Here is a 49567-nt window from a genome sequence, read left to right as displayed (position 1 = left end):
CATCAACCTCCGGACGAGGCCCGCACTCCGCTAATCTACGCCGCGATCTGTGCCGAATGTTCTGACGACTGACAATCCCGACCTTGATCAGCCCTTGCTCTGCCCGGCCAACCGCCGCCACCTTGGTCACCCCAATGTCGATCTGGCGGAGAGCATGGCGAGCGTTGCGCAGGAATTCCCGCCCGGCAACGGTCAACCGCACCCCGCCAGCATGACGCATGAAAAGCGACGCCCCGAGTTCATCTTCGAGATCACGGATTCGTCGGCTGATGGAGGATTCCTGCACAGAAAGCGCGGCAGCAGCCTTGCGAAAACTCCCATAGTCGACGGCGGCAACAAAATATCGCAACTGGTTCAGCCGGACCGCAGATGTACCGGGTTTCCCCTCAACGACGTTTGTGAGGCTATCATCAGGCGAGGTCTGATTGTTCCCGATCACAGCCATGGTGCATCATCCGAAACAGCGTTCGGCTTCTGACGGGCACCCCGCCATCATCAACGCGAAAATCGATCTGTGTGCGTTCATCAGCTCTCCGCACATCCTCAAACTAAACGACGTTCAGTTACCGAATGCTGCTTCTTGACTTCCGTCCCGTCAACGAAAAAAGTAAATGTCGTTTAGTTTTCACGACAAGTTGCAACAGGCATCGGAATGGCCCGTCCCCGGAAAGAGCAAGAACTTGATATTGCTCGTCGTGCGATCGACGAAACGATCCGGCTGCTGTCAGAGCGTGGCGACCTCGACGTACCGTTGACTGCGGTCGCGCATGCCATCGGTTGCACAGCACCAGCGCTTTACGGCCATTTCCGCAACAAAAGCGCCTTGCTGCGCGCCGTTCGGGAAGAAGGGTTCAACCGGCTATACAGGGAAAAGCTGGCCATCTTCGAACAGATGCGCGGCAATCCATTCGGCTATTTGCGTGATGGCAGCTATGCTTATGTCCGCTTTGCCCTGGAAAACCCCACGCTATATCGGCTGATGTTCACACCGCCGCCGAAGCTCGGGGTCAGCGATGACCCGTGGTCGAGCGAAACCGGGAGCCAGATATTCAATCTGTTTCTGACGGGGCTTCGCTGCTCTCAGGAGGAAGGTTTTTTGCGCGGCATGGATCTGAGTCGCTACAGCTTCATGTTCTGGTCAACGGTACATGGTGCGGTAAGCCTCACCCTTCAGAACCGGGAAATGGATCAGCCCGCCAAATGGGACGCGACACGAGAGGCCGTCGATACGTTGATGGAAATCATCGCCGCGACGCGCAATGGCACGCGCGGCACCTCATGAGCGAGATCTTCGGGCGCTGGCAAAGCCCCGATCTGTCGCAATGAACCGCTCCAGCATCGGCACAATCAGCCTGACAGGATCGGCAGCGGGCTGGCCGGTTTCGCGAGCCAGCACTTCGGCATAGGCGGCAAGATCGCGGTGCAGCGGCCCCGGCAGTTCCACCGCCACCTTCACGGGTTTGTCTTCGATGAGAGGCCCGAGCTTCAGCTTCGTCATGGTCAGTTCCTATAAGGTTCGAGTACGAGATCGCGGGTAACGATGACCCTGACCGGGTAGCCCGGCCGGATCGTCAGGGTCGGCGCGACCTGCAACTGGCGCTGGACGATCTGTTGCCCTGCCTGATTGATGGTATCCTGCGCTCCGTCGCGGATGGCCCGGATCAGACGATCCTCGTCGTCGGTCGCCAGTTCCGTGCCGATGCCGAGCAGCGTGGACAGCCCCGCCGCCTTCATGAGATCCCACCAGTGGTAATCAACGCCATCTTCCAGCCCGGCATAGCCGGAAGCGTCCGCACCGGGCTGGCGCTCCAGCACGATAGAGCGGCCGTTGGGCAGGATCAGGCGGTTCCAGACCAGCAGCACGCGGCGCTGACCGAACTGCACACCGGCGTCATACTGACCGATGATGCGCGTTCCCTGCGGGATTAGCAGCAGGCTGCCGGTCGGGCTGTCATAGACATTTTCCGTGACCTGCGCGGTGATCTGGCCGGGAAGGTCCGAGCGGATGCCGGTAATCATCGCCGCCGGGATTACGGCCCCTGCCTGAAGGATGTAGGGCGAGGCTGGCGCCATGATCCGATCCATGGCGACGGTCTGCCGTTCCACCGGCCCATTCAGAAATGCCGTGTGGCGGTCCTGTGTTGCGGGCTGGCCACCAAGGTCAAGGCCAGCAAGGCCCGGCATATTGGAGCCAGGCGTCGTCGCCACTCTTGGCCCGGACTGGAAGAACACTGTACTGAGACGCGCAGCTTCTTCTTCGGCAAGCCGGCGCTCTTCGGCAGGATCGCGGGCAGGCGTCGCCATGGCGGGCGGCGTGACGGGCTGACCCCGGTTCTGGGCATCCAGGATCGGGCCACCGAGATCGCCCGGCAATGCCGGCCCCAGGACCGGCCCGGTATAATCCTTCGGCAGACCCGCCAGTCCATCTGCCGTGGCGCGATTCTCGGTCGAATAGAGTTCTTCACCGTTTCCGCTCATGTCGCGCGTCTGGAGCGCATAGATCAGCGCCCCGCCGATGCCGAGGAGCGCAACAGCCCCGGCACCGGCCAGCATCTTGCGCGACAGGCGCGTGACGCGCGGCGGCTCGGCACGCAGACGCATCGGCGTTGGGTTGGTGGTGGCCTCTTCACTCATGACGGTTGCTCCCCGGTTTTGGCGGGCTGGGCAGCTTGCCTTTGCTCGATGCGAACGATCCTGACCGTCTGCTGCTGCTTGCCGCTACCAAGACGCAGCTCAGCCGCTCCGAACAGCCGATCGACGATCAAGATGTTCTGGTGAACACGGGAATTGACGATCTGGGTCTCGCCCTTGGAACCGATGACGAAGATCGGCGGCATCTCTCCCTGCACGATGCCGCGCGGGAAAACGACATAGACACGGCGGCCATCGTCGAAGACGGAAATCGGCCGCCATGGCGGCGTATCTCCGGTCAGGCCGTAACGATAGTTGCGTGCCGCCTCGACCGGGATGATGGGTGCTGCGGGAACGGTCTGGCGCTGACCGGCAGGCAGCGCCGGATAAGACCAAGATACGGACGGCATATAGAGCGCCTCGCGGGCGCGCAGCTCGATCATATAGGTGCGTCGATCGGTCGTCACCACGAGATTGGTTGAGATGTCGGATCGGGATGGTTTGACGAGAATATGGACCCGGCGCGACGTACCGCTCCCGCTCTCGGTATCGCCAATGATCCAGCGAGCGGTGTCTCCCGCCGCGATCGGTCCCGCGCCGGTCAGGCTTTCGCCCGGCTCCAGCGCGATATTGGTGATCTGTCCTGGTGCTGCATAGACCTGATAGAGCGCGCCTTCCGACCAGGGATAGATCTGGATGGCGTTATAGTAACCCTCGCGGCGCGGTTCGACGCGGGCGGCGGCATTGGCGTTCTCGACCCGGCCTGCCGGTGTTCCCGCTGCGGTCCCACCACGCGCAACCGTCCAGGCTGGCGGCGTGTGAAGCGGTCGGGGCCGATCATCCGTAACGGTGGCCTGCACGGTCGGTAGAGCCGGAACATTGGCATCATAGCTGAACTGCGGCGTCTTGTTGGTGGCGCAGCCTGCCAGCATGGCGGCCGAGAGCATCAAAGCCGCGAGGGCGGGCTTACGGAAAACCGGCAAGGCGGAATTGCGGGGAAACGCGATGGTCATTGGCTCATCTCCCGCGACCATGAAATTGCATTGACGTAGATGCCGAGCGGATTGGCGCGCAGACGCTCGGCATCGCGCGGCGTCTGGATCACGATGGTCAGGATCGCGGTCCAGCGCTCGGTCCTGGAAAGCTGCCCGTTCTCATAGTGACGCTCGGTCCAGGCGACGCGGAAGCTGTCGTTCGAGGCGCGTATGACGCTGGAAACCTCGACTGCGATCTGCTGGCGGCCGACACGGGTGAACGGATCGTTGGCGCGGGCATAGTCGTTGAGCGCGGCCGCTCCCCTATCTGTGGTGAACTCATAGGCGCGCAGCCAGTTCTGGCGCACGATGATGGCGTCCGCCGGGATCGAGCGCGTCTGCTCGATGAAGCGGCCAAGATGGAAGGCGATCTGCGGATCGGTCGGACGGTAATCGGCCGTGGCTGAGGCGACGGTCTGGGCCTGGCCGAGATTATCGACCTGCACCACCCAGGGCACGACGGTCCCTCGCGCCGATTGCAGAACGAGCGCGGCAGCGAAGCCCGCCGAGAGGATCAGTGAGCCGAAGGCCATATAGCGCCAGTTCTTGGCCTGCGCGCGAGCCGTGCCAATACGCTCGTCCCATACTTGCGCGGCTTTCTGGTAAGGCGTCTCGGGTTCGGGCGATTTGCCGTAATGGGTCGCTGGACGTCTGATGATGTTCATGAGCGGTCACTTTCGGAAATGTTGACGGAAGAGCCGCCGCCGTGGCTGTCACCGGAGCGGACGGCATGGGCGGCCATGGTCGTGCCGTGATTGAGCGCCTGGCGGCGGTGCATCTGCTGCGCCCATGCAGGCGGTCCGCCCGCCGGTGCGGAGGCGGGTGCGGCACCGGCCACGCTCGCACCACCAATGGTTCCCTGCGAGGACGATCCACCGGTGACGCCGAGCCCGGCGCGCGCGCCATCGGAGAAGCTGGATTTGACGTTTTCCGCTGCTTTCGGGGCCGCTCGTTTCAGGGGCGATGCGGCGGCGGAGCCTGCCGCGCGGGCAACACCGCCGAGGCCGGAGGCAACACCGGCAGCCCCTGACTGGCCGAGCGATCCGACACTATAGGCGGCGCTCGCCGCCCCTGCGGCAGCAGCACCGCCACGGACGGCAGCAGATCCACCCGACAGCGCCGCTGCCCCTCCCTTCGCGGCCATGCCTGCGGCAGCGCCGCCAGCAAGCATCATGCCGCCAGCGGCGAGACCGGTTCCAACTGCTGCACCTGCGCCAAGCTGCGGGCCGCCAGAAACCAGACCGGAAGCGATGCCGGGACCGAAGATGCCGAGGCCGAGAAGGGAAAGTGCGGCCAGCACGATCGCCATGGCGTCGTCGATGGTCGGCGTCACGCCGCCGAAACCGGCCGTAAACTGCGAGAACAATGTCGAGCCGATGCCGATGATGACGGCGAGCACCAGCACCTTGATGCCGGAGGAGACGACATTGCCAAGAACGCGCTCGGCCATGAAGGCGGTCTTGCCGAAGAGGCCGAAGGGAATAAGGACAAAGCCCGCCAGCGTGGTCAGCTTGAACTCGATCAGCGTGACGAAGAGCTGCACGGCGAGAATGAAGAAGGCCAGCAGTACCAGCGCCCAGGCGAACATCAGGCAAGCGATCTGGATGAAGTTCTCGAAAAACGACCAATAACCCATCATGTCCGAGATGGATTCGAGCAGCGGGCGACCGGCATCGAGGCCAGTCTGCGCCACCTTGCCGGGCCGCAGCAGATCGGCGGCGGAAAAGCTAGTGCCCGAACCTTTCAGGCCAAGACCAGCGAAGCTGTCGAAGATGATCTGGGCGAGATTGTTCCAGTTGCCGATCAGGTATGCGAAGACACCGACAAAAAGCGTCTTCTTGACGAGGCGTGCGATGATGTCGTCATCCGAACCCCAGGACCAGAAGAGTGCGGCCAGCGTCACGTCGATGACGATTAGCGTGGTGGCGATGAAGGCGACCTCGCCGCCAAGCAGGCCGAAGCCGCTGTCGATATAGCTGGTGAAGACGCCCAGAAAATTGTCGATGACGCCGGTGCCGCCCATGGTTCACTGCCCCCCGTTCTGATGCGGGGCGGCGGGCACCGGCGTCCGGCCGAGGAACCGGTCGCGGTTCTCGGCCCAGATGGCGAGGCAGTCGGGATCGTTCACGGCTGCCTCGCCAAGTTGCTGGCAGTGGCGCAGGCTCTGGCGCAGTGGATCGGCAGGCGCCTGAAGCGCCGGGGCCGGACGGGGCTGGGCTGGTTCGTCCTCGCGTGTCATTTCGATCACCGTCGCGGTGATGGCGATGGCCACGAATATGATCGCGCCCAGCCGGGCCAGCATCTTGCCGTCCATGTCGCGCCCCTCCTGTCCGGTCAGTTGTTGCCGTTGCCGAACATCCGGGCATTGCCGGGCTGATAGCCCGATCCCGGCGTCAGAAAGCGCTCGCGCTGGATGCGGCCTTGTTCGGCGGCGGTGGCACGCTCGGCTTCGATCAGGGCTTCGGAGCGACCATTGGCGGACATCAGCGCGATCAGGTCGGAAAGCTGCTGCGACTGGAGCGCGAGAAGCTGATTGCCCGCCTGTGTCGCCTGCAACGCGCCGGTGGCGTTCTGGCTCTGCCCGACAAGGGCGGACATTTCAGCGCGATTGGTGTCGATATTGCCAACGACACCGGCCTGCACGCGCATGGCGTCCTGCAAGCCGCCGACCGTATTCTGCCAACGGGACCGCGCATCGGCGACGAGCTGGGCGTCGGTCGCGGACAGCGAAACCTTGCCGTATTTCTGGTGGAACATTTGATCGACGTTCTGCACGTCGAAGGCAATGTTCTGCGCCTGGGCCAGAAGCTGCTGCGTGCGCTGGACATTTTGCTGCAAAGTCTGGAGCGAGGAATATGGCAGATTGGCGAGATTCTTCGCCTGATTGATGAGCATCTGCGCTTCATTCTGAAGCGAGGTGATCTGGTGGTTGATCTGCTCCAGCGTGCGTGCGGCAGTCAGAAGGTTCTGCGCATAGTTGGTCGGATCATAGACGATGCGGCCGAAGCCAAAAGCGTGAGCGGGGCTTGTCAGCATGGGCGACAGTGCAACAGGCATGGCGAGCGTCAGCGCCAGCACGGATGCACTGACATATCGGGAAACGGGGATACGGATCATGGCAGGGTCTCCTTTTCTTGGCTGTCATCTGGATGGATTTGATCTGGCGCGACCGGCCGAGCGGGCTCTGTCCGTTCGACAAGATTGGTGAGGTTCGGGATCAGATCGACGGCCCATTCGACGCCGCGATCGCGCAGCCAGGCCGCGAGAAAACCGTCCTGCCCATGCTCGGCGACGAGTTCGGCGATACGGGTCTGATCGGATTTGGATGATGCGGCGCAGAGCGCGAGACCGACTTCGCTAAGGCCAAGCTCGAACAGGCGATTGCCGCGCCGCGATTGGCAGTAGTAGTCCCGCTTGGGCGTGGCCCGCGCGAGGATCTCGATTTGCCGGTCATTGAGGCCGAAGCGGCGGTAGATTGCCGTGATCTGCGGCTCGATGGCGCGTTCATTCGGGAGAAGCAGCCGCGTCGGGCAGCTTTCGATGATGGCGGGCGCGATATTGCTGCCGTCAATGTCCGAGAGCGACTGCGTGGCGAAGATGACGGAAGCGTTCTTCTTCCTGAGTGTCTTCAGCCATTCGCGGAGCTGATTGGCGAACCCCTTATCATCGAGCGCCAGCCAGCCTTCGTCGATGATGAGCAGGGTTGGCCGACCGTCGAGCCGGTCGCCGATCCGATGAAACAGATAGGACAGGACGGCAGGCGCAGCCCCAGTGCCGACCAGCCCCTCGATCTCGAAGGCCTGTACATCGGCTGATCCGAGATGTTCGGCCTCGGCGTCGAGCAACCGGCCATAGGCGCCGCCAATGCAGTATGGGCGCAACGCCTGTTTCAGATCGTTGGATTGCAGCAGCACGGCAAGGCCGGTAATGGTCCGTTCTCCCGCCGGGGCGGATGCCAGCGATGTCAGTGCCGTCCAGATGTGCTCCTTCACCTCCGGCGTGATGGTCATGCCTTCACGCATCAGGATCGCGGCGATCCAGTCAGCGGCCCATGACCGCTCATAGGCATCATCGATCTGCGCCAGCGGTTGCAGGGAAACGGAAACCTCCGATTCCTCGGTCAATCCACCGCCGAGATCGTGCCAGTCGCCACCCATGGCGAGCGCGGATGCCCGGATCGATCCCCCGAAATCGAAAGCGAAAATCTGGCTGCGATCATAGCGGCGAAATTGCAACGCCATCAGCGCCAGCAGCACGGACTTGCCCGCGCCGGTCGGGCCGACGACGAGGGTATGGCCCACGTCGCCGACATGAAGGGAAAGCCGGAACGGAGTCGAACCTTCGGTCTTGCCGTATAGCAAGGGGGGCGCTCCGAGATGTTCGTTCCGTTCCGGCCCCGCCCACACGGCCGATAGAGGGATCATGTGGGCGAGGTTGAGCGTCGAGATCGGCGGCTGCCGGACATTGGCGTAGGCATGTCCGGGGATCGAGCCTAGCCAGGCATCGACGGCATTGACGGTTTCCGACATGGCCGTGAAGTCACGGCCCTGAATGATCTTCTCGACCAGACGGAGCTTCTCGTCGGCGATACGGGGATCGGCGTCCCAGACGGTGACGGTTGCTGTGACATAGGCCATGCCGGCGACGTCAGCGCCCAGCTCCTGCAAGGCCATGTCGGCATCGAGTGCCTTGTTGGACGCATCGGTGTCCACCAGCGCCGATTGCTCGTTGGTCATCACCTCCTTGAGGATCGCGGCGATGGATTTTCTCTTGGCGAACCATTGACGGCGGATTTTGGTGAGGAGTTTCGTCGCGTCCGTCTTGTCCATCAGGATGGCGCGGGTGGACCAGCGATACGGGAACGCGAGCCGGTTCATCTCGTCGAGCAGGCCGGGCGTGGTCGCTGTCGGAAAGCCGATAATGGTCAGGACGCGCAGATGCTTGTCACCAAGGCGCGGTTCCAACCCGCCAGTCAGCGGCTGATCGGCCAGCAGCGCATCGAGGTGCATGGGCACTTCGGGCACGCGGACACGATGGCGGTTCGTGGAAATCGTGGAATGGAGATAGGTCAGCGTGCCCGCGTCATCGATCCAGTGGCATTCGGGCATGAAGCCGTCGAGCAGCGCCAGCACGCGGTCGGTGCGGTCGATGAAGCCGCGCATCAGCTCCCATGGATTGACGCCGGATTGCTCACGGCCCTCGTAGAGCCAGGTCTCGGCGCGAGCTGCATCTTCGGCGGGTGGCAGCCAGAGGAAGGTCAGGAAGTAGCGTGACACGAAATGCGTGCCCGCTTCCTCGAAGGCAGCTTTGCGCTCGGCATCGACCAGAGCGGAGGCAGGATCAGGAAATTGGCTGCCGGGATAGGTCGAGGCTTCGCTTCGTTGTGCCTCAACAAAGATCGACCAGCCGGAGCCGAGCCGGCGCACGGCGTTGTTGATACGCCCGGCGACCGCGACCAGTTCGGCGGCAACAGCGGAATCCAGATCCGGCCCGCGAAACTTTGCAGTCCTCTGGAAACTACCGTCCTTGTTCAGCACGACGCCCGAGCCAACTAGCGCGGCCCAGGGCAGGAAATCCGCGAGGCGGGTAGCGGTACGGCGATATTCGGTGAGGTTCATCATGGCTGCGCCCTCACACCGACAGATGACCGGGTATGCGCAGATGCCTACGGCCCACCTCGACAAAAAGCGGATCGCGTTTGGCAGCCCATACCGCGAGGAAATGACCGACCGCCCAGATGGCGATGCCAACCAGCCAGAGACGAAGGCCGAGGCCGACGGCGCCGGCCAGCGTGCCGTTGACGATGGCAATCGAACGCGGTGCGCCGCCGAGCAGGATATGCTCGGTCAGCGCCCGGTGAACCGGGATGGAGAAGCCCGGCACCGCATCGAGCTGTTCAAACCCGCCCGCCATCAGATGAGCGCCCCGCCGCCGAACGAGAAGAACGACAGGAAGAAGCTCGACGCGGCGAAGGCGATGGACAGGCCGAAGACGATCTGGATCAGGCGGCGGAAGCCGCCGGAGGTATCGCCGAAGGCCAGCGCCAGGCCGGTGGCGATGATGACGATGACGGCGATGATCTTGGCGACAGGACCCTCGATCGACTGGAGAATTGATTGAAGCGGGGCTTCCCAGGGCATCGACGAGCCGGAGGCGTGCGCGGCGGGTGCCAGCATCAGGTTGATGGAAACAGTGGCAGCGGCGGTTGCCATGATGCGGCAGCCGCGTGAAATCGTGCGGATCATGAAGGGTTTCCTTTCGGGGTGGTTGCCAAAGTGATGGGATGCGTGATGGCGTAATCGCCGTCCGGCCCCAGCCCATCGACGCGGGCGAGTTCAACCAGCCGGCGGGAAGAGCCGCGTCCAGCAAGAACGGCGACGAGGTCGATTGTCTCGGCAATCAGGGCGCGCGGGACGGTGATGACGGCTTCCTGGATGAGCTGTTCGAGGCGTCGCAGCGCGCCAATGCCGGAACCGGCATGGATGGTGCCGATCCCGCCCGGATGGCCGGTGCCCCAGGCTTTAAGGAGGTCGAGAGCTTCGGACCCGCGCACCTCGCCGACCGGGATGCGATCCGGGCGCAGGCGCAGCGACGAACGCACCAGGTCGGAGAGGGTCGCCACGCCATCCTTGGTGCGCATCGCGACCAGATTGGGCGCGGCGCATTGCAGTTCGCGCGTGTCTTCAATGATCACGACGCGGTCCGAAGTCTTGGCGACTTCTGCCAGCAGCGCGTTGGTCAGCGTGGTTTTTCCGGTCGAGGTGCCGCCCGCGACAAGGATATTGGCGCGCGTAGCGACGTTCAGGCGCAGCACCTCGGCCTGAGCACTGGTCATGATCCCAGCGTTTACATAGTCGTCGAGCGTGAACACCGCGACGGCAGGCTTGCGGATGGCAAAGGTCGGCGCCGTGACGACAGGCGGCAGCAACCCTTCGAAGCGCTCTCCGGTCTCGGGCAGTTCAGCCGAAACACGCGGATTGCGGGCATGAACCTCGGCGCCGACATGATGGGCGACCAGCCTGACGATCCGCTCGCCATCGGCAGCCGACAGCCTCTCCCCCGTATCGGCCAGCCCTTCGGAGAGCCGATCCACCCAGATGCGGCCATCGGGATTCAGCATCACCTCGACCACAGCTGGATCTTCCAGAAACCGGGCAATCGATGCACCGAGCGCGGTGCGCAGCATCCGCGCACCACGCGCAATCGTCTCGGGTTTCTGATGTGATGCGGTCATGGCGGCCCCATTCATGGCGGGACGCGCAAAAGACGGACCCCGGATTGGGGTCGATTAAAAGAACCTGATTTAGGGCCGTTTCAACAGATGTTTACGCGTGTGCGGGCATCGGCGGCGCAGGGCGGTAAATAGGATGGATCGAAAGTTCAGAGCTGGTTTCCATCCGCTTCGGACTGGCCTTGTGACGAAAGATCGTGAAGCGAATCCATATCCCGCGACAACTCTTTCAGGAACCTGTCGCCGGAAGCCAGGCGCTTGCCCAACGTCTGCATGAAGCCTTCGAAGCGCTCGTTGCCCTTGATGCGCGCCGATTGTTTCGCGCTATCTGACAGCGGCGGCGTCATGGTGAGCCAGAATTGTACGAACAGCGAAAGCGTCTCGCCGAGGATGGCGACATCTTCGTCCAGCATATCGAACTGGCGGCCAAGCTTATCCAGGCGTCGCGACATTGCGGCTTCCAGCCGTTCGGTCGTGTCACCGGACAGGAAGGATGCTACCGCAGCCTCGATCACTGCGGATTTTGAAACATTGCGACGCAGCGCCAGACCCTCGACCTGCTTCAGCAGATCCGGGGAGAAGTAGACATTCATGCGGGTGCGACTCGTCATGCCTGTCTTCCTTCTCAAAGCTCGATGCCGTCATTTGGGTCGAGTGACGCCTGCCGCGCGACCATGCGCATCCGCTGACGCATGGCACGGGCTTTGGCGGCATCGACGTCGGGCTCATCATCGAGAAAATCGAACTCCTGCGATGGCGGCGGTGGCGGCGGGATGATTTCCTCATGCTCGGGAAGCTCCGGCTCACGACGGATACCGGCATTGGCAGGATCGTCGTCGGACGTGTTCGACGTGGGGCCGTGGCCGGCCGCGGCCGCAACAACACGGCTCGTCCAGTCGTCTGGCGCCGATGTTGCCATCTTCACCGACGGCTTGCGCAGATCGGGCGGCGGCAGCACCCGTTCCTGAAGCCGCGCATCGGCATAGTAGCGCGCCTTGGCGGCGCGGATGGGCGGCACACCCGCTACCATGACGATCTCGTCGGTTGGCGGAAGCTGCATGATCTCGCCCGGTGTCAGGAGCGGCCGCGCTGTTTCCTGCCGCGAAACCATGAGATGCCCGAGCCAGGGCGCGAGGCGATGACCGGCATAGTTGGTGGAATCGCGCATTTCTGTCGCCGTGCCGAGCGCGTCGCTAATCCGCTTGGCGGTGCGTTCATCGTTGGCAGCAAAGGCGACACGCACATGGCAGTTGTCGAGAATGGCGTTGTTCTGCCCATAGGCGCGCTCGATCTGGTTGAGCGACTGCGCGATCAGGAACGCTTTGAGGCCGTAGCCGGCCATGAAGGCGAGCGCCGATTCAAAGAAATCAAGCCGCCCGAGCGCGGGGAACTCGTCCAGCATCAACAGGAGACGATGGCGTTTTCCGGTGGTTTCCAGTTCCTCGGTCAGCCGCCGCCCGACCTGATTGAGGATCAGACGGATCAGCGGCTTGGTCCGGTTGATGTCCGAGGGCGGTACGACGAGGTAGAGGCTGACCGGTTCTTTTGCTCCGACCAGATCAGCAATGCGCCAGTCGCAGCGGGCCGTCACGCGGGCCACGACCGGATCTCGGTAGAGACCGAGAAAGGACATCGCCGTGGACAGCACGCCGGAGCGTTCGTTCTCGGACTTGTTAAGCAGTTCGCGTGCCGATGAGGCGATGACGGGATGCACACCGGCTTCGCCCAGATGCGGCGTGTCCATCATGGCGCGCAAGGTCGCCTCGACCGGACGGCGCGGATCGGACAGAAAGCTCGCGACCCCCGCCAGCGTCTTGTCCTTCTCGGCATAGAGAACATGCAGGATGGCGCCGACCAGTAGCGAATGGCTGGTCTTTTCCCAATGGTTGCGCTTGTCGAGACTGCCCTCGGGATCGACCAGAATATCCGCGATGTTCTGGACATCGCGGACTTCCCACTCCCCCTGACGGACTTCCAGCAGCGGGTTGTAAGCTGCGGAATGCACATTGGTCGGATCGAACAGCAGGACGCGGCCGTGATGGGACCGGAAGCCGGCCGTCAGATTCCAGTTCTCACCCTTGATGTCGTGCACGATGCAACTTCCCGGCCAGGTCAGCAGCGTCGGCACAACGAGACCGACGCCTTTGCCTGATCGGGTGGGCGCGAAACAAAGGACATGCTCGGGGCCGTCGTGCCGGAGATAGTCCTTGCTATGCCTGCCAAGGACCACGCCATCGGGACCGAGCAGTCCGGCAGCATGGATTTCCTTGTCCTCGGCCCATCGCGCAGAACCGTAGGTGGCGACGTTGCGCGCCTCGCGCGCCCGGATGATCGACATGAAAAAAGCGGCGGCGATAGCGAACAACGCCCCGGACGTGGCGATGAACGCGCCTTCGGTGAAAATACCGGGCGCATAGGCGTCATAGGAAAACCACCACCAGAAGAAGGCCGGAGGATAATAGACCGGCCATCCCGCAACATCGAACCATGGATTGCCGAGCTGGGGCTGAAAGCCAAGGCGGAAGGCCACCCATTGTGTCGAAGTCCAGACCATCACCAGGACAATGGTGAATACGACAATGATCTGGCCCCAGAGTATTCGGCCACCACGCATACAGGCTCCAATCGGCAAGAGAGTCGGAGCCGATCAAAGAATAGACGTTTTCGAAAGCGGCAACAGGAAAAGCAGGGGTGCCGTGTTGCCGGATACTATCGGCGGCACATCGGACAGGCCCTTTCAGATGCCGATGTCGACAGAACAATTTGCGAGGTGCCAGATCGGCAAAGGCTCAAATCCCGAGTCCTCGTGTTCGCCCCATTTGCCACGATACCGATCCACCCTGCACGATGCCCGCAACCTCGCGGCCGAGCTGGCGGTCGATCACTGGCCGCCATGGGACAAGAGTGAACTCGTGGCTCTTTTCGACAATGGCGAACTTGCCGCTCGATAGATGTGCGGTCCCGGTGAACTTGCCGCTGATATTTTCGCCATCGGCAGCCGCCCGGAACGGCAACGCCTTGCTCTCAGCCATCTCTGCACCGACGCGGGCCACTTCCCGTTCCCGCAGATTGGCGAGCAGGTTGCGCCGATAGAGAATGCGTCCATTCTGCTGCCGCGTGGCATCGCCCTGTGCGATATGATGCTCGCGGCGCTGGTCCATCGCCTCTCGTACCTGTTCCCCGAACCCTGCCGGGGTAATATCCGAGGCGTCCGACGTAACCAGTCGCCGGTCCAGCCAGGTCGCACCATCGGCGCCGATCTGCTTTTCCAGGTCGAAGGTCGAGACGACACGGATGCTGGCCTGCCGGTTGCGACCGGCATCATAGGCAGTGGCGCGGCTTTCGAAGTCTTCCGGGATGCGATACCGGTCGGCGTCGATCCGCTCGGCAATCCCGGCCCGGCGCAACGCCTCCAGCCGCCGGACATGGGCATCGACATAACCCTCGTAATCCCCGCCCGGCACACGCCCCTCGAACTTCGCCTGTTCGAGGTGGCGGCTCGGGCGATAAATGCCATTCTCCGAGATCGCAGCGATGGTGCGATCGGATGGGCGCTGTGCTGTATCGGCGGGACCGACCTCGATGATGCTGCCAATCCGGGCGTCTTCGACGCGGGCCGGATCAATGCCGGGAAGATGGTGTGTTCGCCCGTCGATGCCGTCGACCACGAGGGTCAGGTTCTCGCCCATCTCGTCGGTGAGATATTTGTCCACGACGCGGCCGGTGATGGGCGCCGCGGGTGCGGCATGGTGAAGCTGGAAGGTCATCGGATCACGTTCCTGCCCATCGGCCTTCAGCGCCTTGTGCATGTTGCGGATGATGTCACCGCGCTCACCGAGTTCACGCAGCGCCGGTTCCATCTTCGCGCCAAGCTCCCAGACGCCGGGTGCATGTTCCGTAGCCAGCCCCATCTTTTCCAGCTTGGCGAGACGGCGCAGGCGAAGTGTGCGGTTGAACTGGCGGCGTGCATCTGCCGGTTCGTGGCGCAGATCGAGGAACCTTTCGTCGGCTTCCTCGGTCATGGCGCGGTCGATTCGCGTGAAGCGGTCCTGATCGATTTCGGCAGACAGCTTGCGGCTCTGCTCGATCTCGGTCACGGGGCCGAGTTCCAGCGTGGTCAGTTCGCTCGCCCGCTCACGAATGCCATTGGCGAGATAGTCGCCATTGATGACCAGGTTCTCGCCCAGATCGTCCTTGCCCCGAACGATGACATGGACATGGGGATGGCCGGTATTGTGGTGATTGACAGCCACCCAATCGAGTTTCGTGCCAAGGTCGGCCTCGATGCGGCTCATCAGATCGCGGGTGTGTTCGGTGAGGTCGGAAAGATCGGCGGCATCTTCGGGCGAGACGATGAAGCGGAACTGGTGGCGGTCATCCTTGCCGCGTTCAAGGAACGCATCACCATCGGCGCGGTCCTCGGTGGCGGAATAAAGCTGACCACGCTCGCCATCACGTGAGGTTCCGTCGCGCTGGATGTAGCGCAGATGGGCAGCCCCTTTTCCATTCTTTCCCGCGCTCTGGACATAACGGGTTTTGACGACGACGCGGCGCACGCCGGCCGCACTGTGCCGCCAACCGCCCGACAGGGTTCGGGCGCGGACATAGGCCGCGCCACGGCCACGCTTGACGCCCGGACCTTTGCCAGCGCGCGATGCCTTCCCGCTCTTTCCGGCCGAACCCGATGAGGACGACGAGGACGACGAGGACGTCCGTGATGCGAATGACGATGATCTGCTAGGGCTGTTGCTAAGCTGACGCGCCAGCTTCTTCGCCTGCGTCAGAAAGCTCTTCGCCTTGCCTGCCTTCGGCACGTCCGACCTGATGCGGCCTGGCTTCGGGCGAAAGCGATTCTCGTCGTCGGCGCTCATGAGCCCATTCCCTGCCGTTTAGACACGGAAACGGCAGATATTAGGCTATAGTGCCGGTCAAAATCCAACAAAGCCAAGGCTTTGCGCCATATCGCGGCACGCGAGACCCAAAAGCAGGGTGCCGTGCGCCGCGCCCCAAAACAGTGTGCAGACAAGGGCTTGCCCAGAAACCGCCCCGACAGGGTGCCGGTTTCCTTTATCTTGCCCTCCGCCTTTCCTTCCCTTTTTGCCCTTCCTGCCGGGAATGCTGCCAGGCGCACCCAAGCCTGACTGCACACCGGAAATGGACCGAACGAGCGCGTAAACGCCATGCTCATGGCTTGTCGCCATCGCTCGCAAGGGCCACGAATATGCCGCTGTCCTGCGGCTCCTGAACGGCGGGATCGCGCAGAGAAGCGGTTGCGTGGATGTCGCTCGATGGCTGATTAACCGCCGCTGAAATGCCGCCGGATTGCGCAACGAAGAGCGGGGCTTCGCGCCAATCCGGTGGCGGCGGCGGCACGATGGTCGGCACATCAGGCGCAGTCGCCCTGCCGAGAACAGGTGCGAGCGTGGCGACATAGGCGCGTGTTTCTGCGGGCAAAGTGCGACCTGTCGCCAGATGCTCGTCATAGCGACCGGGACCGGCATTGTAGGCGGCAAGCATGGCCGCGACATTGCCATAGCGGTCCCACATCTCCCGCAGATACGCCGTACCTGCGAGGATGTTGTCACGCGGATCGTAAGGATCGCGCCCGAGGCCATGGCGGCTGCGCAGGCCCGCCCAGGTATCGGGCATGACCTGCATCAGTCCCATCGCGCCCGCCGATGAAATGGCGCGCACATCGCCCGCGCTTTCCACACCCAGCACGGCCCGAATCCAGTGCTCTGGAATGCTGAAACGCCGTGACGCCTCTGCAATGAAAGCAGCATGGGGATGCGCGGTAACAGGCGCGGGTTGCGGCGTGACCTGCGCCATGGCCGGCATCGAGCCGCTGCCAGCCGACAGAAGGGCCGTGAAGAGAAGAAGGGCGCGGGATCGCATGATCTCAGTCCCGATCTTCGCGGGGCCGCGGGCGGCTCCAGTGCAGCGACCATGACGAGCCTGCATCGTCGTCGCGAAACAGATTGGCGCGGATCGGCTGCGGTAGGGCGGGATCGTCGAGCAGCACCGAGAGATATTCGCCAGCCTTTTCGCCGGTGCGTTTCCATGCAGCACCGACCTCCGGCCCGTCATGTTCAATGAAATGGACGCGATAGTCCGGCGCATTCTCCGCATCGGAATGTTCGGCGGGCACGATAACGAGATCGCGCTTCATGGTGAGCGTGACGAGCTGACCGGCGAAGCCGGATGCGTCACGCGCAAATTGACCGATCTGTGGCATGGTATGTCTCCTGTGTTTGTGGATTTGGCGTGGGTTCAATGCGTGGCCGCCCGCCATTCGTAGCGGCCATCGCCTTCCTCATCGGTCCAGAGCGGGAGCGCTCGCCCGATGACGGAACTGGCGAGAACAGGTCCGAAGTAACGGCCGTCGAGGCTGTCCCGGATGTCCCAATTCATGAGGAAGAGTTCGCCGTCGCGGATGATGCGGCAGCCCTGCCAGACCGGCAGATCGCGGCCCATGCGGTCGCGCTCCAGTGCGGCGCCCATCTCGACGTTATCGACGGTGATCGTCGCACCGCTGCGGCAGACGCGCTGTCCCGGCAAGCCGAGGACGCGTTTCAACAGCGGCACGCCCCGCCCGATATAGCCGCGCTCGACCATGAACTGCTCCAGCGGTTCGGGCGGCGCGATGACGACGAGTTCTGGAATTTCGAGCGTATCGGCGGGAGCAACCGTGTAGAAGCCGATGGGCGCGCTGGCAGTCGCGTTCCAGATCAGCCGGGTTGGCAGATCGGCAACCGCTGTGGCGACAAGCGTGCCGACGGCCAGCATGGACACGGCGAGGATATGACGGCGGCTCATGTCCAGATCCTCCGGCGGTTGAGCCACGCGGCATGGCGTTCCGGGGTGTAGGGGTTGGGTTCCTGACCGGCACTCAAGCGGTTGTGGACGTGCCGCCAATGGTCCGGCGCAACATCCGCCGGATCGATGCAAAGCGCGTCCACGGCATCAATCAGGGCCAGCACCCGCTGGACTTGTCGCCAGCCATCAATACGCAGCAGGATCTCGCAGCCAGGACGAACGAAGGGCACGGTCTGGTACGGTTCGCCGCGACCAACGGCGCGCAGGATGTCGAGCCGCGAGACGATGGTGCCGTAATCGTTGGAGGCCCAGCGGACGAAGGCAAAGATGCTTTCGGGCGCAAAACCGATCAGACTGCAGCGGCGGTCGATGATCTGCTCAAAGCTCTTGTGACCGAACCTGATCCAGCGCTCGACCTTCTTCTTCTGGAAGGTCAGTTCGACCAATGTGGTGAACGGAGCTGGTCCGCCCGGCCGCGGATGTTCATGCACTGCACACGCGGTCTTGCCGGTCATGGCTGATCTCCTTCGGTGGGTGGAAACTCGCGGACCAGCAGCTCGCGCAACATCACGGCGACCGTGACGCCGCGCCGGAAGGCAGCGACCTTGATGCGCCCGCGTAGCTCGGGCGTGATGTCGATGGTCAGGCGGGCGGTAAACGCCTCGGCAGCCATCTTTCCTGTTACCGGTGTATCGGCAGCCCTGACCCAGCTATCGGGATTGCCCGGACGCGATGCGAAGCCGGATTTGGCGGGTGGACGTGTCATCGCACAATCCTCCCGAGCCCGAGGCTATCGATCTCGGCCACCAGCGCTGTGACCTCCAGTGCAGCCCGTTCGCCGCCATCGGTCTCTGAGACCAGTCGCCCGGTTTGTGCGGCTTCAGCGAAGGCGACGCGCTGGCCGATGGTCGTGGCCAGCAAGGGTGGATCGTGGTCCGCTAGTGTTTGGGCCGTTTCGCGGGCGATGATGGTGCGCGCACCGCATCGGTTCAGCAGAAAACGGGCGGCAAGCTCGGGACGATAGATGCGTGCTTCGCTCAGAAGCGCCAGCATCTCGGCCGAGGCCCAGCCGTCGAAGGGCGATGGCTGCACCGGGATCAGCGCCAGATCGGCTGCAAGCAGCGCAGAGCGCATCAGACCAGCGACACGGGGCGGACCATCAATGACGACATGATCCGCGTCACGCGCCAGTTCCGGCGCCTCCCTGTGCAGGGTATCGCGGGTAAGTCCGATGACGGTGAACAGCCTTGGCAGCCCTTCATCGCTGCGCCGCTCCGACCAGTCGAGTGCGGAGCCTTGCGGGTCGGCATCGATCAGGATGACGCGCTTGCCTTCCGCGGCCCAGGCTCCGGCGAGATGCAGCGCCAGCGTCGTCTTGCCCACGCCGCCTTTCTGATTGAGGAGCGCGACAATCATCGCCGTCCTCCCGGTTTGCCGAGAGGAAGTTCAGGCGTGCTTGTTGACGCGGGCGATCCTTGCTTTGGGGGTGTCAGCTTGCCTTTATGGGCACCCGATCTGAGGGCCGCACCAGCCTTCGCGATGAGCTTTTCCACATCGCGCTGCCGCTCTTCAAAGTTAGATTCTGTGTTAGACTCTAAGTTAAGGGCGCGATTTTCGCTTTTGTTACCGAAGGATAGGAGGTGTTTGGGTTCCCGATAGCACGAGCCTCCGGTTCCTGATGGCACGATAGTCCGGGTTCCCGATAGCACGAGACTATCCACAGGTTTTCCACAGGCCGGGACAGGCTCGAAAGCGAGCAGCATCCGGCCGCCGGTCTCGACCTCGGCGAACAGGGTGTAGCCGGGCAGTGGCTGGCGGCGGATAATGTCGCGCAGCTCGAAGGCAAAGCGCTTGAATGGCGAGAGACTTCCCGATTTCTGGTGAAGGTGATGGAAATCGAAACGCCAGCCGTTTTTCTGCCGGCCACCATGTTTGCGCACCAGGCGATAGAGCCAGCGTTCTAGCCCACCGGTCAGATTGAAATAGGCCCGGTCGATGGTGAGGATCAGGGCGTCATCCAGAACCGCGCTGTAGAACCAGTCAGGCACGATCATCTCGATGCCGTCCGGACGGCCATTGGCATCGGTTCGTTCATGCCATTCGTTGATCCACGAGAAGCGATGGCGCCGTCCGTTGGTGCGCTGGCGGATCGACGTTGCAACTGTGGTTGATTGCAGGCGGTCCAGTGCCGCTTTCAGGCGCTGATAGTCCCGCAGGGAGGTTCCTCGCCCCGTGAACGTCAGGATCTCGTAGGGCGTTGCCGCCATCAGCCGCGACGTGCGCAGACCTGCGTCCCGTGCCTCAACAATCTGACTGGCGGCCCAGATCAGAATATCGGCGTCCCAGATCGTCGCCATCCCGTGATCGGGCACGGCTTCCACACGGATGGAGACGTTGCCCAAGGCAAAATCGATGGGGCGGACGCGGTGCGATTTGGAAAGGGAGAAGAAGGGATAGGCCATGAGGTCCTGCGCGTCTCGTGGCGCGAATTCACCGGGTAGCGCCCGAAACAGATCGAGTTGCCCGCGTTCCAAAGAGGGTCGGTGCCGAGCTGCCATAGAGGGCTGACCGCCGTGTTCAGCGCGTAATGCGCTTGGGCGAGGTGAATGCGGTCGGCGGCAGAGGTTTCGCCGGGAGAACCTGTCCGCGTGGGTCCGACGTGGAGGTAACCGATCCGCGTGCAACCCAGGCTGCGAGATCCTCGACCGAATAGACAACGCGGCCGCCGAGCTTGTGATAGGCAGGTCCCGTTCCGTAGGTTCTGTGCTTTTCCAGCGTGCGCGCGGACAGGCTGAGGAAATCGGCAGCTTCCTTGGTGCGCAGGTAGCGTGGCGGCAAGGCGGCGAGATCAGGTCGCATGGGGTGGCCTCCGTGGTTGTGCAGGATGCCGCTGACGATCAACGGCATGACATGCGCACGGTGGCGAAGGCGCGGCGGCAAGGGGGATGAGGAAGATCGAAGGGGTAGAATCCTCACCCTCGATCAGACGTCAGTGTCAGGGTTTGCGACGATGGCGCAAAAGGTCCTGATAACCGCCGTCGATCAGCGCGGCGGCAGATCGGACAAGGGCGATGACAGAGGCGCGCAAAGCCGATGTCTTCCACGGCTCAGCGCGAACGCGCGCCTCTCCGTAGATGGCGATGGCAATCTCACGATAGGTCGCGTGGTTGGCGTTTCCGTCGGCAGCTTGCATCATCAGGCGAAACCGCCGGCGCTGATACGGCGTCATCCTGGGGTCGCGGCGCGCGGGTTTCCCGGCCAGCATGTGCCAGAGCCTGAGAATGGCTTCGAGCCGATCCGGCAGATTTTCGTCAAGTGGCAGAATGATCGCCGGCTGCGAATTGGCATCGGTGTCGGCGAGGATCAGATATTGAACGCCGTCTCTGGCGTCACAGACACCATATACCCCCTCTGGTCCGCAGATGGCATCAGCAAGATCTACCGATAAGGCGGACGGAGAAGGCGGAAGAAAATCGGGCGCTGCCCCGAGCATCAGCATGTCCGGATTGGCAACAGGCGACCAGATGACCGGTTGGTCGAGCGCGGAAAAGCCGGGGTCTGCCGGGAAATCGCAACCCCCAGCGATGTTGGGCGTGATCCGCAAGGGGAAGATGCCCGGCGCCTTGCGCTACAAGGTCATCGAAACAGGCCTGATAGGACGCGTTACGGCGCAGGCATTCCCAGGCGACGCCCTCAACGGGCAGCGCATCGTAGAATTCATACTGGTCCTGGTCTCGCCAGCGGGATGTATCCGGCTTCATTGCTCCGCTCCTGGTTGAAACTGCACAGGTGGAGCGTGAAAGAATTGCGGTGCCTCTACCGAGATGGAAGCCAGAACAAGGACATAGGGTGATGCTCTGAAGGCATCACTGGTGCGACGGCGGCGAGGTCAGGTCCGATCTGTCGGATGACGCAGCAGCTGACGATAGCCGCTCTGTGTCATCCAGCGCGCCCGTCCCAGATGGCTGTCATGGACCTGCCGGGCGCGTTCAGGTTCCCGAACAGGATCAATTCCGAACAAAACATTAACGACTTCGGCCCATTCCGCCCCATCATCGGCCGCATCGAGCAGCCGCATATAGAGCTTGATATGCGCGCGGTCATATTCGGTCAGCTTGTCGCTAACAGGCGCGATGTCGTCGAAGGGGGCGACCGCGGACGTCATGTCGATGGTCGCCACAAGCCACAGGCCGCAGCAGCGGATCGATGATGGCGCCTGCGCCGATCAGACGTCGCGGATCTGTCGGTGTCTCTTCTCGTCTTGGTCATGAACCAGCAACACTCCTTGCCCGCGATCCGTGGACAGGAGAACGATCCCTGCTGCTTCAAGCGCCCGGCGCACCTGATCCCGCGTTGTCTCATACACCTCCAGCCGGTTCTCGGACTCGAGGCGCTTCAGGGCAGTTAACGATATTCGGGCCTTGTCAGCGAGCGTCTCCTGCGTCCAACCCAGTAACGCGCGCGCGGCCCGCGACTGTCGAGCGGTGATCATGCATGATCACCTCCCATCGCGACCGGCGCGCATTCCAGAACTACGGCTATTTTAGTCGTTCTTGCTCAATCCGCCACATGAAATCGCTGAGGCACACCGTGAGGCAATTTGCGCAGCACAACGTTCGATGTGCCCGATTCGCTGGCCATGGCTCGAAAGAGCAGCACTTCTGCCTTGGATTAGTTCGGCGTTGCTCCGCGATTGATTGAGCCCCAAACGATGCAGCCGACATCTGAATGATTCGTTTAGAGATCATATCCTTGACGTTCGCAATAGACCAGGATACGTATTCAGATCAAAGCGACAGAAATGATCCGTAAAGGCATCACATGAAGGCGGAAAAAGAAACACTGGGGCTGATCGGCGACCATTTTCGCCGCGCGCGTCTTGCAGCGGGGTTGACCCAGGAGCAGGTGGCCGATCTTGCGGGCATTTCGCGCCCGCGCTACCGCGACATCGAGACGGGGGCGGCGGCTGCGCGCACCACGACATTGATCAACATTGCCAGGGCGCTTGGGCTGGAAATGATGCTGGTCCCGCAGGCAATGGTGCCCGCCATCGAGGCGCTTTTGCGCCCCGAGGCCGAGGATGATCATCCGGCCTTCAGCCCGCAACCGGAGAGCGACGATGACAGCCGTCCGTACCGCTGAGACCATCACCGCGCTGGACGTGTTCCTGAACAGTGCGAAGGTTGGCACGATCGTCAGGACGCCGGGTGATTTCAACGCCTTCAGCCTTGATCCGGCCTATCGCGCGACTGGAGGCCATCCGGTTCTGAGCCTATCCCTTCGCGCGGCATCAGGGGGCTTGCGCAAGGATCCGCGACCGGTCGCAGGCAGCCTGCCGCCCTTCTTTGCCAACCTGCTGCCCGAAGACCGGCTGCGCGAGGCGATGGAAAAGCACCATGCGGGTAATGTGCGGTCGGGGAATGATTTCGATCTCCTGGCCACCCTTGGTGCGGATTTGCCGGGGGCCGTTCGGGTGCTGCCCAGTGACGGTCAACCCGGCATCGGGGCGGCGCCAACCCAAGGACGGCCCAAGGCCCGCTTCTCGCTGGCAGGCGTGCAGATGAAGCTCTCGGTGATGAAGAACACCGGCAAGGGCGGCGGGCTGACCTTGCCGCTCGGGGATGACGAGGGCCAGTATATTGCGAAATTCCCCTCGACCGCCTTTCCGGGCGTGTCGGAGAACGAGTTCGCGAACCTCGCGCTTGCCGAAGCCATCGGCATGAATGTGCCCGAGCGGGAACTGGTCAGCCGAGACCAGTTCGAGGGCATTCCCGAAGAGTTTGAAACACTTGCCGAGGGGCTGGTCTTGCTCGTGCGGCGTTTTGATCGCGGGGCAGACGGGCAGCGCATCCATATCGAGGATTTCGCGCAGGTTTTCGGCCTGTACCCGGCGCGCAAATATGATGGCGCCGCCTCCCACGACATCGCCTCTGTGCTGAATGTTGCGATCTCGCCGTTCGCCGCGCTGGAGTTTGTCCGGCGGCTGACCTTCTCGGTGGTCATGGGCAATGGCGACATGCACCTCAAGAACTGGTCGCTGATCTATCCGGGCGACGGCGACACGCCCGCTCTAGCACCGATCTACGACATGCTTTCGACCGTGCCCTATATTCCGGCAGATGGGCTGGCGCTGTCTCTGGGCGGCGAGCGGGCCTTCAAGGGCTTGGCCCCGGCCCGCTGGAAGACGTTTGCCAATCGGGCAAGGCTTCCCGAGCCAGCCGTGCTCAAGGCCGTTGTCGAGACGGTGAAACGCATTGATACGAAATGGTGGACACTGCCGGAGCGCGAAGTGGTCCCGCCGCCCGTGCTGGAACGCATCGACGCCCATGTCAAAACCATCATCCCGATCCTAAGCGCCTGATCCGTGCTAGACACGACAGGGCGCGGTGGCGTGACGACTTTCCCGCGGACATGAGAAAGGCCCCGACCTTGCGGTCGGGGCCTTTGTGCCGCGCCTTAGTCGCCGCGGCGACCGTTGGGGCGGGACCAGATGAGGGAGAAGGTTTCGCCTTCTTCGTCATCGAAGAGGTTGGCGTAGATCGGAGCGTTGAAGCTCGGATCGTCCAGCTTGAGGCCCAGATAGTCGCGGCCCTCGTTGGAGCGCTTGGACCAGGCGGCGCCGATCTCGGCGCGGCCGACCAGAACCCGGTGACTGGGAGCGTTCTCGCCGGTGGCGCGCAGGTCGGGGATGATGCGCACGCCCTTGGCCTGGACGCTGAGGGTGACGATTTCGCCGGTGAATTCGTTCGAGCCGGTCTTCTTGAATGTGCCGATGGTTGCCATTTTAAGTCTCCGTTTTCCGTTTCCGAGCCCGCACCATTGCGGCCTCGATGGCGATCGACCGGCCGGAGACGAACGCCGGCGCACCCCAAAGGGGCTGGACAGCACAGGAGAAACTTTCTTGTTCCGCGCGGAATGTCGGCTTTGCCGGCAGGGGAAGAAAGTTGTGACGACGCTGTTGCGCTAGAGCGGTCGAAGCGCATCGCGCTGGTTTTCGGCCAGATCAGGCCATTGAAGAGGCCGTTTGGAGCGGTCGAGACACGGGGGTTGAACGGGGACGGTGGCAACCTCGAGGCTCCATCAGGATGACCAGACCGGCGCACCGGCTTGTCTGGTCCCCCGCGTTTCAGGCCGTGCACATCCTTTTCTCCGGCCTGTGCTATCGGCATTGCCCCAACCGGTTTTCGGTCAGTCCTCGAATGCTGGCACTGAACGTCCTGCGCTCCTATGGGCCGTGCCTGTGCCTCACGCTGATCAGAGATTTACACGCCATCTACCCGCCCGCCTCCTGACGAAGACGGCAGATGATCCGTATCCGCTTCTGGTCCTGCCTCAACGGGTCACTCCAGTTCAGGTGCGTGCAAGGTTCCCGTCCGCAGGGCCGGTTGCCGCCATGCCTGCAACGCGCAGGAATGCTGTCACGCCCACCGCGACCGCACCGACCACCGAGAAGATGATCTGCCAGGTCTCGGACGGCATCATGTGTTTGACGATCCCGAGCGTAGCGTAAAACCCGGCCGTGCCCGCCGGGGCGACGAAGGCCAAAGCGATCAGCAGCCGTGCCCAGATCGGACGAACCAGCATGAGCAGGCCCTGACCGACCGCCAGTGTCAGACCCGCAGCGATAAGACCGATGAGGATGCCGCCAGGCCAGCCAGCGCCCGTGCCATAGGCCCATATGCCTGCGTTCAGGCCGATAAAGAACGGCAGGGCGAAGACGGCGAGATTGAACAGCAGCCAGCACATGGTACCGATGGCTGCAATGGAAACGAGGATTCCGAGAACGATCATGGTGGTGTCTCCGTGCAAAAGGTTGGACGGTTGCGCCTTCCACCACCACCATGGCGCAATCACAGCATAGCAGCATTCCTCTCACCGCGCGAGAAGCGATGGCTTTCGAGGCCAGGCCTGTCCGAAAACTCGCAGTTTGAATGAGAAAGCTTATGCGTCTGGTGGACCAGTATCTGCTGCACCTCTACGATGACCATATCGTTGGGCGGAAGGATGCGGGTTAAAGTTTATGGCAGAAGTCGATTGGTCAGATCGGGCATTTTATGATGACGGCGAATGGGTGACATGGTCAGACATTGACGAACAGCTTCGTCACAAGGAATGGGGAGCGAAGTATCCAAACGCCATCCGATCAATGATCCCGTATTTTGAGGACCTGATCTCACTCGCTGAGAGCTACCATCTGGAGACGGGCCTGCATTTATCTGTGTATGGCGACATCGGTGAGCTGTTCGGTGCCATCACCTACGGCATCAAGTTGAACAAGACCTACGCGCAAGGTTCGGACGGCAGGCTCGAAAATGATCATGTCGAGATCAAAACCATCACTCCTTTCAAGAGCAAAGACGTGGTGATGGTGGATACATCAAGGCATTTCAGCAAGCTGCTCGTGGTCAAAATTAATGCGGAATTCCAGGTCTCCGGGCGAATGGTCAGCCGCAAGCAATTGCCAAAGCGCTCAGGCCGTTATGTCCGAATTCGTTGGGACGACCTGGCGCTATTGCAGTAGTGCTTATGCTGAACAGGCAGCGCTCACGCGCTGCCGGTCCCGAAGCGATAAACCGGGATACCCATCTTGCGAGCCTTGTCGGCCAGATTGTCCTGAATGCCCGTGCCGGGGAAGATGATGACCCCGATCGGCATGATGCCGAGCATCTGGTCGTTGCGCTTGAACGGCGCCGCCTTGGCATGTTTAGCCCAGTCAGGTTTGAAGGCGACCTGCGCGACTTTGCGATTGCTGGCCCAGGTGGCCGCAATGCGTTCCGCGCCCTTGGGCGATCCACCGTGCATCAGAACCATGTCCGGGTGCTTGGCATGGACCTGATCGAGCTTGGCCCAGATCGTCCGGTGATCAGTCGTGTCTCCGCCCGAGAAGGCGATCTTTGGCCCGGCGGGCAACAGCACCTCGTTGTCGGCCCGGCGTTTGGCGGCGATGAAGTCGCGGCTGTCGATCATGGCCGAGGTCATCTGGCGATGGTTGACCCGTGAACCGGAGCGTTGCGACCAGGGCGTTCCGGTGGTGCGCAGATAGATGTCCGCGGCAGTCTCGCGGAAGATTTCCATGCTGTCACGGCGCTCGATCAGGCTTTGTCCCGCGCCGATCAGGGTTTCCAACTGGACGGATTTAACCTCGCTGCCGTCCTGTTCGCGTTGAAGGCGTTTCTGCGTCTGCTCGTTATCGTCAAGCTTGCGCTCGATCCGTTCGACAGCGCGGTGGAAGGTGTTGACGGTGGACCAGAGGATTTCGTCGAGGTCGAAATCGAGGCTGGTGTCGGCCATGGTGGAAATCAGGGCGTCGAAGATGTCGGAGACTGCCCCCTGGATGACGTGATCTTCGGGTGTGATCCGGGGATCGGCCTCGTCTTCGGAGGGGCGGTAGCCGTAGAGTTCGAGTTCTTCGATGGCATGGCCGGTCGGGGACGTGCTGTGATCGGGTTCGAAATCGTCGTGTGCGTACATGGGATGCTTCCGTCAGTTGGACCGCGACCGTCGCGGCCTTCATGGCGAGACACGCCCACGGGCACTCCGGTCTGGCAGCACGAGCCTCTGGCGAGGGCCTTGATGGCAAAGCCCGACTGATTTGTTTCGCGCTGTAAAGGCGGGCTTGCCCGCCGACGGAAATCAGTCGGGCGCCGCCATTGCCTGACCGGAGTGTTTGTGGGCCGATCGCCCTCTCGGAAGGCCAAGGCGCGGTCCTCTGCTGATGACAGGCAGCCTGCGCGCATGACCGGATCGGAACGCCCCCGATCACGGCCCCGTACCGGCTATGCTATTGAAGCCATGAAGCGGCTGACGTCCTCGGGGGCGATTTGCACCCGGATCTCTGCTCGAGCGGCATCCAGCCCATGAGTTACGAGATCTTCGTTGAAGTCCCCCATCATGGGCGAGAGCGTGATGGTCTCGATTCCGACCTCGTGCGCCCGGTCCACCAGGCTATCGCGGGCGCTGTTCCCTGCCGGATCGTTATCACGGACGATATAGAGCCTGCACAGTTGCTGCGGGAATAGAATAGCGGCGAGATGTCCGGCCGAGAGTGCGGAAACCATCGGCATGGTGGGCAGAGCCTGACGCAGTGACAGGATGGTTTCGATACCTTCCCCTGCTGCCATGACATCCTGCGCATCACCGAAACGAACCGCATGTCCGAGCAGGTCGCCCATTGCCTTCCTTGGCGGATCGACAGGTGCCTTGCCGGAACCGTCCGGGGCCAGCCAGGTGCGGTGCGCGCCGGTGATCCTGCCATCGAAGTCGGTGACGGCGGCGATCATGGCGGGCCAGGCTTGCGTCGGGGCATCGTCCTCGGGCCGCCAGTAGCAGTTGGGATGGAAACGCAGATTTGCGGTTTGGCGTAAATCCGTCATCCCGCGTCCGCGTAAATACGCTTCTGCGGTACTGCCAAGCAGCGGCTGTGTCATGCGCCAGAGTCGGCGTGCGGCCTCCGATGATCCCGATGGTGCTGGCGGGCGGAACTGACGGGATGGCGGCTGCGGTTCAGGATGCGGCAGGCTGAGGAAGCGCCGGGCTTCTTCGGCAACGTCTGTGAAATCGATCAGACCGAGCGAGTCCCGGATCACGTCTAGCAGATCGCCATATTCCCCCGTGGCCGAGTCCTGCCATTTACCGGCAATGCCTTTCACGCTGTCGTGCAACCGGACGAACATGGAGCGGCCCGCCGTGTTTCGGACATCGCCAACCTGCCAGTAATTGCCCTGTTTGCGGCCATTGGAGAGATAATGGCGGCACACCGCCTCGGCCTGTCGGCCGAGACGCTGCGCCAGTTCGGAAGCGTTGAGACGCGCCATTATACGGCCTCCCGCTCACCGATGCGCTCAACCGGGAAGCGGTCAAGCAGTTTGCCGATGATCTCCGGCCCCGTTGCATCGACGGGCACGAAGAAGCGCAGTTTCCACGAGATGATCTCACTGAAGAGGCCATAGGCTCGCAGCCGGTCACGCATCGCATCGGTAAAGCCGGTCAGTTCGATCCGGTTGGCGCCCATGACGCGGACGCGGCGCAGTTGCAGCCCTTCGGCGAGATCAAGGATCGTGCGACCTTCGATCAGCGCGGCATAGGCGGCATCCGGTGTCAGGCTGTTGGTGACGCCACTGGTCGAAGCATTGGCGGCCCAGGCCGGCGATACCCGGCGACCGATGATGCGTTCGCCCTCGTCGGTCTGGAGCCGATAGACCCGGGCGGAGTCCTGAGGCAGGCGTTTCCAGATCGGCAGAAGTAGCCCTGTCACCATATGCAGGATGCTGTCGGTGAACTCCGGCACCTGGGCCAGTTCCGCCTTCCAGGCTGTGGTGAAGGCGGCACGGTCAGCCTCGATCCAATGGGTCTCGCCCATCGCCCGCACCGGAATGTTCATCGCTTCCATCGGCCGGATCAGCCGCACGCGCCTTTCGATCTCACCATCATCCAGCATGACGCTGGTGGTCGGGACCTGAACGGCAGCGCGACCGGATCGCTCGTTGATGAGCAATCTTGCGCGGGGATCATCCAGTTCCGCCAGGGCGGCATTGAGCGTAACCGGCTGATTGCGTTTGCGCTCGGTGAGCGTCAGGAGCCGGGTTTCCGCGCCGGTGCCCGGATGGGTGTGGATGACCTGCCGGTCTGTGACGATGAAGCTTTCGGCCTTCAGCGTCTCCAGCCCCATATCATAGGTGCCGGATGCGATTGCTCCGTCGATCCGTGCCTGCAGAAGCTGCTCGAAGGCCGAGAACAGGATGCCCTGCAATTCGATGGTCAGCGCCAGCAGGCGGTTGAGGAAGGTGGTGATCGGCGGCAGTTCGTCCTTCACACCGGTGCTGTCCATCAGCTTCAGGCCGGTGGCGGATTCAAACCGTTCGAGCGAGCATCCCTCGACCTTCCCGCGCACGATCAGCAGATAGAGCTGGCGCAGCGCATCGCGGGCATAGGCGGATTCCAGATTGTCCTCGGGACGGAACAGCCCCTGACCGCCTGTCTGGCGCTGGCCGCGTGTAATCGCGCCCAGCGTGTCGAGGCGGCGGGCGATGGTCGAAAGGAAGCGCTTCTCGGCTTTGACATCCGTGGCGATGGGCCGGAAGAGCGGCGGCTGCGCCTGATTGGTGCGGTTGGTGCGGCCCAGCCCCTGAATGGCGGCATCTGCCTTCCAGCCTGGCTCCAGCAGGTAATGCACGCGCAGCCGCTGGTTTCGCGCCGAGAGTTCGGCGTGATAGCTGCGCCCCGTGCCACCGGCATCCGAGAAGACCAGAATGCGCTTCTGATCATCCATGAAGGCCGAAGTCTCGGCAAGGTTGGCAGAAGGCGCACGGTTCTCGACGGCTAGGTGGGCCGCTGCTCCAATACCCTTGCGCACGATCCGGCGTGAGCGGCCCGTGACCTCCGCCACAATATCCGTGCCGAAGCGCTGCACGATCTGGTCGAGCGCTCCGGGGACAGGCGGAAGCGAACCCAGCTGCTCCAGCATCTCGTCGCGCCGCGCCACGGCTTCACGGCATTTCACCGGCTGACCATCGCGGAAGACGGGGCGTGACGACAGGTTGCCCTCGCCATCGGTGAAGGGTTCATAGAGCTGCACCGGGAAGGAATGCTGCAAATACGAGCCGACATACTCCCTCGGCGTGACATCGACGGAAATATCGTTCCATTCCTCGGTCGGGATCTCGGACAGCCGCCGTTCCATCAGGGCTTCGCCAGTCGAGACGATCTGGATGACGGCGGCATGGCCCGCTTCCAGATCGGCCTCGATGGACCGGATCAGGGTCGGGGTTTTCATGGAGGTCAGCAGATGGCCAAAGAAGCGCTGCTTGGTGCTTTCAAAGGCCGAACGGGCGGCGGATTTGGCCTGCCGGTTCAGCGTCCCCTCGCTGCCGGTGATGTTGGCGGCTTCCATCGCCGCGTCCAGGTTTCCATGAATGACAGCGAAGGCGACAGCATATGAGTCGTAAATGTGCCGCTGTTCGTCCGTGAGCTGATGCTCGATCAGTTCATATTCGACGCCATCATAGGAGAGTGAGCGGGCGGTATAGAGGCCGAGAGATCGCAGGTCGCGGGCCAGGACCTCCATGGCCGCAACGCCACCGGATTCGATTGCCTCGACGAACTCGGCGCGGGTCTGGAACGGAAAATCCTCGCCGCCCCAGAGGCCGAGGCGCTGTGCATAGGCGAGATTGTGGACGGTGGTGGCGCCGGTTGCCGAAACATAGACCACGCGAGCATCGGGCAGCGCGTGCTGAAGGCGCAAACCCGCCCTGCCCTGCTGGCTGGCGGCGACATCACCGCGTTCACCTTTTCCGCCACCGGCATTCTGCATGGAATGGCTCTCGTCGAAGATGATGACCCCATCGAAATCGGACCCCAACCATTCGACGATCTGCTTGACGCGGGAAACCTTCTCGCCCCGGTCGTCGGAGCGTAGCGTGGCATAGGTGGTAAAAAGGATGCCTTCCGACAGCGTGATCGGCTTGCCCTGCGGAAAGCGTGACAGAGGCGTGACCAGCAGCCGTTCCATGCCGAGCGCCGACCAGTCGCGTTGCGCGTCCTCGATCAGCTTGTCGGATTTGGAGATCCAGATCGCCTTGCGCCGACCGCGAAGCCAGTTGTCGAGAATGATGGCGGCGGACTGGCGACCCTTGCCAGCGCCGGTTCCATCACCGAGCATGAAGCCCCGGCGAAAGCGGATCGATCCGGCAGCATCCTCGGGCGCGGCACTCACATTGTCGAAATGCTCGTCCACGGTCCAGGCGCCGGCGAGATGATCGGCGTGGGCTTCACCTGCATAGATCACCGTTTCAAGCTGGGCGTCCGACAGACGCGCGCAGATGTCGGGCGGCAGCATGGGCCGGTAGGACGGCTTGGGCGGTGCGACCGAGGCCATGGCGGCGGATTGCACCAGCTTGGTCGGATGCGGCTGTGCACCAGCGATACGCAGCGATTGCAGCGCATATTCCTCATAGATCGCGTCGGACAGGCGAGCGCCTTCCGGTGGCGTCCAGTCCACGGTCTCATAGGCGAGTTCGACGCCATCAGGATCATTGGCCGAAGCAGCGACAGATCGCGTAACCGCCGAGCGTGCGAGATAGCCCCGCACGGTCTTCGGCGGGGTGGCCGAAGCGGAAACCACGATCTTCGGCAATGACACTGGCAGGCGCGGCGGAACCTGTTCCTCGATCCATCTGATCAGCGTGGCAACATCAGGCGCGATCCCCGGCGAAGCCGGCAAACTGGCGGGATCGTCGGCGGGCAGTTTGTCGATCACGGTCAGCCGCGTGTCGATCGTGGTGCCGTGCTTTGCATAGACCGCGCCATCGACGGCAGCGCTGAACACCACGCGGCCACGGGCCTGCAAGCGGATGAAGGCGTCCCGCCATGCCGGAGCTTCGGGGCCAAAGCCAGCGCCGGTGATCGTCACCAACCGCCCGCCGGGAGCAAGACGGGCCAGTGCCGCGGCAACATGGCGATAGGCCGCATCCGCGACACGCCCGCTGACATTGGCCATGACCGAGAATGGCGGGTTCATCAGCACCACGGACGGGACAGCATCCGGAGCCAGATGATCATCGATCTGGGCGGCGTCGAAGCGGGTGACGGCAAAAGCCGGAAAGATCTGGGCAAGCAGATCGGCGCGGGTCTCGGCCAGTTCGTTGAGGATCAGCGAGCCACCGATGGTCTGCGCCAGGATCGCCAGAAGGCCGGTGCCCGCCGATGGTTCCAGCACCCTGTCATCGGGCGTAATCGCGGCAGCCGTCAGAGCGGTAAGGCCGAGCGGGATCGGCGTCGAAAATTGCTGGAGGTTCTGGCTTTCCTCGGAACGCCGGGTCTGCGTGGGCAACAGCGCCGCGATCTTTGCCAGCACGGAAATGCGTGCCGCCGGAGACGCGGCTTTACGGAAAAGCGCCTTTCCGTATTTGCGTAAGAAAAGGACGGTAGCGACTTCGCACGCCTCATAGGCCAGCTTCCAGTCCCAGACGCCAGTAGCGTCGGACGCGCCGAAGGCCGTTTCCATAGCACGGCGCAAGGTGGCGGCATCGATGCGTTCACCGCGTTCGAGAGACGGAAGCAAAAGATTAGCCGCAGCCAGAATCGCGGGCGCAGCCGCCAGTGGCGTGACCGGATCGGCCACGGGAAACACCATGTTCATGTCGGAAACCTCAGGAGAGCAGAAATGGAAGAGCCCGAACAGCGCTCTCTCTCGACCGCCCGGACTTAACCCCTTCCGGCCCGCCTCTGACTCTCAAAGCGCAGCATAAAAAAAGCGCCCCGACCGGACGGTGGGGCGCTTGTCAGTGTCTTCTCGGGATCATCCGAAGCGGTGACCAGCTGCGGTGAAGGTGTATTCATTGGCGGCAATGGTTTCATCGACAGCCTCGTCCGAGGACAGATAATCATACTCGCGCTCAAGCTGGCGGTAGAGCCAGCGGGCCAGATCGCGCAGCGCCTCGATGATCGTCTCCTCGGCATCGCCGGTCATGTCCTGGTATGTCGGACTATCGCGCTCGACCGAGATCGCCATGCAATATTCGTGGTAATAATGGCCGCGATGGCTGGCATCGGCGCGAAGCTGATAGAAGTTGCGGCGCTGGACCGCCTGAAGGGCATCGGCAATACGATGCAATTCGGTGTCCTGCGGTACGTGCTCCCGGATAAGGCGCGGAGCATGTTTCCGGTAGGAATACCACGATTCAAAGCAGGCACCGTCACCTTGCGACCAGAAGCCCCGGAACCAGATGCAGGGTTCCTGCCGGGTGCCGCCGCCCATCAATCGGACGGTGCGGGTCTTGAGGTTCAACCCGAGGATATCCGCGATGCGCTGGAAATCCTCATAGACGGCATCGTACCAGTCATAGTCGAAGCCGCCCTCACGATACCAGGCACGGGCCTTGTCCTTTGCCACATCAGACAATTCGTTGAGGCGATAGACGGTGGTTTCGATGACCTCAGGCATAGTGGTCTCTCCCTTCCAGAACCGAGGAAAGCCAGCCATCGGTATAGATCCAGTCCACTGTCTCGCCGGTGGCGAGATCAAGGACATGCGCCCCACCACCAAATCCGTCGATGCGCGGTTTCGAGCAGCTATTTGCGTACTGGAAACCCCACAATCCGCTCAGGCCAAATTCGGCAGCGCAGCGTTTGACGAATTGGATGACATGCTCAGGGTCACCCGTGACATCATCGCGCATCCAGAGTTGCGTACCGCCATGCTCTGGCTGGATGGAGAGCAGGAAGCCATCCGAGGGCGGATCCTCAGCGGCATTGTCATCTGCCAGAGCGTTGTAGAGATCGAGCGCGCGGGCGGCGTTTGCGGGGGTGCCTACGTCGAGCAGGCAGGAAAAGTGCGTGTAATAGTCGGCCATGACGGTCTCCGGACATGACATGGCTCGGCGTATGGCCGAGCCGAATGGGATGAAATGGGTGAAGCTCAGGCGGCCTGTGGCAGGCGGAGTAGATCGGCCGAGGTTTCGCGCCAGAAGGGATCGACCAATCGGGCCTCCAGCGCAGCGGCGCGATAACGCAGCCGTCTCGCATCACCGGGGTCCGAGGCCCGGAATGCCATACTGCGCAGGCGGCTGGCCTCGGTCACGATCCTGCGTGCCTCGGCATCGGATGCGACTGGCTGTTGCCAGAGGATAATGCCGGCGCGGATTTCACCGGCGAGGACCAGGCGCTGATCTCGGTCCTGAATGAGCATAATGCGCGGCTGAAAATATGGGAAGCTGTCCGGCCCCGTGCAAATATCACCGCGCGCCACGCGCAAGGCCGCGGCCTGGATGGCCTCTTCCGGTGACGGGTATTCCCCAAGCGGAATCGCGCGGTCGAAACTGTGCGCTTCGTCACTGCCGTCATAGCTGGCCACGCCCAGACACGAGATGCGCAGCGGCAGCTTTTGCGCCCGATACAGCGCGGGCAAAACATCGGCAGCCAGAATCTGACCGATGGAACGGAAGCTTTCGGAACGGGCAAAGGTCATCGGGATCACTCCATGACGGGCGCCGGAAAGCCTCTCTCTCCGACCCTCAACCCGTCACGGCCGAACGGCCCGCACTCTTCCTTTCTGACCGGGCTTGTTCCCGGTTCCGCTGCCGGCGATGGGGATCATCGCAAGGCTGAAGGCCCGGTCGCGAGTGCCGCGCTCGGGCCGTTGGGGATGAGGCGCTTTCGCGCCTTATTCCCACGGGTCCAGTTCCAGCTTCACCATGTCGTCGTCGCCGTCGAACTCGGCGGCGGGGCAAGCGGCGTGGGTGCCGTCTCCGGCCTGGAACACAACGATCGAAACCATCAGCGTGGCGGCAAGGCTGGCGGCGAAGGCGGTGGCATCTGCATAGGACATGGGTTCCGGCTCCTGTCTTGGGAGGCGGGGGACCATCCCCCGCGTGACAGGCGCCCGAAGTGTCTGACCGGATCTGCAATCACCCGAGCGCGTTCGGACTCTTGTCCAGAACCCCGAGGGCGGCACGCAAAGCGTCAAGCCGACCCCTTTGGGGTTGAATGTCAAAGAGACAGGTCGGACCAAGGTTTGCGAATGGAAGCGGGGGTGGTTTTTCGCATCTGACAAGATGCCGGATACCCGTCGCAGATGCTCTGGCGCGCCAGCCTTGCCGCCATGCTGGCATCAGGATCGTGTTACCTTCAGGCCAGAGATGGCTGCCGCTTGACCTGATGGGAATGGCGGATTGCATGGTGAAGCTGAAATTGGACTCGTCCGGTGCAGACCTCCCATCCTCACGGCCCGACGCCCTGCGATCGGGTCTTCAGCTCCAAAGCCCATCGGCAATTTCTCGGGCGATCATCGCGCGCGCCTTCATCATCAGATCATCGCCCGACGTATCGATATGACCGAAGAAACGGGCACGAGCGCCGTGAGCGGTCCACTCGGCGTAGCGGCAATACTCACGGGCATCGAGCCGGAACACCCGCATGTCGTCGGCCCAATGGGGCTTAGGTTCCACGACAACAGTGATGCCATCGCAGGTTTCGATCCACGGTAAGGTGCGATCCGACGGGGGATGTTCACGGTCCTCCCGAAAAATCTGATCGATGTCGATACTGATCGGCATGGTGACTCTCCAAAGAAAAGCCCGATCACGAGGACCGGGCGAGTTACGGAAACGGAGCGGCTGGAATGGGGCGACCGAAGCCGCCCCGATTGAGGGTTATTCCGCGGCGACCATGTGCTGCTCTTCCTCGTCGTCGGCAGGGTTGTCCTCGCCATCGCCGGAAAGGAAATCGGGCAGATCGTCGGCTTCCGCCGTAGCGCCCGATGCCGGATCGACTTCGATACCGTCATCCACCATGCGCAGCGGCTCAGGCAGCCAGCCGGATTCGGCCAGCAGGCGTTCGGCTTCCTTGGCCATGTCGCCCTTCTTGAGGTGTCCGATCAGCTCGGCGGCCCGATCACCGGCCCCTTCGCGCACAGCTTCAAGGATACGCGGCTTGGTCACGCGGCCGAGATAATTGCCTACCGTCGGCCGCCAACCTACGGCTACCATGTCGAGGCCCGTGGAACGGGCCAGCCGGTCAGCCTGCGACAGGCGGATGTCCAACCCGTGCTGGCTGACGCCCATGCCGCTGTAGGGGTTAGGCTTCTCATAGAGCGCGTTGATACCGAAGCTGACGCAATGGGCGAGCAGGTCCATGCGCGAACCGTCATCAAGATCGGTCAGCCAATCCCAGAGGACGGCATCGTCTGCTGGGACATGGTCGCCCCAGCGTTCGTGCCGGTCTGCGATCGACTTGGCGGACGCGCTATCGCGCAGATCCTCGGCCTGTGCGGGCAGGTGCACCTCGCGGACCTGTGCTTCCAGGCACCCGCGGATGGAATGCGGCATGAAGCAATCCATGACCAGCCGGTGCAGCAGTGCCGTCATGGCGACATGCGGGTTCACTGCAACCGCATCCCGCAGTGCCAGCGTGCGATGTGCGGTCAGCTCGCTGACCAGCCGATCGGGCAGCGGCTTGATGGTGTCTGCCTCGTCTTCCTCCGGTTCGACCGGCTGGCCGCCCAGCGTGATAACCGCACGCATGCGGCTCACCTCCGATTCTGCCCGCTGGATCACTTCACCGGTTTTCGGGTCAACGATCTCAGCTTCCGGTTCCGCAGGCGTTTCATCCTCGGCGCGAACATAACCGCGTTCGACCAGCAGGGAGCCATCGGAGTCGATACTGACGAAGACGCCAGCCATGCCGATTTGAGCGAGGTCGAAGGTCATCGGGCGGCGCTCGAAGGTTTCCAGCGCCTGTTCGATCTCACCGAGGCGGGCGTCGATCTCGTCAGGCAGTTCGTCAGCCTCGCCATATTCGGCTTCAAGCCGGTCATATTCGTCGCGCAATGCCTCGCGGGTTGTGCGCTCTTCCTCGGTCAGGTCGACGGTAGTGCCGACAAGTTGCCGCAGTCCATGATCGTGACCGTAGGGGAAGGTCATGGCGACCTCGACCCATTTCCATCCCTCGGCGGCGATGGTTTCCGCGTCTGCCTTGAGCTTTTCGCCGACCAACCGGTCGAGCAGCACCGGATCCTGGAGCCAACCGCCATCGTCCTGCTGGAAAAGATCGCGCAGCACACAGCCGCCAGCGTCCTCATAGGCATCGATGCCGACGAAGAGCGCCCGCTTATCGGCGGCGCGCACCGTGGTTTCGGTCAGCAGGCGGCGGATGTGGTAGGGTTCTTTCTGCCAGCCGTCCTTGATCGCGTCCCATACCTGCTCCTGACGAGCATGATCAAAACTGACGCTGAAGGCCATCAACTGTTCCAACGTCATGCCATCCTCGGCATAGACATCGAGCAAGGCCGGTGAAACGGAAACGAGCCGCAGGCGCTGCTTTACTACCTTGGCATCCACGAAGAAGGCGGCGGCGATGGCTTCCTCGGACATGCCCTTTTCGCGCATGGCCTGGAAGGCTCGGAACTGGTCGAGCGGATGCAGCGGTGCGCGCTCGATGTTTTCGGCGAGCGATACCTCGTCGATCAGCACATCGGCGCTGGCCTCCGACACCACACACGGAACCGGCGCGATTTTGGCGAGGCGTTTCTGCTTGACCAGCAACTCCAGCGCCCGGAAGCGGCGACCGCCGGCGGGCACCTCGAACATGCCGGTCTCCTTGCCCTCGGCATCTACGACCGGGCGGACGTGCAGGGACTGGATCAGCCCACGCCGCGCGATGGACTCGGCCAGTTCCTCGACCGAGATCCCGGCCTTGACGCGCCGGACGTTGGACTGGGAAAGCACCAGCTTGTTGAAGGGAATATCGCGCGAGGACGACAGGGTGATCTTCTGAGCGGCAGTGGCCATGTCGGTTACTCCATGACGGACGCCGGTGAGCCTCTCTCTCCGGCTATCAGCCCGTCACGAAGCGAAGCGCCGCCCTCTTCCTCTGAAGAGAGCGACGCCAGCCGCAGAACCTGAAACCCGGAAATCAGGCACTCCGGTTTTCTGTATCGGCGGATGTACGGGAGAATCGTGCGCCGATGCGGTAGAGCAGACGCTCGGCGGCGCGGATGCTGCCGGTTTCGCGGGCGGCCTCGGCCCAGACCGAGATCGGGAAATCCCCGGTGAACAGCAGATCGCGCTCGATGACCATGCCGAAGGGCAGCCGGACTGATGCCATCTCGCCAAGGCTCCACGAACCCAGTTCGGGATGGCCGAGATCGGCCAGGCCGAACATGATGTCGCCATCCTCATCCAGCTCGGTGGCGAGCCAGGCGCCCTCGCCGAGGGGGTTGAAGAACTTCACGACCGGGATGTGATCCTGTTCGCGCTGGCGGCCATTTTCCAGCAGGCGGTCGCGCTGTGTGCTGGTCAGGAGGATCATGCCGCAGCCCTCCGGTCGGTTACGCTCGTATCGGGCTCCCCGGCGTCGTCGGCCGGAAGATGCGACAGCAACCAGTCCGCCGCCTTGCTGGCCTGCGAGGCCGCGCGGACAATCGCGCGGGAATCCTCGCGCATGACCTCCAACCACGATCCGATATAATCGGCATGGCGGACGGTCGGCACGATCCCGAGCGCGGCGCAACTGAAGGCCGCGGTCTGTTCGGCAATCATTTCCTCGAAGGCGTATTTCTTCGAACCGAACGAGCCGGTCAGATCGCGGTTGAGGCGGCTGTGATGGCCGCTGGCGTGCCCCAGCTCATGCAGGGCCGTCCTGTGCCAGTTGATCGGCTCGAAATAGGCTTGCGGAGGCGGCACCTGCACATAGTCGAGCGACGGCATATAGAAGGCGCGATTGCCGCCAATACGGAAGTCAATGCCGGTGGCCCGAATCAACGCCTCGACCCGAGGTTCGATAAGGCCCGGCGGCGGTGGCGGCGCGACTGCCGTGATCTCATCGGGTAGGCCATCGCATTGCGCGGCGTTAAAGACCGTGAACCGCTTCAGGAACGAAATGGCATGCGCATCCTCACCCGTTTCGCGAGCACGGCGCTTCTCGTCCTCGGGGGTGAAACGGTCGGCATAAACGACAGTTGTGCCACGCTCGCCCTTCCTGACATTGCCGCCAAGCGAAAGCGCCTGGCGGAACGTCAACCACGCCTGAGCGGGGAAACCATGCTGGATGACAGCGCCCCAGAGGATGAGAATATTGATGCCGGAATAGGATCGGCCGGTTGAAGCATTTCTCGGCAGGCCCAGCGGGGCGGTATCAGGCGACGCACCCCAGGGCTGGACCCATGGCAACCGCCCTTGCTCCAGCTCGGCGATGATCTTGTTGGTGATGTCGTCGTAAAGGTTGCTGCGCGCGCCACCTTCCGCGAGGTTACGACCCTGTCTGGCCATCGGGATGATCTCCGCGACGGGCGCCGGAAGCCTCTCCTCCAGCCCTCAACCCGTCACGGAAAATCCGTCCGTACTCTCACTCTGAAGGGGGCGTTGCGGGGATCTCCCCGCAGAAGGGGTAGGCAGAGACCAAGGCTCGGCCGCAGGGGAAGGCGTTCCCCTATCCGGACTTCCTTGAAAACTGTCAGAAACTCGCGTACATTTCCAACAGGAGAAAGACGATGACACGGCTGACCGAACAGATTCTGGCACATGCGACGGGACTTCCCGAAGGGATGCCCGTGTCCGCCAAGGGCTTGCTCCACCTCGGAAACCGGGCGGCCGTGGATCAGGCATTGTCGCGTCTGTCCGAGCGCGGGCAGCTCATCCGCGCCGGTCGTGGCGTCTATCTGCGTCCCATCGCCAGTCGGTTTGGCACGCGCGCACCTTCGGTCGAGCAGGCTGTCGAGGCCCTCGCTACCCAAAAAGGGGAGATCATCGTCTCGAACGGAGCCGCCGCGGCGAACGCGCTTGGCTTGACGACGCAGGTGCCCGTCCGCTCGGTCTATCTGACCTCCGGACGCAGCCGAAAGATGCACCTCGGCAAGCAGGTCGTCGAATTGCGGCACGCGCCGCGCTGGCAACTGGCCCTGGCCAACCGCCCCGCAGGGGAGGCCGTGCGGGCGCTGGCTTGGCTCGGCCCCGAAAGGGCGGAGGCCGCGCTCACGACATTGAAACGGAAGATGCCGCCCGGCGAGTTCGGCGAACTGGTCGCCGCCGCGCCGCAGTTTCCGACATGGCTCGCACAGAGCGTCGGAAAGGCGGCCTATGGCTGACGTTTTCCTCCAGCTTTCGGCCGAGGATCGGCGTGATGCACTGGGCGTCGCTGCCGACCGTTCGGGTCGCCCCACCCATCTTCTCGAAAAGGATGTGTGGGTGGTGTGGGCGCTGGCGACCCTCTACGCGGCACCGCTCGGCGAGCATCTGGTGTTCAAGGGCGGCACGTCGCTGTCGAAAGCCTATCAGGTCATTCGCCGGTTTTCGGAGGACGTGGATCTGACCTACGACATTCGGGCGATTGCGCCCGATCTGGTTGGGGACAATGGCGAGGGTCTGCCGAAGACACGAAGCGAGGAAAAGCGCAGGTCCAGCGAGGTCCGTCGGCGGTTACCGGCATGGGTCGCGGAAACCGTGCAGCCTGTGATCGAGACCGCACTGGCCGTCGAAGGTCTGGCGGCGGCCGTCCGCGTCGAGGATGAGAAGCTCTTCATCGACTATGAGGCGACCGCAGCCGGGTCCGGCTATGTGGCTCCAAGCGTCATGCTGGAGTTCGGCGCGCGCTCGACGGGCGAACCCGCGAGCTTGCGCGACGTCGTCTGCGACGCGGCCGGCCTGATCGAGGGCTGCTCTTCCCGACGGCGCGGCCGCGCGTCATGCACGCGGAGCGGACGTTCTGGGAGAAGGCGACCGCCATCCACGTCTTCTGCCTCCAGGAGCGGCTGCGCGGCGACCGCTTCGCGCGACATTGGCGCGATGTTGTCCGACTGGACGAAGCCGGCTTCGCGGAAGCCGCTTTTGCCGATCGCGACCTGGCCAACGCTGCCGCTCGGCACAAGTCGATGTTCTTCGCAGAGAAGGCCGCCGACCGCACGCCGATCGACTATGCAGCGGCTGTCAGCGGCGGCTTGCAACTCGTGCCGGTCGGCGATGGCGCGAAGGCGTTGGAGGATGACTATGCCCGCATGGTTGAGGATGGACTGCTCTTCGACGACGAGGAGCCGTTCGAAGCGCTCATGGCGCAGTGCGCTGATATAGCCGCGCGCGCGAACAGAGCAGCCAAGTAAGAAACTGGGAGGACCGGGGGTATATGAGCGAAGTCGAAGAAGAGCGAAAATTCCAGTTTCTGCGGGACGGCGATTCCGAGCCATCTGAACTGGACTGGAACAAGGGGATCGAGAGCGCCCGCAAGGCGATTTCCGAGGCCATGAACGCCAAGAACATCGCATTTCTGCTCGGCGCCGGATGTTCTTCCCTGATGAAGGACAAAAAGGAACTCGGCATTGCGACCATGGCGCCGTTGGCCAAGGAGTTTTGCGGCGAAACCATCGAGGCACGCGCGGCGGGATTCTACAGCGATCCGCCAACAGCCGGCGCTGTACCGGCACCGTGGCGGCTGACCAAAGACGAACTCGACTATCTCGACGCGCTCGGAGTCGACCTGGCGAAGGATTACAGCCGTAACCTGGAACGCTTGATGGAGGTGCTGTTCGCGCAACGGTTCGTGCTGCGCCAGAGCGAGAATCCCGATCTTCACCCCTATCGCGCTGTTCTCGACGGCATCATCAAGAAGGTCCAGGACTTCCTATGGACCCGTGTCACCCAAGGGGCCTTCGCCACGGAGGGCGACACGACCGTGCGCGACCTCTACGAGCGTTTCTACAAGAAACTGGTCCTACGCGATCGGTCCTTGCCCCGGCCCTGGGTGTTCACGACCAACTACGATCATTTCAGCGAATTGGCGATGGATCGCCTGGGCATTCCCTATGCCAACGGTTTTTCCGGCGTCGTAGAACGCCGCTTCAACCCGGCGATCTTCCGCTATGCTCTGGCCGAGCAGCTCGACGTCGCCAGCCGCAAATGGACTGCCGTCGACGCCTTCGTCTATCTCTGCAAATTGCATGGTTCGGTCACTTGGACCGAGGACGATCATGGCCTGTTCCCGATCAAGGAGGTCTGGCCGCCGGAATCCTCAAACCAGATGCTGATCTATCCGACGCCGGCGAAGCAGAACTCTTCGCTCGGCTCGCCCTACGCAGACCTGTTCCGGGAATTTCAGTCCCGGATCGTGCGCGAGCAGAGCGTTCTCATCACGGCCGGCTACGCCTTCGGCGACGAGCACCTGAACAACATCATCTATCAGGCTCTGACGATCCCGACCTTCCGCTTGGTGATCTTTGCGGCGCCCGACACGGAGGGAGAGATCGCCAAGCTGCGGGCGCTGCGCGATCCGCGCATTTGGATCATTGGAGGCAATGGCCCTTCCGACGGGACGAGGGCGCACTACTTCGACATGATCGTCGAGCATTTCATGCCCCAGCGCCCCAGCGACAGGATTGATGACGCCGTCCGCAAGGTGTTGTCGGAGCTGGCGCCGAAAAGGGGCGACGAGACAAAGGATGGCGAGGCATGAGCCACGACGATCGCAAGCGGGCGATCGGCAAGGTGGTCTCGGTTGCGGCCGACCGCTTTGTTGTCGAGATGCACGTCGGCACCGACAACTTCACGGTCGTCGGCTTCGACGACGTGCATTATGTGGCGCGACTGGGATCATTCCTGATGATTCCGTCGCAGTCGGAATATGTCGTGGTCGAGGTTGTCGGCCTGCGTGAGCGCGACGCGAGCACGCCTTCCGAGCGGGGCGATTTCGACCGGGCCGGCTCCTCGAAATATCTGGACGTGGTGCCCGTCGGCATGTTGCCGATGCGCGGCGGCGCGTTCCGCTTCGGTGTGTCGGTTTTCCCGTCTCTGTATGCGGACGCACTGTATGCGCTGGATGGCGAGCTCGATCGCATCTTTGAGACCGAGGCCGCCGTCGAGCCGTCAGTCGGCCCGGATGGCGGCGCCTGCCAACCCGAAGGGGCCACGCGCTATCGGGTTCTACCGATCGGCAAGTCGGTGGTGTTCGAGGACTACGACGTCAAAGTTCGTCTGAACGAGTTCTTCGGCGGTCATGTCGCCGTCCTGGGCAATACCGGCAGCGGCAAATCCTGCACGGTCGCCTCGGTCTTGCAGTCCCTTTTCTGCAAGCCGAAGGAGCATCACGCCCGCGGCGCGACCTTCATCGTCTTCGACGTCAACGGCGAGTATCACGCCGCTCTGAGCGCTTCCGCGAAGGTGGGAGCGATCGGAGTCGAGCGCGTCGTCCTCGACGGTACGGCAGCGGGCTTCCGCTTGCCGCACTGGTTTTTGGAACTGGCGGAATGGGAGCTGTTGCTGCAAGCCAGCGAGCGCACCCAGGTGCCCATCCTGCGCATGGCGCTCGGGCTCTCGACCTTGTTCTCAAATGCGGGGGCCGCAGAACTCAACAGCGTCCGCAATCACATCCTCGCCAAGTGCATCACCCAGATTATGCGCGACGACTCGTCGAGCCCGTCCAAGCATGATCGGATCATTGGCATCCTTCAGCGCTTCAGCACGAACGAGATCAACGCGGCAAAAATCCGGCCATATATTGCGATCAACTTTGGCCAAATGGCCAACCCTGCGGGTCTGGATGCTTATCTGGTTGGCCCGAACGGTTTCGAGTTGGAGGATTTGAAGCTTCCAGCCTATCAAAACCTGCCATTCGACTTTGCGGCACTCGGCGATGCAATAGACCTCGCCATCCTGTATGCGGAGGCGCACGGTAATCGGCAAATCCGAGACTACTGCTCCCAGATGGTGACGCGCTTCCAGGCACTGGAAGATCGCCCTGAGTATGAATTCCTCCGACATGAGGCGGGCGCCGCAGCCGCCGACAATGGAGAGCTGAAGTTTCTCACTCGGCTGGTCGGCCTGAACGGCAAGGGAACCGGCCACACCAAAGCCAATCAGATCATCATCATCGACATGAATGACGTCGAGGACGAGGTGGTCGAACTGGTCAGCGCCGTGATCGCGCGGATGCTGTTTCGCCTGCTCCGGCGCGCCGATCCGCGCAATCGCTTTCCGATCCATCTTCTGCTGGAAGAAGCGCACCGCTACATCTCGGCGACGCCATCCCGCTATGCAGTGGACGCGACCAAGATATTCGAGCGCATCGCCAAGGAAGGACGCAAATACGGCATGTTCGTGCTCTTGGCATCACAACGCCCGAGTGAGCTGTCCAAGACGGTTCTCAGCCAGTGCTCCAATTTCCTGGTTCACCGCATCCAGAACCCCGACGATCTTTCTCAGATTCGGCAGATGACGCCGTTCATCTCGGATTCGGTCCTGAAACGGTTACCGTCATTGCCTCGGCAGCACGCGCTGGTGTTCGGAACCTCGGTCAATCTCCCGACGACATTCAAGGTGCGGGAGGCATCACCGCGGCCGCGCAGCGACGACACCGCCGTGGTCGATTTGTGGTTCCACGAAGAAGGTCGAGCCGCCGGCATTCGACTCGCTCCGGTCGATACTGCTGGAGGGGAGCCGATGGCAGCAAACGAAGCGTCAGACGATGACATCTTCTGACCATCTGGAGACCCTGGCGCAGACGCTGGAGGCCACGGGAGACTACCGGGTCGTCCGGCGTCTCAAGCCGCGCCCTCGCATCGTTCCTCCGCCAGGCACGCCGCTGCGCCTTGGCCTGGTGGTTGATGTGGAGACCACGGGGCTTGACCATCAGTGCGACGAGATCATCGAACTCGCCATGACACCATTCAACTATGGCTTGGATGGCACCATTTTCAGCGTGGGTGACAGCTTCCAAGGGCTGCGTCAGCCGAGCGAGCCTATCGCCCCGGAAATCACCGCGATCACGGGCATCACCAACGAGATGGTGGCCGGCCAGATTATTGATCCCGCAGCGGTAGCCACATTCGCAGCGCCGGCTTCGCTCGTCATCGCACACAACGCGGCATTCGACCGCCGCTTCCTTGAACGATTCAGCGACGTGTTCTCGACGAAGCCGTGGGCATGCTCGCTCAGCCAGATCGATTGGGCAGCGGAGGGGTTCGAGGGCACGAAACTCGCCTATCTCGCTCAGGCCGCCGGCTTCTTCTACGACCGCCACCGCGCGATGTACGACTGTCTTGCTACGGTCGAGTTGCTGGCAATGTGGCTGCCCCGATCTGGCGCTACAGGTCTCAGCCGTCTCCTGGACGGCGCCCGTGCCGTTTTTTGGCGAATCTGGGCTGTGGATCGGCGTGGAAAAGGGACCCCGGTAGCGGGGTGATCGGCGTCGAAAAAGGACCCCTCATCCCGGTGGTCTAGGCTGTTCGCTTGGCGGTGTGTCAGGCGGCGAGATCGGGATGTTGGTATTGGAGACGGTGTTGAGGATCCGGCGCGAGCACGCGTCGGGGAAGGCCATCAAGGCGATAGCGCGGGACCTGCACCTGTCGCGCAAGGTGGTGCGCAAGGTGGTGCGCAAGGCGATTCGGGCGCCGGAGGCGGACATGGCGTATCGGCGGGAGGTTCAACCGCTGCCCAAGCTGGGACCGTTCCAGGCGCGACTGGATGCGTTGCTCGAAGAAGACGAGGCGCGGCCGCGGCGCGAGAAGCTGCGCTTCACGCGCATCCACGACCTGCTGCTGCGCGAGGGGTTCGCATTGCGACATCGTCGAAACTGGCAACGACAGCTGGCGCTTCAAACATCGAAGCTGACGCCCAGGACCACCGGCAGAGAACGCTTCGCGCTGGTTGCGCCTCCGGTCGGGCTACGCCCGCCCTACGCCGCAACCAGCGCGAACAAAGCACCCGTCATACCCGTCACGCTGCTCGACGAAGGGGGTCCCTTTTGCACGCCGATAGGGGGTCCCTTTTGCACGCCGATAGGGGGTCCTTTTTGGAAGCCGATTGACAAATCTGGGCGGAGAACGCACCCTTTGACCTCAAGGATGTCCTCAAAGCGCGCGGATACCGCTGGAACGGCGATCCCGGCCCGCAGCCGCGCGCATGGTATATTGACGTTCCCGAGGCTCAGCTCGAGGCCGAGCTACGGTTCTTGAGAACGGAAATCTATCGGTATGAGGTCGATCCCCCGGTTCGGCGGATCGATGCCTATGATCGGTTTTCAGACCGGATCTGAGTACCGTCGAAGGCCGGGCTATTGCATTCCCTCCGGCACTTGCGCGCACTTCTTGGCAAGCATGGCGCAGACGAACCTGTGCCGTTTCGTCATGTCGGCGCGCTTTTCCACTATGTGGTGCCTAGCGGTCATGGTTCTTGCAGCTGGCATCCTGCAACGCGTGGTTCTGGAGGCGGAAGCGGATTTCCTTCGAGATCCTCGCCTTGCCGGTCACCGTCTTGAATGTCCGGCGTAGGTCCTTGCCTCAAATTTAGCAAGGAAGACGTCCACGAAACATTGGACCATTCACCTTCCAGCCTCACGGAGCGACGCAGCAATATCGCTGATCGAGCGAAACAGGACCAGTCCATCATCTCTGGCAGGCTCAAATCCTCGACGCTGCCAGAATTCGGCAGCCTCCCCGTCGACGGCGTTGACCATCAATGCCCGCCCACCGATCAGCGATGCGGCCTGAACGCAGCGTTGGAGGGCGTGCTTCACAAGGCCAGTCCCGATGCCCAACCCTGCCGAGCCGATATCGGTCGCGAGCTGGCCAAGCAGCATGCAGGGAATTGGATTAGGGGGCTGCCCCGTCCGGATGGAGCGCGGTAGCACCGATGGCACAACGGCTGTTGGTGCAAGGCCGTAATATCCCACCACACGCCCTGCCTCATGCACGACGAGAACGGCGGTAAAGCCCTTCTGCTGATTGGAGAGCGCGCGGGTTTTCAGCCAGCGGTCGAGCGTCGGATTGCCACAGGTAAACTCAGAAACATCGTGGGCGGCGGAAAGCGGCTCGGGTCCTGAAAGCAGCAAGGGATTACCGCTTCGCCGCGTAGCCGGGCTCCCACGGCGCAGGCCGCTTCAGCACTTCAACCATCTCCGGAACAGGAGCGGCCGGGCGCGACAGCACATCCATGAACTGAGCAAAGCCTTCCGGGCTCATCCGGATCAGGCCCTGCTCCATGACGACCTCCTCGGCCGCGCGCACAGCGGCATCTCGCACGAAATCGGTGCGCGAACGGCCGCGCAGGCTGGCGGCACGATCGATCATGGCAACATCGGCCTCGGGCAGACGCATTGAGATAGGATATTCCTTGCGTTCGGCAGTGTTGGCCATGGCGATTCTCCTTGGTCGGAAGATGGCATCTTGTATCTCTAAATACAATACGATAAAGTCGCATCCACAAGCAACAGCTTCCGATGGGGTAGTATCGAGGCGAAAGATGACGGCGACAGCGATCGATTCCGACAGGTCATTTCACTATGCCACGGCACGCCAGACCACGCCGCCGCACGCCATGACACGCGTCGGCATACTGATCGCCGCCAAATGTTCGCCCGTAAATTCCATTGCTTATACCGGGCACGGGACGAATGCTGTCAGTTATGACCTTGCGAGCCTCACAAAACACAGCAAAGATGACAGGAGCCGAGCGCGAAGCGCTGCTCGAATCTTTGCTGCTGGACGCGCCGGAGTTGACGTTTACGCCGCGCGGCAGTCCCGACCTTCGCCTTCTGCGTCTGGTCGGCATCCTGGCAAAGCAGGCGGCACGGGAATGCTTTGCCGAGGAAGTGAAGTTATCCAGGCAAAGGAGGAAGCGCACCTCCTGATGCGGATGGGAGCCATGTTTTGAAAGTCGCGATCTACGCCCGTTATTCTTCTGACAATCAACGCGACGCTTCCATTGCCGACCAACTTCGCATGTGCCGCCTCCATGCCGAAAAGCAAGGCTGGCACGTCATCGAAGAATATACCGACCACGCAATCTCCGGCGCTTCGCTGATCCGTCCGGGCATCCAGGCTCTGATGACCGACGCCATGGCCGGTCGCTTCGACGTGATCCTCTCAGAGGCTATGGATCGCCTCTCGCGTGATCAGGAAGACATCGCCGGAATCTTCAAACGCGTGTCCTATGCGGATGTGAAGATATTCACCCTGTCGGAGGGCGAGGTCAGCCATCTGCATGTCGGCCTCAAGGGCACAATGAATGCCCTCTTCCTCAAGGATCTTGCCGACAAGACCCGCCGCGGCCAGCGCGGCCGTGTCGAGGCTGGCAAATCGGGTGGCGGCAATTCCTATGGCTACGATGTGGTCAAGAAGCTGGATGCCAATGGCGAACCCATTCGAGGCGACCGCACCATCAACGAAGACCAGGCCGCCGTCGTTCGCCGCATTTTCCGCGACTACGCGGCCGGCAAGTCGGCCAAGACCATAGCCTTTGCACTGAACAAGGACGGCATTCCGGCCCCTTCGGGCGGCGACTGGGGTTTCAGCACGATCAACGGCAACCCGAAGCGTGGCAACGGCATCCTCAATAATGAGATGTATGTCGGCAAGATCGTCTGGAACCGGCAGCGCTTCGTAAAGGACCCGAACACCGGAAAGCGGCAGGCGCGCCCCAACCCAGAATCGGAATGGGTCATCCAGGAGACACCAGAGCTCCGGATCCTCGACGACGATCTCTGGAATGCTGTGAAGGCACGGCAGGAGAAGAACAAGCTCACCCGCGACGACAACGGCTGCACGGATGTCCGCACTGTCAATCATCGGCGGCGCCCAAAATACCTCTTCTCGGGCCTCACCAAATGTTCATGCTGTGGTGGCGGGTACTCCGCGATCTCGGCAACGCTGATCGGATGCTCTACAGCTCGCAATAAGGGCACCTGTAACAACCGCGTCAATATCCGTCGCGACGAGTTGGAATCACGCGTGCTGAATGCGCTGCGCACCCGACTCGTTGACCCTGAGCTATTTGCCCATTTCTGCGAGGTGTTCACGCAAGAGATGAACCGCCTACGAATGGAAGGCCGCGCCGGTATTGCCTCAGCGGAAGCCGAGATCGCGAAGATTGATCGGGAACTCGAAACCCTGCTCAACCTGATCCTTAAAGGCGGCGCTGCCGACGCTCTCAATGCGAAGATGGTGAGCTTGGAAAAGCGGAAGAAGGAACTGGAACTGTTCCTGGCCGAAGCTGACGAGCCGCCGGCCCTGTTGCACCCGAGCATGGCGCTGCAATACCGCAAGCGCATCCAGCAGCTCTACGACTCGCTTCAGGATGAAGAAGAGGGCAAGCGGGTAGAGGCAGCCGACACCATTCGCTCGTTGGTAGATAAGATCGTGCTGACGCCTGTTGAGGGCAAGGTGGAGATCGACGTTCAAGGCGATCTTGCTGGAATACTTACGATTTCCGCACAAACGAAAAACCCCGCCTCGGGGGCGGGGTCTTCGCAAGTAAAGATGGTTGCGGGGGCTGGATCTAATCTTCACTTGTTGCCCGAGCAAGTAAAGATGGTTGCGGGGACAGGATTTGAACCTGTGACCTTCAGGTTATGAGCCTGACGAGCTACCGGGCTGCTCCACCCCGCG

The 49567-nt window shown here is 62.5% G+C and carries 52 protein-coding genes, 1 tRNA gene and 3 pseudogenes; 12 read left to right on the top strand and 44 right to left on the bottom strand.

Annotation, left to right across the window (positions count from 1 at the left end; translation table 11 throughout):
• Positions 1-445 (bottom strand): LysR family transcriptional regulator (locus ACH0CP_RS17485; RefSeq protein ID WP_406893932.1); only part of this gene is annotated, 445 nt, incomplete at its 3' end.
• Positions 446-652: 207 nt separating this feature from the next.
• On the opposite strand from ACH0CP_RS17485, the gene ACH0CP_RS17480 reads away from it, so the two are divergent.
• Complete coding sequence (locus tag ACH0CP_RS17480) at positions 653-1282, top strand: TetR/AcrR family transcriptional regulator (RefSeq protein ID WP_024899168.1); 630 nt, start codon at positions 653-655, stop codon at positions 1280-1282.
• Here ACH0CP_RS17480 and ACH0CP_RS17475 read toward each other — a convergent pair.
• The 26 genes from ACH0CP_RS17475 to ACH0CP_RS17350 all read right to left on the bottom strand — a co-directional run bounded on the left by ACH0CP_RS17475 (position 1277) and on the right by ACH0CP_RS17350 (position 22204).
• Positions 1277-1498, bottom strand: a complete 222-nt coding sequence (locus tag ACH0CP_RS17475; protein WP_015740172.1) for a DUF2274 domain-containing protein — start codon at positions 1496-1498, stop codon at positions 1277-1279. The genes ACH0CP_RS17480 and ACH0CP_RS17475 overlap by 6 nt on opposite strands.
• A gap of 2 nt (positions 1499-1500) precedes the next feature.
• A complete protein-coding gene (locus ACH0CP_RS17470; protein WP_015740171.1) occupies positions 1501-2634 on the bottom strand; it encodes a TrbI/VirB10 family protein in 1134 nt (377 codons plus the stop codon).
• Positions 2631-3644 carry a P-type conjugative transfer protein TrbG gene (gene trbG, locus ACH0CP_RS17465; protein ID WP_406889878.1) on the bottom strand — a complete coding sequence of 338 codons (1014 nt, stop codon included), beginning with the start codon at positions 3642-3644 and terminating at the stop codon, positions 2631-2633. Before trbG ends, ACH0CP_RS17470 begins: the two co-directional genes overlap by 4 nt.
• Positions 3641-4330, bottom strand: a complete 690-nt coding sequence (gene trbF / locus ACH0CP_RS17460; RefSeq protein ID WP_024899167.1) for a conjugal transfer protein TrbF — start codon at positions 4328-4330, stop codon at positions 3641-3643. The genes trbG and trbF overlap by 4 nt, the downstream gene beginning before the upstream one ends.
• Positions 4327-5688 (bottom strand): P-type conjugative transfer protein TrbL, encoded by a 1362-nt coding sequence (trbL, locus tag ACH0CP_RS17455; RefSeq protein ID WP_406889880.1) that lies wholly within the window; start codon positions 5686-5688, stop codon positions 4327-4329. The genes trbF and trbL overlap by 4 nt, the downstream gene beginning before the upstream one ends.
• A 3-nt stretch (positions 5689-5691) precedes the next feature.
• Complete coding sequence (gene trbK-alt, locus ACH0CP_RS17450; RefSeq protein WP_038148836.1) at positions 5692-5979, bottom strand: putative entry exclusion protein TrbK-alt; 288 nt, start codon at positions 5977-5979, stop codon at positions 5692-5694.
• A gap of 20 nt (positions 5980-5999) precedes the next feature.
• Complete coding sequence (trbJ, locus tag ACH0CP_RS17445; protein ID WP_376711174.1) at positions 6000-6782, bottom strand: P-type conjugative transfer protein TrbJ; 783 nt, start codon at positions 6780-6782, stop codon at positions 6000-6002.
• Complete coding sequence (trbE, locus tag ACH0CP_RS17440; RefSeq protein WP_406889882.1) at positions 6779-9286, bottom strand: conjugal transfer protein TrbE; 2508 nt, start codon at positions 9284-9286, stop codon at positions 6779-6781. Before trbE ends, trbJ begins: the two co-directional genes overlap by 4 nt.
• A gap of 10 nt (positions 9287-9296) precedes the next feature.
• Positions 9297-9578: a VirB3 family type IV secretion system protein gene (locus ACH0CP_RS17435; protein ID WP_009450537.1), complete on the bottom strand. Its 282-nt coding sequence runs from the start codon at positions 9576-9578 to the stop codon at positions 9297-9299.
• The gene (locus tag ACH0CP_RS17430) at positions 9578-9910 is read right to left on the bottom strand and encodes a TrbC/VirB2 family protein (protein ID WP_024899162.1); all 333 of its coding nucleotides are present in this window, start codon (positions 9908-9910) and stop codon (positions 9578-9580) included. Before ACH0CP_RS17430 ends, ACH0CP_RS17435 begins: the two co-directional genes overlap by 1 nt.
• Positions 9907-10899, bottom strand: coding sequence for a P-type conjugative transfer ATPase TrbB (gene trbB, locus ACH0CP_RS17425; RefSeq protein ID WP_024899161.1), 993 nt, complete (start codon positions 10897-10899; stop codon positions 9907-9909). The genes ACH0CP_RS17430 and trbB overlap by 4 nt, the downstream gene beginning before the upstream one ends.
• A 146-nt stretch (positions 10900-11045) precedes the next feature.
• Positions 11046-11507, bottom strand: coding sequence for a CopG family transcriptional regulator (locus tag ACH0CP_RS17420; protein WP_009450541.1), 462 nt, complete (start codon positions 11505-11507; stop codon positions 11046-11048).
• Positions 11508-11521: 14 nt separating this feature from the next.
• Positions 11522-13510, bottom strand: coding sequence for a conjugal transfer protein TraG (locus ACH0CP_RS17415; protein ID WP_024899160.1), 1989 nt, complete (start codon positions 13508-13510; stop codon positions 11522-11524).
• Positions 13511-13685: 175 nt separating this feature from the next.
• The gene (locus ACH0CP_RS17410) at positions 13686-15767 is read right to left on the bottom strand and encodes a relaxase/mobilization nuclease domain-containing protein (protein WP_406889885.1); all 2082 of its coding nucleotides are present in this window, start codon (positions 15765-15767) and stop codon (positions 13686-13688) included.
• A gap of 313 nt (positions 15768-16080) precedes the next feature.
• Positions 16081-16791 (bottom strand): lytic transglycosylase domain-containing protein, encoded by a 711-nt coding sequence (locus ACH0CP_RS17405; protein ID WP_406889887.1) that lies wholly within the window; start codon positions 16789-16791, stop codon positions 16081-16083.
• 4 nt (positions 16792-16795) lie between these two features.
• Positions 16796-17131 (bottom strand): DUF736 domain-containing protein, encoded by a 336-nt coding sequence (locus tag ACH0CP_RS17400; RefSeq protein WP_010336155.1) that lies wholly within the window; start codon positions 17129-17131, stop codon positions 16796-16798.
• 35 nt (positions 17132-17166) lie between these two features.
• Complete coding sequence (locus ACH0CP_RS17395; RefSeq protein WP_015740155.1) at positions 17167-17712, bottom strand: S26 family signal peptidase; 546 nt, start codon at positions 17710-17712, stop codon at positions 17167-17169.
• Positions 17709-18227, bottom strand: a complete 519-nt coding sequence (locus ACH0CP_RS17390; protein WP_277919232.1) for a DUF2840 domain-containing protein — start codon at positions 18225-18227, stop codon at positions 17709-17711. Before ACH0CP_RS17390 ends, ACH0CP_RS17395 begins: the two co-directional genes overlap by 4 nt.
• Positions 18224-18478, bottom strand: coding sequence for a hypothetical protein (locus tag ACH0CP_RS17385; protein ID WP_015740153.1), 255 nt, complete (start codon positions 18476-18478; stop codon positions 18224-18226). The genes ACH0CP_RS17390 and ACH0CP_RS17385 overlap by 4 nt, the downstream gene beginning before the upstream one ends.
• The gene (gene parA, locus ACH0CP_RS17380) at positions 18475-19128 is read right to left on the bottom strand and encodes a ParA family partition ATPase (protein WP_066700619.1); all 654 of its coding nucleotides are present in this window, start codon (positions 19126-19128) and stop codon (positions 18475-18477) included. The genes ACH0CP_RS17385 and parA overlap by 4 nt, the downstream gene beginning before the upstream one ends.
• The gene (locus ACH0CP_RS17375; RefSeq protein WP_277919233.1) at positions 19125-20270 is read right to left on the bottom strand and encodes a replication initiator protein A; all 1146 of its coding nucleotides are present in this window, start codon (positions 20268-20270) and stop codon (positions 19125-19127) included. Before ACH0CP_RS17375 ends, parA begins: the two co-directional genes overlap by 4 nt.
• A 19-nt stretch (positions 20271-20289) precedes the next feature.
• Positions 20290-20571 carry an AlpA family transcriptional regulator gene (locus tag ACH0CP_RS17370; protein ID WP_010336149.1) on the bottom strand — a complete coding sequence of 94 codons (282 nt, stop codon included), beginning with the start codon at positions 20569-20571 and terminating at the stop codon, positions 20290-20292.
• A gap of 136 nt (positions 20572-20707) precedes the next feature.
• Positions 20708-21205: a DUF2285 domain-containing protein gene (locus tag ACH0CP_RS17365; RefSeq protein ID WP_244430476.1), complete on the bottom strand. Its 498-nt coding sequence runs from the start codon at positions 21203-21205 to the stop codon at positions 20708-20710.
• The gene (locus ACH0CP_RS17360; protein WP_406889892.1) at positions 21141-21473 is read right to left on the bottom strand and encodes a transcriptional regulator domain-containing protein; all 333 of its coding nucleotides are present in this window, start codon (positions 21471-21473) and stop codon (positions 21141-21143) included. Before ACH0CP_RS17360 ends, ACH0CP_RS17365 begins: the two co-directional genes overlap by 65 nt.
• Before the next feature lie 128 nt (positions 21474-21601).
• On the bottom strand, positions 21602-21877 hold the full coding sequence (locus ACH0CP_RS17355) for a DNA -binding domain-containing protein (RefSeq protein ID WP_406889909.1): 276 nt from the start codon (positions 21875-21877) through the stop codon (positions 21602-21604).
• A gap of 60 nt (positions 21878-21937) precedes the next feature.
• The gene (locus tag ACH0CP_RS17350) at positions 21938-22204 is read right to left on the bottom strand and encodes a helix-turn-helix transcriptional regulator (RefSeq protein WP_024899154.1); all 267 of its coding nucleotides are present in this window, start codon (positions 22202-22204) and stop codon (positions 21938-21940) included.
• A 329-nt stretch (positions 22205-22533) separates the two neighbouring features.
• Here ACH0CP_RS17350 and ACH0CP_RS17345 point away from each other — a divergent pair, with 329 nt between their 5' ends.
• Together ACH0CP_RS17345 and ACH0CP_RS17340 are read left to right on the top strand one after the other, a co-directional pair.
• The gene (locus ACH0CP_RS17345; protein WP_015740146.1) at positions 22534-22854 is read left to right on the top strand and encodes a helix-turn-helix domain-containing protein; all 321 of its coding nucleotides are present in this window, start codon (positions 22534-22536) and stop codon (positions 22852-22854) included.
• Positions 22832-24073 carry a type II toxin-antitoxin system HipA family toxin gene (locus tag ACH0CP_RS17340; RefSeq protein ID WP_024899153.1) on the top strand — a complete coding sequence of 414 codons (1242 nt, stop codon included), beginning with the start codon at positions 22832-22834 and terminating at the stop codon, positions 24071-24073. The genes ACH0CP_RS17345 and ACH0CP_RS17340 overlap by 23 nt, the downstream gene beginning before the upstream one ends.
• A 95-nt stretch (positions 24074-24168) precedes the next feature.
• Here the strand turns inward: ACH0CP_RS17340 and ACH0CP_RS17335 are convergent, their stop codons facing one another.
• The gene (locus ACH0CP_RS17335) at positions 24169-24495 is read right to left on the bottom strand and encodes a DUF736 domain-containing protein (protein WP_024899152.1); all 327 of its coding nucleotides are present in this window, start codon (positions 24493-24495) and stop codon (positions 24169-24171) included.
• A 567-nt stretch (positions 24496-25062) separates the two neighbouring features.
• On the bottom strand, positions 25063-25503 hold the full coding sequence (locus ACH0CP_RS17330; protein WP_024899151.1) for a hypothetical protein: 441 nt from the start codon (positions 25501-25503) through the stop codon (positions 25063-25065).
• Positions 25504-25732: 229 nt separating this feature from the next.
• On the opposite strand from ACH0CP_RS17330, the gene ACH0CP_RS17325 reads away from it, so the two are divergent.
• The gene (locus tag ACH0CP_RS17325) at positions 25733-26233 is read left to right on the top strand and encodes a hypothetical protein (RefSeq protein ID WP_024899150.1); all 501 of its coding nucleotides are present in this window, start codon (positions 25733-25735) and stop codon (positions 26231-26233) included.
• Positions 26234-26256: 23 nt separating this feature from the next.
• Here ACH0CP_RS17325 and ACH0CP_RS17320 read toward each other — a convergent pair whose 3' ends face one another.
• From ACH0CP_RS17320 to ACH0CP_RS17270, 11 genes are all read right to left on the bottom strand, one after another.
• Positions 26257-27183 (bottom strand): DUF2493 domain-containing protein, encoded by a 927-nt coding sequence (locus ACH0CP_RS17320; RefSeq protein ID WP_406889896.1) that lies wholly within the window; start codon positions 27181-27183, stop codon positions 26257-26259.
• A gap of 305 nt (positions 27184-27488) precedes the next feature.
• Positions 27489-28526, bottom strand: a complete 1038-nt coding sequence (locus ACH0CP_RS17315; RefSeq protein WP_237831600.1) for a toprim domain-containing protein — start codon at positions 28524-28526, stop codon at positions 27489-27491.
• Positions 28526-32848 (bottom strand): strawberry notch-like NTP hydrolase domain-containing protein, encoded by a 4323-nt coding sequence (locus tag ACH0CP_RS17310; protein WP_406889898.1) that lies wholly within the window; start codon positions 32846-32848, stop codon positions 28526-28528. The genes ACH0CP_RS17315 and ACH0CP_RS17310 overlap by 1 nt, the downstream gene beginning before the upstream one ends.
• 159 nt (positions 32849-33007) lie before the next feature.
• Positions 33008-33652, bottom strand: a complete 645-nt coding sequence (locus ACH0CP_RS17305) for an antitoxin of toxin-antitoxin stability system (protein WP_237831499.1) — start codon at positions 33650-33652, stop codon at positions 33008-33010.
• Complete coding sequence (locus ACH0CP_RS17300) at positions 33645-34061, bottom strand: hypothetical protein (protein WP_237831498.1); 417 nt, start codon at positions 34059-34061, stop codon at positions 33645-33647. The genes ACH0CP_RS17305 and ACH0CP_RS17300 overlap by 8 nt, the downstream gene beginning before the upstream one ends.
• A gap of 65 nt (positions 34062-34126) precedes the next feature.
• Positions 34127-34675: a hypothetical protein gene (locus ACH0CP_RS17295; protein WP_406889900.1), complete on the bottom strand. Its 549-nt coding sequence runs from the start codon at positions 34673-34675 to the stop codon at positions 34127-34129.
• A 195-nt stretch (positions 34676-34870) separates the two neighbouring features.
• Positions 34871-35035 (bottom strand): hypothetical protein, encoded by a 165-nt coding sequence (locus ACH0CP_RS17290; protein WP_009450567.1) that lies wholly within the window; start codon positions 35033-35035, stop codon positions 34871-34873.
• 421 nt (positions 35036-35456) lie between these two features.
• Positions 35457-35762, bottom strand: coding sequence for a hypothetical protein (locus ACH0CP_RS17285; protein WP_406889902.1), 306 nt, complete (start codon positions 35760-35762; stop codon positions 35457-35459).
• A 96-nt stretch (positions 35763-35858) separates the two neighbouring features.
• A complete protein-coding gene (locus ACH0CP_RS17280; RefSeq protein WP_406889903.1) occupies positions 35859-37994 on the bottom strand; it encodes a ParB/RepB/Spo0J family partition protein in 2136 nt (711 codons plus the stop codon).
• Positions 37995-38118: 124 nt separating this feature from the next.
• Positions 38119-38514, bottom strand: a complete 396-nt coding sequence (locus ACH0CP_RS17275; RefSeq protein WP_393997887.1) for a DUF2958 domain-containing protein — start codon at positions 38512-38514, stop codon at positions 38119-38121.
• The gene (locus tag ACH0CP_RS17270; RefSeq protein ID WP_015740129.1) at positions 38511-39473 is read right to left on the bottom strand and encodes an ArdC family protein; all 963 of its coding nucleotides are present in this window, start codon (positions 39471-39473) and stop codon (positions 38511-38513) included. The genes ACH0CP_RS17275 and ACH0CP_RS17270 overlap by 4 nt, the downstream gene beginning before the upstream one ends.
• A gap of 221 nt (positions 39474-39694) precedes the next feature.
• On the opposite strand from ACH0CP_RS17270, the gene ACH0CP_RS17265 reads away from it, so the two are divergent.
• The 6 genes and pseudogenes from ACH0CP_RS17265 to ACH0CP_RS17240 all read left to right on the top strand — a co-directional run.
• Positions 39695-40288: a DUF6088 family protein gene (locus ACH0CP_RS17265; RefSeq protein ID WP_024707721.1), complete on the top strand. Its 594-nt coding sequence runs from the start codon at positions 39695-39697 to the stop codon at positions 40286-40288.
• Positions 40281-41296 (top strand): annotated as a pseudogene (locus ACH0CP_RS17260) (nucleotidyl transferase AbiEii/AbiGii toxin family protein). The gene ACH0CP_RS17265 and the pseudogene ACH0CP_RS17260 overlap by 8 nt, the downstream one beginning before the upstream one ends.
• A gap of 23 nt (positions 41297-41319) precedes the next feature.
• Positions 41320-42642, top strand: coding sequence for an SIR2 family protein (locus ACH0CP_RS17255; protein ID WP_024707722.1), 1323 nt, complete (start codon positions 41320-41322; stop codon positions 42640-42642).
• Positions 42639-44663, top strand: coding sequence for an ATP-binding protein (locus tag ACH0CP_RS17250; protein WP_024707723.1), 2025 nt, complete (start codon positions 42639-42641; stop codon positions 44661-44663). The genes ACH0CP_RS17255 and ACH0CP_RS17250 overlap by 4 nt, the downstream gene beginning before the upstream one ends.
• The gene (locus ACH0CP_RS17245) at positions 44650-45366 is read left to right on the top strand and encodes a 3'-5' exonuclease (protein ID WP_406889906.1); all 717 of its coding nucleotides are present in this window, start codon (positions 44650-44652) and stop codon (positions 45364-45366) included. Before ACH0CP_RS17250 ends, ACH0CP_RS17245 begins: the two co-directional genes overlap by 14 nt.
• A gap of 76 nt (positions 45367-45442) precedes the next feature.
• Positions 45443-45769 (top strand): annotated as a pseudogene (locus ACH0CP_RS17240) (IS21 family transposase); the annotation flags it as partial.
• Between the two features lie 734 nt (positions 45770-46503).
• Here ACH0CP_RS17240 and ACH0CP_RS17235 read toward each other — a convergent pair.
• The gene (locus ACH0CP_RS17235; protein WP_024707725.1) at positions 46504-47013 is read right to left on the bottom strand and encodes a GNAT family N-acetyltransferase; all 510 of its coding nucleotides are present in this window, start codon (positions 47011-47013) and stop codon (positions 46504-46506) included.
• Between the two features lie 4 nt (positions 47014-47017).
• The gene (locus ACH0CP_RS17230) at positions 47018-47317 is read right to left on the bottom strand and encodes a DUF1778 domain-containing protein (protein WP_024707726.1); all 300 of its coding nucleotides are present in this window, start codon (positions 47315-47317) and stop codon (positions 47018-47020) included.
• A gap of 269 nt (positions 47318-47586) precedes the next feature.
• Between ACH0CP_RS17230 and ACH0CP_RS17225 the strand changes: the two genes are divergently transcribed.
• Together ACH0CP_RS17225 and ACH0CP_RS17220 are read left to right on the top strand one after the other, a co-directional pair.
• The gene (locus ACH0CP_RS17225; RefSeq protein WP_406889907.1) at positions 47587-47811 is read left to right on the top strand and encodes a hypothetical protein; all 225 of its coding nucleotides are present in this window, start codon (positions 47587-47589) and stop codon (positions 47809-47811) included.
• A 19-nt stretch (positions 47812-47830) separates the two neighbouring features.
• Positions 47831-48916 (top strand): annotated as a pseudogene (locus ACH0CP_RS17220) (recombinase family protein); the annotation flags it as partial.
• A gap of 108 nt (positions 48917-49024) precedes the next feature.
• Here the strand turns inward: ACH0CP_RS17220 and ACH0CP_RS17215 are convergent.
• Together ACH0CP_RS17215 and ACH0CP_RS17210 are read right to left on the bottom strand one after the other, a co-directional pair.
• Positions 49025-49360: a hypothetical protein gene (locus ACH0CP_RS17215; protein WP_024707729.1), complete on the bottom strand. Its 336-nt coding sequence runs from the start codon at positions 49358-49360 to the stop codon at positions 49025-49027.
• 130 nt (positions 49361-49490) lie between these two features.
• Positions 49491-49567 (bottom strand) — tRNA-Met (locus tag ACH0CP_RS17210).

This window comes from Sphingomonas sp. 179-I 2A4 NHS, from assembly GCF_045369135.1.
Taxonomy (GTDB): Bacteria; Pseudomonadota; Alphaproteobacteria; order Sphingomonadales; family Sphingomonadaceae; genus Sphingomonas.
This window is presented reverse-complemented; position numbering and strand designations above follow the sequence as displayed.

Excerpts from the sequence above, each read along its gene's own strand:
- ACH0CP_RS17310 (WP_406889898.1), bottom strand. The coding sequence starts at position 32,848 with ATGAACATGGTGTTTCCCGTGGCCGATCCGGTCACGCCACTGGCGGCT.
- ACH0CP_RS17430 (WP_024899162.1), bottom strand. The coding sequence starts at position 9,910 with ATGATCCGCACGATTTCACGCGGCTGCCGCATCATGGCAACCGCCGCT.
- ACH0CP_RS17355 (WP_406889909.1), bottom strand. The coding sequence starts at position 21,877 with ATGACGTCCGCGGTCGCCCCCTTCGACGACATCGCGCCTGTTAGCGAC.
- ACH0CP_RS17265 (WP_024707721.1), top strand. The coding sequence starts at position 39,695 with ATGACACGGCTGACCGAACAGATTCTGGCACATGCGACGGGACTTCCC.
- ACH0CP_RS17370 (WP_010336149.1), bottom strand. The coding sequence starts at position 20,571 with ATGCGACCTGATCTCGCCGCCTTGCCGCCACGCTACCTGCGCACCAAG.
- ACH0CP_RS17280 (WP_406889903.1), bottom strand. The coding sequence starts at position 37,994 with ATGGCCACTGCCGCTCAGAAGATCACCCTGTCGTCCTCGCGCGATATT.
- ACH0CP_RS17320 (WP_406889896.1), bottom strand. The coding sequence starts at position 27,183 with ATGTACGCACACGACGATTTCGAACCCGATCACAGCACGTCCCCGACC.
- trbK-alt (WP_038148836.1), bottom strand. The coding sequence starts at position 5,979 with ATGGACGGCAAGATGCTGGCCCGGCTGGGCGCGATCATATTCGTGGCC.
- ACH0CP_RS17230 (WP_024707726.1), bottom strand. The coding sequence starts at position 47,317 with ATGGCCAACACTGCCGAACGCAAGGAATATCCTATCTCAATGCGTCTG.
- ACH0CP_RS17475 (WP_015740172.1), bottom strand. The coding sequence starts at position 1,498 with ATGACGAAGCTGAAGCTCGGGCCTCTCATCGAAGACAAACCCGTGAAG.
- ACH0CP_RS17225 (WP_406889907.1), top strand. The coding sequence starts at position 47,587 with ATGACCTTGCGAGCCTCACAAAACACAGCAAAGATGACAGGAGCCGAG.
- ACH0CP_RS17255 (WP_024707722.1), top strand. The coding sequence starts at position 41,320 with ATGAGCGAAGTCGAAGAAGAGCGAAAATTCCAGTTTCTGCGGGACGGC.
- ACH0CP_RS17340 (WP_024899153.1), top strand. The coding sequence starts at position 22,832 with ATGACAGCCGTCCGTACCGCTGAGACCATCACCGCGCTGGACGTGTTC.
- ACH0CP_RS17315 (WP_237831600.1), bottom strand. The coding sequence starts at position 28,526 with ATGGCGCGTCTCAACGCTTCCGAACTGGCGCAGCGTCTCGGCCGACAG.
- ACH0CP_RS17410 (WP_406889885.1), bottom strand. The coding sequence starts at position 15,767 with ATGAGCGCCGACGACGAGAATCGCTTTCGCCCGAAGCCAGGCCGCATC.
- trbB (WP_024899161.1), bottom strand. The coding sequence starts at position 10,899 with ATGACCGCATCACATCAGAAACCCGAGACGATTGCGCGTGGTGCGCGG.
- ACH0CP_RS17305 (WP_237831499.1), bottom strand. The coding sequence starts at position 33,652 with ATGCCTGAGGTCATCGAAACCACCGTCTATCGCCTCAACGAATTGTCT.
- ACH0CP_RS17335 (WP_024899152.1), bottom strand. The coding sequence starts at position 24,495 with ATGGCAACCATCGGCACATTCAAGAAGACCGGCTCGAACGAATTCACC.
- ACH0CP_RS17415 (WP_024899160.1), bottom strand. The coding sequence starts at position 13,510 with ATGCGTGGTGGCCGAATACTCTGGGGCCAGATCATTGTCGTATTCACC.
- ACH0CP_RS17325 (WP_024899150.1), top strand. The coding sequence starts at position 25,733 with ATGGCAGAAGTCGATTGGTCAGATCGGGCATTTTATGATGACGGCGAA.
- ACH0CP_RS17385 (WP_015740153.1), bottom strand. The coding sequence starts at position 18,478 with ATGACACGTCCACCCGCCAAATCCGGCTTCGCATCGCGTCCGGGCAAT.
- ACH0CP_RS17470 (WP_015740171.1), bottom strand. The coding sequence starts at position 2,634 with ATGAGTGAAGAGGCCACCACCAACCCAACGCCGATGCGTCTGCGTGCC.
- ACH0CP_RS17400 (WP_010336155.1), bottom strand. The coding sequence starts at position 17,131 with ATGCCACAGATCGGTCAATTTGCGCGTGACGCATCCGGCTTCGCCGGT.
- ACH0CP_RS17345 (WP_015740146.1), top strand. The coding sequence starts at position 22,534 with ATGAAGGCGGAAAAAGAAACACTGGGGCTGATCGGCGACCATTTTCGC.
- trbG (WP_406889878.1), bottom strand. The coding sequence starts at position 3,644 with ATGACCATCGCGTTTCCCCGCAATTCCGCCTTGCCGGTTTTCCGTAAG.
- ACH0CP_RS17250 (WP_024707723.1), top strand. The coding sequence starts at position 42,639 with ATGAGCCACGACGATCGCAAGCGGGCGATCGGCAAGGTGGTCTCGGTT.
- ACH0CP_RS17295 (WP_406889900.1), bottom strand. The coding sequence starts at position 34,675 with ATGACCTTTGCCCGTTCCGAAAGCTTCCGTTCCATCGGTCAGATTCTG.
- parA (WP_066700619.1), bottom strand. The coding sequence starts at position 19,128 with ATGATTGTCGCGCTCCTCAATCAGAAAGGCGGCGTGGGCAAGACGACG.
- ACH0CP_RS17365 (WP_244430476.1), bottom strand. The coding sequence starts at position 21,205 with ATGCTCGGGGCAGCGCCCGATTTTCTTCCGCCTTCTCCGTCCGCCTTA.
- ACH0CP_RS17395 (WP_015740155.1), bottom strand. The coding sequence starts at position 17,712 with ATGAGCCGCCGTCATATCCTCGCCGTGTCCATGCTGGCCGTCGGCACG.
- trbJ (WP_376711174.1), bottom strand. The coding sequence starts at position 6,782 with ATGATCCGTATCCCCGTTTCCCGATATGTCAGTGCATCCGTGCTGGCG.
- ACH0CP_RS17375 (WP_277919233.1), bottom strand. The coding sequence starts at position 20,270 with ATGGCAGCTCGGCACCGACCCTCTTTGGAACGCGGGCAACTCGATCTG.
- trbE (WP_406889882.1), bottom strand. The coding sequence starts at position 9,286 with ATGATGAACCTCACCGAATATCGCCGTACCGCTACCCGCCTCGCGGAT.
- ACH0CP_RS17420 (WP_009450541.1), bottom strand. The coding sequence starts at position 11,507 with ATGACGAGTCGCACCCGCATGAATGTCTACTTCTCCCCGGATCTGCTG.
- ACH0CP_RS17390 (WP_277919232.1), bottom strand. The coding sequence starts at position 18,227 with ATGACCGGCAAGACCGCGTGTGCAGTGCATGAACATCCGCGGCCGGGC.
- ACH0CP_RS17245 (WP_406889906.1), top strand. The coding sequence starts at position 44,650 with ATGACATCTTCTGACCATCTGGAGACCCTGGCGCAGACGCTGGAGGCC.
- trbF (WP_024899167.1), bottom strand. The coding sequence starts at position 4,330 with ATGAACATCATCAGACGTCCAGCGACCCATTACGGCAAATCGCCCGAA.
- ACH0CP_RS17300 (WP_237831498.1), bottom strand. The coding sequence starts at position 34,061 with ATGGCCGACTATTACACGCACTTTTCCTGCCTGCTCGACGTAGGCACC.
- ACH0CP_RS17270 (WP_015740129.1), bottom strand. The coding sequence starts at position 39,473 with ATGGCCAGACAGGGTCGTAACCTCGCGGAAGGTGGCGCGCGCAGCAAC.
- trbL (WP_406889880.1), bottom strand. The coding sequence starts at position 5,688 with ATGGGCGGCACCGGCGTCATCGACAATTTTCTGGGCGTCTTCACCAGC.
- ACH0CP_RS17350 (WP_024899154.1), bottom strand. The coding sequence starts at position 22,204 with ATGATCACCGCTCGACAGTCGCGGGCCGCGCGCGCGTTACTGGGTTGG.
- ACH0CP_RS17290 (WP_009450567.1), bottom strand. The coding sequence starts at position 35,035 with ATGTCCTATGCAGATGCCACCGCCTTCGCCGCCAGCCTTGCCGCCACG.
- ACH0CP_RS17330 (WP_024899151.1), bottom strand. The coding sequence starts at position 25,503 with ATGATCGTTCTCGGAATCCTCGTTTCCATTGCAGCCATCGGTACCATG.
- ACH0CP_RS17480 (WP_024899168.1), top strand. The coding sequence starts at position 653 with ATGGCCCGTCCCCGGAAAGAGCAAGAACTTGATATTGCTCGTCGTGCG.
- ACH0CP_RS17285 (WP_406889902.1), bottom strand. The coding sequence starts at position 35,762 with ATGCCGATCAGTATCGACATCGATCAGATTTTTCGGGAGGACCGTGAA.
- ACH0CP_RS17405 (WP_406889887.1), bottom strand. The coding sequence starts at position 16,791 with ATGCGATCCCGCGCCCTTCTTCTCTTCACGGCCCTTCTGTCGGCTGGC.
- ACH0CP_RS17435 (WP_009450537.1), bottom strand. The coding sequence starts at position 9,578 with ATGGCGGGCGGGTTTGAACAGCTCGATGCGGTGCCGGGCTTCTCCATC.
- ACH0CP_RS17360 (WP_406889892.1), bottom strand. The coding sequence starts at position 21,473 with ATGAAGCCGGATACATCCCGCTGGCGAGACCAGGACCAGTATGAATTC.
- ACH0CP_RS17275 (WP_393997887.1), bottom strand. The coding sequence starts at position 38,514 with ATGATCCTCCTGACCAGCACACAGCGCGACCGCCTGCTGGAAAATGGC.